Origin of the sequence: Desulfoscipio geothermicus DSM 3669, from assembly GCF_900115975.1 — a bacterium.
Classification (GTDB): domain Bacteria; phylum Bacillota; class Desulfotomaculia; order Desulfotomaculales; family Desulfallaceae; genus Desulfoscipio; species Desulfoscipio geothermicus.
The window spans coordinates 1-57,671 of record NZ_FOYM01000019.1; the positions used below are offsets into that span (position 1 = coordinate 1).

The following is a 57,671-nucleotide window of genomic DNA, read 5'->3' on the forward strand; positions in this document are numbered from 1 at the left end:
TGACATACAGCAAATATTTATTGATATGTTATGGCAGTTAATTCCATTATTTTGCTGCTATTATTGCTAATTATGATATTTTCACGGATTCAGGATTTTTATTAATTATTAAATCAGATAAGTAACCCAGTATTAAAGCGATAACTGCAAACGATATCCCAAAGTGAAAAAAATGGGGCCAGGAAACGTTTAAATAACCCAGCACCAGTGCAACGGCTACGGTATTGGGTGACCAGAAGAATATGGTCCCCACCCCTCTTGATATGCTTTTGGTGAGAATGCCGGGGTAGTTGAGAACTGAGTCCCTGGCGGTAATTTCATACGTCAAAGGGGCTGCGCCGATATTCATGAAAACACCGAGCACGTGGCTGAAAATAGCTGGAACCCAGTAAATCTGCCATCTTTTTTTCATATACCGGGCTGTCAAACCATCAAGTACCTTAGTATAACCTCCGGTTTTTAAAGGCATCCCCAGCAAAGGAACTGTTACCAACAGCACCAGAAGGCTTACATTTTTGCCAATGGCTTTAAACCAGTATTCCAAACTGGCGCCGGAATGGTACATTAAATAAGCGCCGACACCCAAAAGCCCCAAACATACTATTCTTGTACCGCGGTCCGCAAAGGGTATACTATAAAGAATGGCGAAAATAACAATATAACTAACCAGCAATTCAAGCAACGGATGAGGGTAAAACACAACAATGACACTGCCCAAGGTCATCGATAATAATATAGGTTTTTTTAACTGGCGAACTTTTCTACCAAATAATGATTGAAATTCAGCTATGGCCAAGGAGAACCTCCTGCTTTGTCAATATGGCAACGGGAAAATGATAGTGCATTAACCTAATACCTGGGTTTAAATCCGCGCCGAGAAAAACCTCAAGGGATCTCTGCTATAATTATAACTATAATTTTTATTTTTTGACATTAATCGACAAAGACCCTTTACCAGCCAGGATTATCTGACTGGTAAAAGGCCTTATTAATACATAGCATATTTATCAAATACAGAAAGAGGAGGATAAGGAGGACGGCAAAAAACCTCCTGTACTTGTTTTAATATAGTTAATTATTTATGCTTATGCGCTACGATAAAGCTTAGTAAAGACAAATTCCCGATGGCCAAGCGTTTCGGCGCAGGTCAGGCGGCCATTGCAAACACGGATCATCATGTCCAACAGAGCATCCGCGGCCTGATCCAGGTTCATTTCCCGACGCAAAATACCGCTTACGTCAACGTCTATATGTTCTTTCATGTCCACCACGGTGAGGGGGTTGGCGGAAAGCTTGATGACCGGCTCAATTGGGTTACCGATAATATTGCCCTGGCCCGTGGGGAAGAAGTGCACCACAGCACCGGAAGCCGCCCACAAAGTTACGGCCTCGGCAGCGGCGGATGAAGTGTCCATGTACCACAGACCTTTGGAAGTCGGCGCTTCAGCAGGCTTTAATACGCCAACAAACTTTAAGTTACCGATCTTTTGGAGGTTGCCCAAAGCCTTCTCTTCAATAGTGGTTAAACCACCAGCGATATTGCCCTTGGTGGGCTGGGAGCCGGAAAGATCAACGCCTTGGCTTAAAATGAAATCGTTGTATTCTTTCCAAATTTGGTAGTAAGCTTCACCCACTTCGGGGGTAGCGGCATGTTCTTTACAAATATCTTCGGCACCTGTAATTTCGGAAGTTTCACCGAAACTGCAGGTGGCGCCGGCAGCCACGAGCTTTTCCAAAGCCCTGCCGACCGTGGGGCAAGAAGCCAGACCGGATGTGGTGTCAGATTCACCGCATTTTACCGAAACGTACAGTTCGTCAACAGAGCATTCCACTTTTTGAATTTCCGATGCCCACTGGGCGTATTCCTGAGCTTTCCAGGAAGCCCGCTCGATCGTTTTATGCTGGCCGTTGCGCTCAATGGCGAAACCACATACGGGCTTACCGGTTTTGGCAATACCTTCCACAACAACATTGGTCCATTCTGGTTCAATTCCAATTACGACAACTGCTGCAACGTTGGGGTTGCTGCCGATTCCGATCAAAGTCCGGAAGGTCAATTCCAGGTCTTCACCGAACTGCAGACGGCCGTATGCGTGCGGCAGGGCTATTGTGCCCTTGACGTTGTGGGCGACAGCTTCACATGCTGCATTGGAAAGGTCGTCCAAAGGCAAAATAGCAACGTAATTGCGAATACCTACTCTACCGTTTTCACGGCGATAGCCCATGAATGTTGGAAACTTGTATTCTGACATAAAATTACCACCTCGCAGTCTTTAAGTTATGGGTATGGACATGTTCACCCTTTTTAATCGGCGCGACAACTTTGCCAATGGGCCTGTTGTACTTGATAACCGATGATCCTACTTCAATATCTACCATTGCGATTTTATGACCGATTTTAATATCGTTCTTAGCTGTTACTGTAACTGTGGCGTCGTTGGACATTACCCAGCCTTCCACGGTTTCCCCGGCCTTGATTTCTTTTACAGCTACGCCCACTGTATCATTTTCGTCATGAATAATAAAATAAGGTTGATTCATTATACTGGTTATCCTCCCTTCAAAACTTTGTTTCAAAATTAGGTAGCAAATTAATCAATTGAGAAAAAATGACATTGATCACCTCCGTAGTTGGTTTTAACCCAGGAAAGTTTCAATAAACAGTGAACATCATTTGTGTTGCATAAGTATTATTTGGTCAACTCAAAAGTCCGAATACAACTATGACGTAACCAAATCCTTATGTAATAAGTGAGTTAACCAAAAAACTCAATAACATTTCAAAATAGGTATGTTATCAGAGGTCTGTGGTTCTACCAATCATTCTACTCTTACTTTTTTTTATTGTCAATGAATATTTGAACTTACATTTTACCAAGCAAGACCGGCCAAGAAGCAATCCTGCGCTAAGCTATATTCAGCGCCTGCGCCCCAGGGCTCCGTCAAAGTAGATTTTCAACACAATATATGGTGCAATGAGGGACTATATCTACAATATATTACACAAAAGCGCGACTTTGACGATCTCCTGGCCTGCGCCCCAACAGCTGTTGCGCTATTGGTGAAAAGATGCTATATTAGCACTAAATTGGTATGATGTCAGTGGTATGAATATGAGGGTATTATAATCTTACTTATTACTTAATTTAGGAGACAATTATGATAGATTTTTTTTCTGCCGCAGCCGCATTTTTAGCCGGATTAATAAAAACAACTTTTGGCGTTGGCGCCGGGGTGTTTCTAACGCCTCTTCTGTCCATAAACATGGACCCTAAAACTGCCGTCGCGTTGATGGCGCCCATGATGTTGTTTTCGGACCTGTCCACCATCGGGCTGCACTGGAAAAAATGGGACGCCAGTCATGTTAAGGTGCTCATTCCCGGAGGGGTAATCGGAGTGCTTATCGGGAGCTATTACCTGGCCTGGGCTTCACCGAGCATAACCCAGGTAACCATCGGTATAGTGGCCATGGCTTTCTCAGCTTTACAAATCGTGCGTCAACAAAAATCCGAGTATTTTACCAACCTAAATATGAAACCTGTGCACGGCGCGTTGATCAGCGTTTTTGCAGGTGCTTTTTCAGCAGTCGCTCACTCCGGCGGTATAGTCATATCCATTTACCTGATCACCCTGGGTATGGCCAAACATGCCTTTGTTGCCACCCTGATCTTGTTCTTGTTTGTCGGTGATATTTTAAAGATGGTGCTTTTCACGAAATTTGGCGTCCTAAATTCCGAAATCCTTATTGCCGGCATAATATTAACCCCGGCTTTGTTTTTAGGCAGCTGGTTGGGAAGTAAGTTAATTAACAAACTTACCGATAAACAGTTTATTTTAATTGTGAACGTTTTTATTTTCCTGAGCGGACTTTTCTTAATTATCAAAAACTACTATTAAACCCCAACATTATTTTTTAATATATAAGAATTAATCTCACTATTCGAAAACTTTGAAAAATTTTCAACCAGGTAATTGTCTTTATAACGACAAACTGATATAATTCTACTAAGCTGTTGTCTGAGGTTGGAGGTATGACCAATATTTTTAAAATTGCGAAATAAGATAATTCGCTAATTATTTAATAAATTAGAAATTTAATTAAAATAGGTGAGAGTAAATAAGCCAAATTGCTTTTTAAACCAACGTTTCCCAGGTATTGAAGCATTATAAATTTCAGAAGCTGGCTGAATTTCTTATGGGTATCGATTCTCAAATAATCTAAAATTTAGGAGGTGAATTTCAAAAGTTTATTTCTTTTAACAATTTAAGACATTACTTAAAAGGAGGAGTAAAATGAAAGTTAAGGCCAAGGGTTTTATGCTTATTGTTTCCCTACTTGTACTCAGCCTTCTTGCAGCCGGTTGCGGCGAAGGCGGAGAACAAAACATGGCAGACAAAACCAAGTTCAGCTTTGCCACCGCGGGAACCGGGGGCACTTACTACCCCATGGGAGGCGGCGTTTCCAGCGTCGTCCAGGATGCCACAGATTATGAAGTAGCAGTGGAGACCAGCGGCGGTTCCGCCGAGAACCTGCGGCTTATTCAAGCTGGTGAAACCGATTTTGCCTGGGCCAACGCTTCTGAAATATACTGGGCCTGGAATGGTGAAGAATTTTTTAAAGGACAGGAATTAAAGGATTTCAGAGTTGTAACCTTTGCCTGGAATGCCATCTATCACTGGGCTGTTCATAAAGGAAGCAACATCAACAGTTTTGCAGGCCTGGAAGGTAAAAAAGTCGGCATTGGTCCCCAGGGTTCCGGAGCCGCCGTATTTGGTGAAACTTACCTCAGGGCTATCGGTATGTGGGACAAGGTTCAACCCATGTTCCTACCTCCCGACGACCAGGCAACATCCTTCAAAGATAATAAAATAGAAGCGTTTGGTTACTTCTCAAGGGTGCCCATGGCGGCCCTGATGGATATCGCAGCGGTAACTGATATTAAACTACTAGACCCCACCATTGAAGGAGCTAAAGTAAACTTCTCTGAAAAATACCCCTTTTACAGCCAAACAGTCGTTCCTAAGGGATCTTATACCGGTCAGGATCAAGATGTGAAAATGTACGGCAACCCCGTCTACATGGTCGCGCATAAAAACATTCCCGAACAAGTCGTGTATGACATTTTAACGGCCGTTTATTCCGAAAAAGGACAAGAACGCCTGCTGCAAACTAACAAGGCCGCAGAAGACATGACGTTGGAAAATGCTTTGCAAGGCATGACCGAGATGGGTGTGCCCCTGCACCCCGGAGCGGTTAAGTTCTTTAAAGAAAAAGGCCTGGAAATTCCTGAAGAACTGGTTAAAGATTAAGTAAATTTTAACATAACCAACATATAAAACTCATAACTGGCACCTTAAAGGTGCCAGTTATGTCAGTATATTCTTTGCAAATTAGGAGGTGTATTTCTTGGACAAAGATCATCTAGAAAGGCAAGGACCGCAAACAGAGCAGGAAATGGAAAAAATGATCGAACAATATGAAGGTGCCTCTGCCAAAAGGACCTTTGCCGGCCCACTTGGTAAATTTATTGCTTTTGTCGCCGCCCTGTTCACGCTGTTTTTCTTGTACCAGGCCGCATTCGGTGTCATATCCCCCGAAGCCAACAGGGGCATATACGTCGGTATAACCATTTTTTTGTGTTTACTTATTTATCCTGCATCTAAAAAATCACCCAGTGACAGAATTACCATATTTGATGCTTTCCTGGGCTTTCTAACCCTGATCACCACAGGTTATTTCATCTTTATGTATCCCCAGATGGCATATCGCATTGGGTTTGTGACCACAACGGATTTGATCATGGCCATCATAGCGGTACTACTGGCGCTTGAAACCGTCAGGCGTGTAACAGGCAATGTGTTATTCTTTATCGCCCTTGGATTCTTATTGTACGGTTACTTCGGTAATTTATTCCCCGGTATGCTGTCCCACAAAGGATTTAGTATTACCAGGATAGCCAGCTTCATGTACGCATCCCTTTACGGCATTTATGGCGCAGTGGCTTCGATTTTTGCCTCATTTGTTTTCCTGTTCATTACTTTTGGAACTTTTCTGGAGGCTTCCGGGGCGGGAAGATTTTTCATCGACTTTCCATATTCTGTGCTCGGAAGAACCCGCGGCGGCCCGGCCAAGGTGGCTGTTCTGGCCAGCGGTTTCATGGGTAGTATTAACGGCAGCGCCACCGCCAACGTGGTTACTACAGGCACTTTCACCATCCCCTTGATGAAACGCATCGGTTATAAACCCCACATGGCTGGTGCCATCGAAACCGTAGCATCCACAGGTGGAATGCTGATGCCTCCGATTATGGGCGCAGGCGCTTTCATTATGTCGGAATTCACCGGAATCGCTTACTGGGATATCGTCAAAGTGTCCATTATTCCGGCCATCCTTTATTACATGTATCTGTACTTGATGGTTGAATTCCAAGCCCTTAACCTGGGTCTGAAGGGTCTTCCCAAAAGCGAATTGCCCAACCCAATGGAAGTTTTAAAATCCGGCTGGTACTTTATCATTCCGGTTGTCGTCATCGTTTATATGCTTGTTGCCGGATATTCCCCACCCATGGCAGCAGTAATCGGCGTAGTATTAACCATCATCTGCAGCTGGTTCAACAAAGAAACGCGCATGTACCCCAAGGATATTTACAACGCCCTGGTTAAGTCGGCTATAGCGTCTTTGACGGTAGGCGCCACCGTGGGCGCTATCGGCATTATCATTGGCGTTGTTTATCTGACCGGTTTGGGACTTAAATTTTCGGATATTTTGTTATCCCTTTCCGGAGGATTTTTGCCCCTGGCCATCGTTTTTGTTGCCATTGCTTCCTATGCTCTCGGCATGGGCGTTACGGCTACTACTTCCTATATCATTCTCGGCGTGCTGGCGTCACCGGCGCTGCAGGAACTGGGCGTCGCCCTGCTACCTGCTCATCTGATCATCTTCTGGGCCACCCAGATCGCCAACGTTAACCCGCCGGTATGCCTGGCGGCATTTGCCGCGGCGGCCATAGCCAAAGCCGAACCGATGAAAACCGGTATAACGGCCATGATTTTCGCGCAACCGCTGTATATCATGCCCTTCGTGTTCGCTTATGCGCCGGCCATACTCCTGGTTGGTGACCCGGCGGACATCTACCGTACCATTTTCTCAGTGACCCTGGGCATGATTTTCGCGGCATGCTTCTTCCAAAACTGGATGTTACGCAAACTGATGCTGTTTGAACGGTTGATTGTAGCCGTAGGAGCAATATTCCTTTTATTGGCTGGTTCCACCACGGATTACATTGGATTTATCATTGCAGCGGCAATGTTTGTATTCCAGCTGCTGACCAGAAACAAAAAAGTAGGCAAAACACTGGGTACTACTGCATAAAAGCAGCCATTAAATTTTAGCATTTAAGCCGTGTAAAATTCTTTAGTTAGCATTATCGCCTGAACACCGACGATTAAATTACCCAGCTCACCAGGCGGCTGTCAAGGCTACGCCCCCGACAGCCGCGTGGCTCCGCTTGTAAGGGTTAACAAGCGGTGTTCAAGGGTCTACCCTGAAACTACCCTGAAACTAGTATCTTCCGTTTAGGGCCGGCGGCTCCCCGCTGCGTTCCGAACTTCCGCGCCGACAGCACCAGCGGCTTTCTTCGGGCGAAACCGGACCGGCTTCAATTCGCCGTCCATGGCTCAGTTTCAGCCTCTCGCAATCATCCTGCTTGTGCCCGGAACGGGTAGCCGCTCGTCCGGTTTCGCAGCCTCGCTGCGCCGGGTGCTGTTGCCGGCGCTCCAGGATGTCACTTGCGGGGAGCCGCCGGCCCTCCATACCGCTTTTCATCCTCTGATGGTGCACGATAGCGGCATGAAAGTCTGTCCCGGTCATCTAATTGAGCGGCTTCATCCATATCACGGTCAGAGTAACCTTTTTCCAGCAATATTATGATAGCATACGGGGTGGACTTAGCGAGGGCGACCTTTAATGCAAAATATTAAGGTAGGAGGAATTAAGATGTCCGATGAAGCAAACTTTAAAAAAGGTTTAAGTTTAAGGTTTAAACTCATAACTTTTTTCGTTTTAGTTGCAGTATTACCACTGCTGGCTGGCGGCATTTGGTCTATAATAAATGTCAAAAGCGAACTGATAAAAAATACGCATCACAGCAATATGCTAATTACAGATCAAATAGCTAATCAGGTTGACCAATTAATTAAAAACAGGATCGATCTTGCCGCTTCCTTGGCTAAAACGACAAATGTTAGCAAGATGGACCCCGAGGAACTTAAATCTTTGATTACCCCAATCAAGGATTATTACCCAGATATTGATGTAATAGGGATAATAGATAAGTCCGGCAGGCAGATAGTTCGCTCCGACGACAATAAACTTTTGGACTTGCATGATCGTTCATATTTTACTGAGGTAATGGCGGGTAAAGAATACTCCGTCAGCGATGTTGTAATTTCCCGTTCTAACGGTAAACCCATCGTAGTTATCGGCACTCCAATTAAAAAGAATGGCGGGATCGAGGGAGTATTCCAGATATCCTTGATCCTGGCCGGCCTAGATAATATTCTGGCAGCGTCAAAAACAGGCCAAACCGACTATTCATTTATCACAGATAGCAAGGGAAAAGTAGTAGCGCACCCCGATCACCAGATAGCCGCTAAGCGGACGGATTTTTCCGCTCTGGCCCCTGTAGAAACAGCGATTAAAGGGCAAAACAAAGGTAGTTTGGAATATCTTATTGATGGTACAAGCTGGCAGTCATATTATTGTGTGACGCCGTTTCTGAAATGGGTTGTGGTAACCCAACAAACAACAGCGGAAGCAACGGCGGAGGCAAATATCTTGGCGCAAAACACCCTGTTGGTTTTGGCTCTGGGCGCGCTGGCGGCGGTTTTGGTGGGTGTTTTATTTAGCACAATGACTATTAGACCACTGAATGCTTTAAAAAAGGAATTGTTATCCCTGGCGGAAGGTGATCTAACCCAAAACGTGCAGGTTAAATCAAGGGATGAAATCGGGGAATTGGCCCATACCTTTAACAAAACCGTTGTCCAATTGCGTGAGCTTATTGTAGGAATTAAAGCCAGTTCGAACCAACTATCTTCACACAGCCAGGAATTAGCCTCCAGCAGCGAAGAAGTAAGCGCTACCATTGAAGAAGTGGCCGGAACTGCCAACGAAGTGGCAGCCATCTCAACGCAAGGAGCGGAAAATGCCGAAGAATCAGCTAGGGAATCCGAGCAGGTTCTTCAAGTGGCCGTGGAAGGTAACCAGGCCGTGCGGCAAACAATAGAAAAGATGGGCTCCATTTCTTCCGCTTCTGAGAATGTATCTAGCGCTATTGAAAAACTTAGCAAGCAATCCAATAAAATTGGAGAGATTATCAACACAATCACCAATATAGCTGACCAGACCAACCTTTTAGCGTTGAACGCAGCCATAGAAGCTGCACGGGCAGGGGAGCATGGCCGCGGATTTTCTGTGGTAGCGGAGGAGGTACGTAATCTGGCGGAACAATCCGCAACCGCCGCCAATGAAATTACAGACTTAATTAAAGAAATACAATTTGGTGTAGAAGAAGCTATAAGAGCAATGAGATATGGGAACGAAGAGGTAAGTGAAGGTGCACAAATTGCCAATAACGCGGGCGCGTCCCTAGAGCAGATTATTAAAGCCATCGAAAAAAATATAGCGGTAATTAAAGATGTCGCCGATGGTGCCAAGCAGATTAACGAAGGCACCCAGCAACTTACCGCCGCCAATGAGCAAATAACCTCTACCATCCAGCAAGTATCCGGCGCCGCCCAGGAACTAGCCAATATCGCATTTGAATTACGCAACAGAACTGAAAGATTTAAAGTTAATAGTTCTGAAAACGATCAAAATGCATAACTAATGAAGAATGTTGATAGTGAGTTTATAAACAGCATTCCTGCAATCGACATAACCTGTAGCCACTCACCCTCAATGGCGGAAGGAGAGTGGTTTTTTCTTGCCTAAAATGGCATCCATACTGCATAATGATTGTCAGAAATCGGTAGAATTTGCAGCGACAATAAAATATACAGAAAGGTATGGCGAAAAAAGCGGAAGAGGGAAACCCATAGGCCCCCACAGCCAGTTTCCCTCTTCCTTATAACTTTCGTCAATATAATCATAATGGGTTGGCAAACCGATGTCCAGACATATATAAAAGTTGTAACTAAAGATTAATATCCCGAAGAACTGCGCCCGTTGTTTTGTGAGCATTGTCAGGAAGAAAAATTCTTTCATCATCACGATTACTATGAGCGGGATGTCCATAACTGTATCCAGCAATGGAGAATAGTAATCCACCGGTTCCTTTGCCCCACCTGTAGACATACCCAAAGTGTTTTGCCCTCCTTTATCGGGCCGCATAAAACAGTTATCTGGGACGTCCAATAAGAAGTCATCCGGAAAAACGAAGCAGGCATGCCATTGGAGCAAATCGCCGGGGAAATAAACCCGCCCGCCGGGCCGTATTCGGCCAAAACCATGTGGCGCTGGAAAAAAGCCTGAAATGTGTAAGGCCTACGAGATACCCGGCAGTCATAGAAGTACGGTTAGCGTGCGGACATTGGAACGGTATTTATCCCTGTACCGCAAAGGCGGGTGGGATGCGTTAAAGCCCCAGCCCCGCAAAAGCAAGGGAAACTTCAAGATTCCCGCCGCGGTGCTACAAAAAGCCATCGAACTCAGGCGCCAGAGGCCGGAGAGAAGCGTGGAGCAAATAAACATGTTCTTAGGAGAACCCTTGAGGCTTCTTTCTCAGGCGGCGCCGAAGGGTAGCCTTGACAGCCGGGGCCCCCGCGTGTGGTACAATAATAAAACCGGCGGGGTCCTAAATGGTAGCATGTTCCCGGAGCCGCCCCGTCGGTGGTCTTGCCGAACCACACGCGGGGTGGATGTCAAGGCTACCACCTTTGCGCTAATACAGCTTTACTTTGAGTATTATGTGAAATTCTATGAAATAATCAGCAATTAAGACTATGTGTCCAATTTTAGGGGGTCAGCCCGCCGCCTGTAACACCTGAAAACACTTCCCTTCCATATTTCCTGTGCAACAAGTTCTCGCTACATTATCAAACTCCTGCCGACACACAAGCTATCTTATCACATTATTACAAATTTAAAATTACTATTTTGTAGTAAAACTATAATTTGTAGTATAATAAAAGGTAATACCACATACTTATGATTTCATACATATGATAACATACCTCCGGGATTTATCTAGAAATATTTCAATAAACAATCTCATTAATTATTAATGAATATCCGAGGTGGACAATGAAAACAGTAATCACAGAGTTAAATTGGAAACAAGGTAATGAAATATTATCGGAAATGGGCGAAGTGATATATGACCCGGAACTGTGGAGAAAAAAAGAGTTACCGGACATAATTCATGATGCGGAAGCCCTAATTGTGCGCAACCAAACCAAGGTTTCCCGCACTTTACTGGATTCCGCACCGAAGTTAAGAGTAATTGGGCGGTTAGGTGTCGGATTGGATAATATCGATTTACAAGCCACAAAAGATAAAGGCATTTCCGTGGTATACGCCAGAAATGCCAACGCTATTTCGGTGGTGGAATACGTTTTTGCGGTTATGCTAACCTTTGCCAGGCATCCTGTAGAAGCCACCACCGATGTCAAGCGGGGAAATTGGAACCGTAAACTGTTTACCGGCAGTGAACTATACGGCAAAACACTTGGTCTCATCGGTATAGGTGAAATTGGGACCAGGCTGGCCGCCCGGGCCAAAGCATTTGGTATGCATCTGCTCGGGTATGATCCTTTCCTGCCCCCTTATGAAATTGCCATTGCCGATTTCGGGGTGGAGCAGGCCAATTTGGAAGGAGTAATTCGCCGCGCTGATTTTATCAGCCTCCACGTTCCTTTAAATAAAGCTACCCGGCATCTTATAAATAAGCAAACATTAGAGCTGGTCAAATCAACGGCCTACATTATTAATTCTGCCAGGGGCGGTGTAATTGACGAGCAAGCCCTATATGAAGCGCTGTCCAACAAAAAAATAGCCGGTGCGGCTTTGGATGTACTGGAGCAGGAACCACCGACAAACTCACCGTTGCTTAAATTGGATAACGTTATCCTGACGCCTCACATTGCCGGGCTCACAGAAGAGGCCCAGGTTAAAACTTCGGTGCTAGTAGCCCGGGAAGTGATAAAAGTTTTCCAAGGACAACAGTCGAGTTGTGTCGTTATATTATAGAACCGGCGATAACAAGTTTAAAAGGAGATGTTACAACTTATGCAACACAAAATACCCGCCGAATACGTACAAAAGTTTTGTGCGCATCTGCTGGAAGGTACCGGAGTGCCTCGGGAAGATGCTGAAATCGTAGCCACCGTGCTGGTGGATACCAGTTTGGACGGCATCGATACCCATAGCATCAGCCGCCTGCCCGTTTACTTGACCCGTTTACAAAACGGGCGTATTAACGCCCGGCCAAATATTAAACCAACACGCACAGCCCCGTCCGTAGTTGTATTGGACGGCGATAACGGCCTTGGCCAGCTGGTTTCAGTGCGAGCCATGGAAAAAGCCATTGAAACAGCCCGGGAAACGGGTGTAGGCGTAGTGTCCGCCCGGCATAGCAATCATTTTGGCGCGGCCACTTACTACTGTAAGATGGCTGCGGATGCCGGCATGATTGGTATGGCTTTTACTAATTCCCCACCGGGCATCCCCCCGTGGGGCGGTAAAAAACCTTACTTCGGCACCAACCCAATTTCTTTTGGTTTTCCTAAAAAGGGTGACCCGGTGGTAGTGGACATGTCCTCCAGCACCGTGGCCAGGGGCAACATCATCCTGGCTGCTAAAGAAGACCGCCCCATACCCGAGGGATGGGCTATTGACGCTGATGGTCGCCCCACCACTGATGCCCAAGAAGCATTGAAAGGGGCGGTATTGCCGATAGGTGGCCCCAAAGGTTACGCCCTGGCCCTGGCTGTGGAAATATTATCCGGTGTGGTCAGCGGCGCCGCCTACGGATCACATGTAGGCTGGATCTATGATGACAGTCTGGAGCCGGTCAATATCGGTCATTTTTTCATAGCCATGAACATTGAGCCTCTTATGCCCATGCATGAATACATGGTCCGTATGGAGCAGATGGTTTCGGAAATAAAAGCGGTCCCGAAAGCACAAGGATGCGACCACATACTGCTGCCCGGGGAACGAAAACAAATGAAAGCGATCCAGCGGTTACGGGAAGGCATCCCCGTAAATGCCAGGTTGCTAAATGAACTTAATAATATTGCCACCTCCCTTGGTGTGGAAAAAATTAATCCTTAATTAGTCACCAATTATGTGCCACATGGTTTGATGGTTTCAAATGGCCCGGTTTTGCGCCGGGTTTCGTATTTTGCCGCGTTTTTCAGCCAAGTAACTTGTTCCCCATACACCCAGCAAAATAAACGCACCGCCTAAAAACTGCCAGTTACCCAGATACTCGTCAAAGAATATTACGCCGGCTAGCACTGAAACCACCAGTGTTAGATTCATAAATACCGCTGCCTGGGAAGCGGGTAGGTGGGACAGGGCGTAATTCAGGGGAAAAAAACAACCATTGAGGACAGCAGACCCAGGTATAAAAGGCCGATAAGTACCGGCGGGTATTGTAGGGCAGTGATGTAATTGGTTAGCTGGCGTAGAGATCTTTTACCTTGACTTCAGCGCCTTTTTTTCCAATTCTTCTTTAACCGTGCCGAGTATGGCCGCATTAAAACTTTTGGGGTTGGGGTGGCAGTAGATTACTAATGCTTTCATATAAATAACCTCCACTTCCATTTTTTACTTAATAATAACATAACAGGTTGCCCAAGTACATTTTAGTTTGATATTTGTCTGATATTTTTATTTACCTGGAAATTGCCAACGCTGCCGGATTTGGCCACCAGTTCGGCGTCGGTGAACAGGGTGATGTTTTCCCGGCGCTTAACTTCGTCAACCAGTTGTTTGATTAAAAGCCGGCCGGTTTTGTCGTGGGGGTACATTTTGTTGAATCCCGCCACCCAACCGCCGGGAGCAGCGGATTTTTCGGCCAGCAGCACGGATATGCCCAGGTCCGCCAGGCCGATGGCAGCCCGCAGGCCCGCAATACCCGCGCCCACCACCAATACTTTGGGCACGGTATCAATTACGATCGGTTCCAGCGGTTCGGTCAGGGCGGTGCGGGCCACGCCGGCCCTGACCAAACGCACGGCCTTTTCCGTCGCCCCGGCCCGGTCATCGGTATGGGTCCATGAGCACTGTTCCCGCACATTGACCTGGTTGTACCGGTAAGGGTTCAATCCCGCCCGTTTGGCCACTTCCCGAAAAGTAAACAAGTGCAGTTTGGGCGAACAGGAGGCCACCACCAGGCCGTCCAGGTTTTGCTCCCGGATATCCTCGATCATCTCCTGCTGCGTGGCATCCGAGCAGGTGAACATGGCCGTTTTCAGCTAACGGCACGGCTACACAAACTAACCCCGTTCTGATAAAATAAACGGAGCTTTTTGTTATCAAATTCTATATTAGATTTTGAAAATACAAACTTTGTGCATATTGTATACATAATACTTGTATTGCAAAGTCCTTTGTGCTACTATTACCTCAGATCAAGTCAAGAGGTGATACCATGCAAACCAAGATCGTTAAAACTCCTTGCGAAACCTGCGCAAACAAAAACAGTGTCAGATGTTTTAGCGCTCTTGCCATGTCCAAAACCGCATGTTCCATGGAAATGGAAATGTTTAATCACGGTGTGGAAAATTTAATTTCCGAAATAGTAATTCCATGCAAAAACTATGTATGCAATAACAAGTTATTAAAGCAACAATACAAGAAAATTGTATAAAAAAGAGAGTATACTTTAAGAATATTTAAAGCATAATTTCGGGCAGAAAATTTGTTGGCATTTTGCAGGGCATTTCTGCCCATTTCTTCCCTGAGTTTTTCATTTTGTAAAAGTAATTTAATTTTTTCACTAAAAATCTCCTTGGACAGGTCGGTTAAAAATCCATCAACCCCATCCTGCACCATTTCTGAAACCCCGTTTGCCCTTACCGCCACTACCGGCAGGCCTGCAAATTTGGCTTCCGGTATAACCAGACCCTGGGTTTCAGAGATGGATGCAAATACAAATATATCGGCATCCAGATAGCATTTATAAACCTCTGCCCGGGTTAATAACCCGGTAAATGTAACTTTGTCCTGCACCGTCAATTGTTGCGCCAGCCTTTTTAACTCCTTTTCTTGTGGTCCTTTACCTACCAGCACCAGGCGGGTTTCCGGAAAATCATTAACAATTTCGGCAAAACATTCCAAAAGAAATGCTATGTTTTTCTCCGGGCCCAACCTACCAACACACAGCAGTATTTTTTCCCTTGGTTTTATATCATAACGCCTGCGCAGCCAACCCGTTTCCCCGGTCATAAATTCCTCTGTTTTAATCCCGGTGGGAATTACCTGAAGAGGCTTGGTAACTCCCAGTTGCCTCATGTACTCTGCAGTGGCAGTTGTCGGGGCTATAATAACATTACACCGGTTGCTGAAGTTTGCGCATATTTTTCGTATTAATAACCTGGCCATCCTTCGGGGGATGGGAAGATAATGACTGTAATATTCATAAAGGGTATGAAACGTGTAAACAAGTGGTATGCCCAATTGCCGGGCTGCAGATAAGCCCAGCCATCCCAGACCGAAGGGATGATGAACGTGAATCACATCAGGTTGTATCTCCTTGAGAGTGGCCTTCAGATGCCGGGAAAAGGGGATGGCTAAATAATAATCCGGGTTTGTGGGCGGAGGAACAGAGATAAATCGAAATACATTTTCTTCATTATCAATGTAATTCGGGTATCTCGGAGCAAAAATAAAGACTTGGTGGCCCATCAAGGAAACTTCTCTATGTAAAACCTCTATGGAATGCACAACACCACTATTATACGGCAAATAACTGTCAGTAAATATGGCTATTCTCAAACCCATTCGCTATAACCTCTCTATATTGTTAGCGCAATACTACCCCGCCTAAGCCATAAAAACCCAACCGGCCCACATAGACTGAAAATATGCAAATCTTCCTACTTAGTATGCAACCTAACAGGACGTCTTATCCCGCGTTCTACAGCAAATAGGCACATATCGCCGGCTTTAAATATAAGAACCCAGTAACCATACGGGTTTGCGGTTATAAAGAATTACATCCTTCCTACGCCGGGACGCATGTATGTTTTTGTAGACCCGCCTTTATTTGGATAAAGGGGACAGGTTACTTTATATGGTGTATTTTGGAAGACAATACCCCTGCCTTCCTGAATTATTCCAGAAAAATTAAGAATAATAAACTTAAATTTAACTGCGGAGGGGCAAAGCATGCTCGAAAACCTGTTCAAACTACGCCGGTACAATACCGACGCCCGTACGGAGATTATCGCCGGCCTGACCACCTTTATGACCATGGCTTACATCCTGTTCCTGAACCCCAACATCCTGGCCGCCACGGGCATGGACAAAAACGCCGTCTTTTTCGCCACCGCCGTGGCTGCGGGCGTGATAACCATCGCCATGGGGCTGATTGTCAATTACCCCATAGCCCTGGCCCCGGGAATGGGGCTGAACGCCTACTTCGCCACCGTGGCCGCCCAGCACGTGGGCATCCCCTGGCCGGCGGCCCTGGGGGCGGTGTTTATCTCCGGCATTATATTTATTATTCTCACGGTAACTAAAATTCGCCAATTGCTGGTCGTAGCCGTGCCCAATTCCATAAAACGGGCCATTATCGTGGGCATTGGCCTGTTCATCACCATGCTGGGCCTGAAAATGGCCGAATTTATGGTGATCAAGGCCGGCCCGGTGATCCCCCCCACCATGGAAACGCTGCAAAAGCCGGGGGGCGTGGCCACCCTGCGCTTTTTTGAATGGAATATTTTCATGGGGTCCTTTGCCAATAATGTAACATTGTTGGCCCTGATCGGACTGGTTGTTTCCGCCCTTCTAATGGCTAATAAGGTTAAGGGGGCCCTGCTGTTCGGCATCATCCTCACCACATTGATCGGCCTCCCCCTGGGCGTCACCCGGGTGCCGGCCAACTTCCAGCCCCTGGCCCTGCCCGACCTGTCCCGGCTGGCAGTAGGCAAGCTGGATCTGGCCGGAGCCCTGGACATGGGCCTGTGGACGGTTATTTTCACCTTCACCTTTGTGGAACTTTTCGATACCTTCGGCACCCTGGTGGGGACCGCCGGGAAGGCCGGACTGCTGGATGAAAACGGGCAGTCGCCCCGGCTGGGCCGGGCCATGCTGGTGGACGCCGGCGGCGTTTCTTTCGGCGCACTGATGGGCACCAGCACCGTAACCGCTTACATTGAAAGCACCGCCGGCATTGCCGAGGGCGGCCGCACCGGCCTAACGGCGGTGACCACCGGCGTCTTATTCCTGCTGGCCCTGGTCCTGGCCCCCATCGCCGGATTGATCCCCGGCGCCGCCACCGCCCCGGCGCTGATCATTGTGGGCCTTTTGATGGCCCAGTCCGTGAAGGATATAGATTTCGAAGACTTTACCGAGGGGCTGCCGGCCTTTTTAACCATCGTGCTCATGCCTTTCACCGGCAGCATCGCCAACGGCATCGCCGCGGGGATAATTTTTTACGCCCTGCTTAAACTGGCCGGCGGCCGGACCCGGGAGGTACACTGGCTAATGTGGGTGCTGGCGGCCATCGTACTGGCCCGCTACCTGTTTCTGGCGGAACATTGATTTAAGCTGCAAGATGTACTCACTTCAGCCGGAAGCATATCCATATGCAATGAGGGTTTATCCTCATATCTACTGAAAACTCCGGATAAACATGGCCGCTTTTTCGCTGTCCAGAAAATCATGCACATCTTCTATGCCAAGCTGCTTCAACAGTTCCATTACATATTTGTTGTCCACCGGGGTCAGGGACAGGGCCTCCTTACCGTACTCATCAACAAACTTCTGCCCCTCCCCGGGGTCAATCAGCACCCTGGGACCGCCCACGCATCCCCCGGGGCAACCCATGCCCTCCAGAAAATTGGCTTCCATTTTCCCTTCAAGAACCTCATTCAGTATTTTTCGGCAGTCCTTGACACCGTCGGCCTGCACCGCCCTGATCTTGATTTCCCTGTCGGGCCGCAGCCTGTCCAGGGTATCGGAGATCGCTTTACTTACTCCCCCGGTCCGAGCATAAATCCTGCCGGCGGTGGAGGAATGTTCGCTGGGGTCTTCCTCCATTTCTTCCGGCTTGATGCCTACGGCCTCGAAAATTTGCTTCACTTCCTCAAAAGTCAGCACCGCATCCACCGCGTCCTTGATATCCTCTTCCTTGGCCTCCGCCTTCTTGGCTATACACGGGCCGACAAAAACTACTTTGGCCCCGGGGTGCAAATGCTTGATGCCCCTGCCGCAGGCCACCATAGGCGACACCGAGGGTGATATATGGGGCACCAGGTCTTTGTAGACCCGCTTGACCATGGAAACCCATATCGGACAACACATGCTGGTGAGCATGAAATCTTTTTCCCGGGTAACATGCCGTTCAAATTCCAACGCCTCTTTTAAAGTAAGTATGTCGGCAAAAAGGGCTACCTCCACCATGCCGTAAAAACCCAGCCTCTTAAATGCGGCCCGCATTTTCCCCGGCGTTACTCCGGAGCCAAACTGACCGATAAAGGCGGGAGCCACAATGGCAAAAACAGGCACTTTGCGGTTTTTTAATAATTCAATAACCGGCACGAATTCTTTTTTATCCACCAAGGAATAGTGTTTGCATACTTCCACGCATTTTCCGCACCCGGAGCAATTGTTGTGCTTGATAACAACATTACCCTCCATATCCCGGACAATGGCGTTAAACAAACAGGACGCTTCGCAATTATCTTCGTTTTTCAAACTGCAGGAACCGTCACAGTCCTTTATCTTGAACACCACCCGGTTCGGGTCCCCGCCACCGGAAGCATAGCGAATATATTCATCCGTAAACCTGTCGCCTTCCCGCCGCATTTTATCAACTTCATCATCCATGTTCCCCCGGTAGGCCGATTTAACCAATTTTTTAAAAACCTCATCATAACCTGGCTTGCTCATAATTGCCACCTTTGCTATTTGATTTGCTGTATGTACTATTTGCCATTTCCTGATTATTTATAAGTGGGTGGAACCGGCCGGAGTCCAATTCAGGCTTTAATTCCCATGACTAATCCGCTGATATCTAATTTATGATTAAAAACGCCGCAAAACTTCTTGACTATTATGAAAACTAAATAAAGGAAAAACTATACTCAATAAAGAAAAGAATAATTAACGTAAATAAATCGAGGTGACCGTCATGTATATAAACAGGCTTTTTGTCTTCGGTACGCTGCTGCCCGGACTGGACAACTACAACCACTTCATTAAAAAATGCCGGCCTAAAACTCACAAGGCCAGGGCCAGGGGTATCATGTACTACCTGCCCGAAGACGGGTACCCCGTTGTGCTGGAAGGCGACGGGGAAATCAAAGGAGTATTGTTTGAAGCGGATGAATTGCGGGTGATCATGCCGGAAATAGATGAAATTCAAAAATTTACCGGCATTGAAAGCCAGAGCCACCTGATCCGGGAAATCAGGGACGTGGAAAACCTGGAAACCGGAGAAACAGTAAAAGCCCACATGTATTTGTGGCCGCCTTCCAGAGCCGAATGGCTGGAGAAAAACGGTGAAGTTATTTACGACGGGGACTGGCTGAGGTTTCTGCGGGATAAAAACAATTAACCCCTGTGCAACCATCACAGGGGTTTTTTTATTGTTTGAGCAAGAAATATGGAACAAGATAGATTAAGGGAACAAATCTTCTATCATGCGGTCTACCAGAACTTCCTGGTACACGACATTACCCACCCGCAACATGGCCTCTATCAAATGCCCATCCCACGGCACTTCAAGAATCGCCAGCTTTTTGGCCTGGTCCGGCGTCAGCTTGATTCCTTTCGGTGCCTGCAAGTAAGCAGCGGTATCAAAAAACCAGGGCTTAAAGGCCGCGGCATACCTTTCAGCCAGCCGCCGCCCCATCTCCAAGCCGGGCGGGTCAAAGTCACCCCCGTAGTATATCGTACTCCCGGCATCAACAAGCCGGTCCAGGAGTTTTAATGCCGCCACGCTGGGCTGACCGCTGGTGCAGACCATCGCCGGCATTTGTTCCCTGCCGGCGGCACAGTCCAGTATGGCGCTGAAAACGGCGGGGTTCTCCATAACGTAAACCGCTCCCGGCAGCCACCCGGTAGGCTGTTCCACAAAGCGTAGGGGCAGCAGCAAAGGACTGGCGGCAGCGGCAGAGGCGGTAAAAACTGGTTCCCGGGGATCTCCCGGCCGCGCCCGCAACCCGGCCACGATAACGTTGGAGGATATGTCGTCTTCCTCCAGGCCGGCCCGGCTGAACAGCACCTTTTTCCTTTCCGCGCCGTATTCAGTCTCAGGCAGCCGGTACATGTGATGCAGTGCGAAAAACAACAGCCGGCCCAACGGCCTGTCCCCGTCCAGGGCATGAGGGTCGCCGGTCAGCCGGGCGGCAAAGACGGGCAGCCGCTGCCGCCGGCCCGGGTACTGCACCAGCCGGTCCATAGCCTCGACACAGGTTTTCAGCAGCTCGGCGGCCTCGCGCTCATTCTGCCTATATATGGCCTTAACTGTGCGGTACCCCGCGCCCCCGCCTGCGGCCAGTTCGGCCAGCCATTCGCGGGTTACCGTGGTCCGGGCATGCTCCATCAGCCCGTGAAAAAATTGCGACCATTTCAGGCTTTCCAGCCGGGCCGCCTCTTTATTCGGCAAAATCTCGCAGCCGAAATACACTTCCAGAAAATCAGGCAGGGCCATATTAAAACGGCTTTGTCGCAAAATATCGTCCACTTCCTGTAACTTGACCATAAGCACGGCGCTATCCCGGCAGTCCCGGCTCAAAAAACCGGACAATATATCCCGGTCCTCCGGGGAAAGACCGCTCAACTTGACGGTGCCGCCCACCCGGCCCAGTGATTTATACTTTTTGCCGATGGCGGCAAAAAGCTTTTGAAAACAGCCGTGATTGAAATAATCCAGCATTTCCCGGTGACTGCTCATATTTGTCCCCCCAGTGCCTACCCGGCCTGTTCCACCGCGTCCGGCTGCTCCTCGTCCACCAGCAACCGCCGCCTACCGTTCCAGTAATACCGGATCAAAGTTACATAATCAACGTCCTGGGGCCGGTAAACTTCATAAATGGACAACTTGGGCACCGTATCGTAGCACCCCCAAAGAACCTGGCTGGTCATCATGTAATCAAACTCCAGGTGCGTCAGCAGTTCAAACATATCCCGCATATTTTCTTCATCCACCCCGGCAAACGCCTCATCCAGGCAAATTATCCGGGGGGCGTCCGGGCGGGAGTCATTATACCGGGAGTTGGCCGCCGCAAAAAGCGGTATATACATGGACAGCGCCTTTTCGCCGCCGCTGAGCACGTTGAACCGGGCATCGGTCAATTCCCGGCGGGATTGCCCGCCCTTTTCGTAATACAACGTAAACCGGAACCACTGGCGGTAATCCAGCAGGCGGAAAATCCACTGGCGCAGGGTGTCCCGCTGGTCGACCTCCAACTTGGCCCGGGCGATGCGGGAACGAAAGTGCTCGATCATCTGCTCAATATGCTCGTCCCGCAACTGGCGGGGGTCGGTTTTGAGCAGCTGCACCAATTGCGCGGTATCCAGCTCTTTTTCACTGGCCGCCGCCCTCGGCTCCCATTTCAGGTGCAGGCGCAGACCGCTGGAGGTTTCCCGCTGCTGCATCAAACCGTTCATTTGCCGCACCCATTTTTCGGCCCGGTAAATCTTGTCGCGAATGGCCTTTCCCACGCTGTGCAGGATAATCTGCTCATACAATTCCCGGTCCTTCCGGCTCAAAAGATGTTTTTGTTCCTCTTCCAGTTCTCTTAGTTCCTGCACCAGCAAGTGCGGCGGCACCGGGTTGTGCCTGTCCCTGGTAAACAGCACCAGCAAGCGGCCGGTTTCATCTTCCTTGACCGTTTCCGGGGCATAATCGTGCAACGCCTGGCGGGTATTGTAAAAAGCGTCATATAACTGATCGGAAAGTTCGGTATATGCTTTGCCGGCGTAACGGTCCCGGTAGCGTTGCAGAACCTGCCCGGCAGCGCGGAAAAGGGCCGGGCTGTCCGCAGGGTCAAACTCAACTGCAGCCCAATCCAACACCAATCTCCTATTCCACTCAACCAGCCACCGGGCGGTTTGCTGTTCCAGTGCCTCCTGGGCCTGTTCCAGCTGCCGGGCGGCTTCGACAGCGTCTTTTTGCGCCACGGCCAAGTCAATTTTTATCCCGGTAATTTGTTCGTTTAGTTGTATAATTTGCTTTTCCAATTCTTTTTGTTGCTGTTCAAGTTCGTGCAGCCGCCGGTCAATATCGGCAATGCCCAGTTCCTCCAGCAACCGCCGGTAAACCTCTATTTTATGCTGCACCGCCCGCAGCCGCTCCTGCAGCCCGGTCAGCTCCGACTCTTCGTGCTCCGCGTTTTCCCCTGCTTCCTCCAGATCCCTGTCCACCCTCGCCAGGGCGGACAGGGCATTTCTGTATTCCGTCCATAATGACTTCAGTTCCCCCAGGTAGTCCCGGTAGGTGTTCATTTGCTCCCCGGCTTTTTCCAACGCCCTTTCGGTGCGGGGAATATTCCAGCCCTTCATATGCTCGTGCAAACGGGCGGAGGCCTCCTGCAGCTGTTTAATGACCTCCCGTAAAATATTGTTTTTCCTCTGTTCTTCCTCCAAAGCGGTATCCAGGCGCAACCGCGCCTTTTCCAGGCTGCGGCGAGCCTCCTGCAGAACTTCGTCGCCGGGAAATGCTTTAATATCTTCCTCCAGCCCGGCAGCGGCGGCATCCAGCAGGTCCAGCTGTTCCCGGCAAGCCGCCATGGCCTTTTCCTCTTCCTCGATCAACTCTTCCAGCCTGGCCATCTCCGCCAGCCGGGTGCGCTGCCGGGTTTCCTTGCCGATAAACTCAGCCCGTTCTTTAATGGCGGCCTTGCCCCACAGCGCGCCCAGGCGATAGTAGCCCTGCCTGGTGATTACCGCTTCACCCGGCCCGCCGGCTTCACTGCCCAGGCAAATCGTGCGCAGTATGTCGTCAATCATCTCCGCCGTGAGACCGCTGTCCTCCGGCGGGGTGGGCACCAGGTAATCCGCCAGGGTGGCCCGCAGCAGTTGGGGGGCGGGTTTCAACCAGGTTTCCTCTTCGTCCGGCCCCAGCACACCGATGCCCTCGGGCGCCACCCAGGCATCCAAAAGCCCCGCCTGCTGCAGCACCGATTCCAGGGCCGCCCGCTGTTCTTCTGACAGCTCGGGACGGAACTCGCACAGTGCGTATAGGGGCGCACCCGCTCCGGAACGCTTGTTTCTGGAATATTCCCGGGCGGCGCTGCGGGGCGGTTCGGGTTCTTTGAGATCCTTCCACTGCTGCCACTCCCGGGTCAGCCGGTCTTTCTCCCCGGCATGCTGCTCAAACTTGTTACGCCACTGCAGCCTTTCTCCGGTCAGCGCCTCCCTGGCGGCGTGGTAAGCCTGCATGGCCGGTTTTTTAACATTTTCATAAGGTTCTTCGGGAAACAGGGTCAGAGCCTGCATTATCCGGTGTAGATCTTCATCCGCCAGGGACAGCCGGTTCAACTGCCGGCGCCAGTTGAAGATTTTTTCTTCCTGTTCCCGGCGGGCCTGTTCAAACTTATCCTCTTCCCGGCGAATACTATCCTCTTCCGCTTCCCTTTTTTCCCTGGCCAGGCTGGCCTCTTTCTCGGCCTGCGCCCGGCGGGATTTCAAGTTGCTTTCCTCCCGGGCCAGCTTAACAGCCCGGCTGATTTTGGCCTGGTGTTCCCGCACATCCCGCTCCCAGGCCGGCCACAGGGAGCTGTCGCCGGGTACATCCCCGCCCCAGCGCCGGTGATAGGTGTCATGGTAGCCAAAGTCCACATCCCTGGCCACCTCCTCCATGCCCTGCAACAGATCATGCTGCCCGGCGGCCAGGGTTTCCAGTTGTTCCGTCAAAGTGTCCTTTTCCTCACTGGCCCGGGCCAGCTTGTCCCGCCACATCTGCAGGCGCCTTCGGCAATTGTCCCTGTTCCGGCCCAAGTCCTCCTGTTCCGCCCGCAGGCGGGTGAGTTCCGTCCTTTTTTCCACCGCCTCGCTGGTAATCAGGGTCTGGTATTCGGTTTTGGCCCGTTCCAGGGCCGCACCGGCCTCTTCCCGGACAGCGGTTCTCTCCCCCAACTCCCGGTCCAGGGCGGCGGCTTTGTCCCGGCGCTCGCCGGCCTCGCGCATCCGGTCGTCCCGCGCTTTTTTCTGCTGCAGCAATTCCCGGGATTCATTGTAAAGCAGATACTCGTTGTACCTGTTGTACGCCTGGCGCAGTCTTTCCGCTTCCATCAAATGCACCGCCAGCTCATTGAGCCGGTCATTGATTTCATCCATGTCTTCCAGCACTTCGGACAGCGGTCGCAGTTCATCTTCCTGCAGGGCGGGCAGCGCCCCGGTTAATATTTCATAAATTGTCGATGGTTTGAAATCCTTGGACAGCTTGGGGCTGCGCAGTTGGATCAACAGGTCCAGCAATTCCTCAAAGGATTCCAATTTTTCATAACCAAACAGCACTTTATTGACCAGCCGCTTGTATTCGCCCTGCTCGGTAACCACCTGCCCCCCGCTGCCGATCACTTCCTCCAACTGGGCGCGGGTCAGGGGAATTTTCGTTTCCCGACCCTGGCTGTAATCCGTTTCGTAAAGCAAAATATCCCGGCCCACCCGGCGGTTATCGGTGATGACAAAACCCCAGAACCCCGTGCCGGAGCTGTTTCTCCGCGCCCTTAGACCGATACCCACCGTCAAGTAACGATCCTGGGCCGGGTGATAAAATTCCAGGTACAAATACCCTGTGCGATCGGTATGACCGCTGTCGGCCTCCAGCAGCAGGTAGTAATCAATGCGCCGGTCCTTGGAGCCGAAAGGATCCAGCCGCCAGGGGCGCTTGTCTCCGTCCAGCACCAGGGGCAAGAAACTCTGCATCGTCACCGATTTGCCCGAACCGTTGGCCCCGCGTAAAATCAACCTGCCGCCGGCCATGTAAAACTCGGCCTCGTCATAATACCAGAAATTGATTATTCCCGCCCGGTTCATCTGCCAGCGATTTACCATTATTCATCCCCACCAAACACATCATAGTCTCCGTTCCAGCGTCCCAGGGCGGCATAAATCCAGACCCGCCCGTCGCCTTCGCGACCGGCCAGTCCCCACTCTTCCAAGTGGGCCAGCACTTCTTCCGCCAGCTCGCTGCTCCGGGCCTGCCGGTGCTGCCGGCTCCACAACGATTTATGCTTTTCCTTCAGCTGCAACAAAATGCCCTCCAACTCGGCCATGGCCAGCCCGATGCGCCCGCCTTCCTCAATATACATGTCGCCTGCCCCGCGGGCCAGCCGTCGCCGCAACTCGCCAGCCAGCAGCAGGCAGATATCCGATACCCCGCGCCCGGTGGGAAAAAGGTACATCTCCCCGGAAGGTTCGGGGTAAAAAAATAACAGCCCTTCCCGGTAACGCTGTCCTTCGAGGCCCGCAAAACCTGACAGGTTTTCCAGGATGGTATGCCTCTGGGTGCGCACGTAATAACGCTCATCTTCGCTCCATTGCCAGTCGTATACCACCGGCTCTTGCAGCAAGCGCCGGTAAACGCGATGCCGGCGCTTTTTCAACTGACCCTCGGAAGTATCGGAATACGTTCCGTCTTCAAAGGAAGCAATGGAATCGTATGTGGTCAGGTCCCGGGGGAAGCGGCGCAGCACATAGCGGCCCAAATTGGAGGACTCGTAAAGTACATTGTGTTCATGTCCAGACCTGGCCCACTCGGACTCATCCCCGTCCACCGCCACCAGCACTCCCAGCGCCTTAAGCTGCTTCAACGCCCGGGCCATGGACAGCCGGTGGGTGTAAATGGTCCAGTCCAGGAAAACATCCTGGCCAGCCAGGTATTCCCGGATTTCCTCCACCATATCGGTCAGCAAAAACTGATCCATTTCGTTTTTGCCTTCCAGATACCAGAGGCAATAGCAAAACAGGGCGTAATCCCGCGGTTCGGCAAAATTATCAAACCCCATCCAGGCTCTGGCTTTTCCCGGCGCTTTTTCCAGCTTGGCAAACTGCCTGTTGAGCAATAAAGCAAACCCGCAGTATTCTCTGAACCAATCCCGCAATTCTTCGTAATGCACCCGGATATGATTGAAAAGCTCGGGGTCCTCCTGCTTAGTTATCCAGTTTCTATTTAATAATGCCTGCACGCATCTTTTAAGAATGTCCCTGACGTTCTCATCCGCTTTGCTCATGATGATCCCCTATCACAGCACTGAATTTCAACAGGTAATCCGGCATATCCAGTTCCCCGTCCTCACACTCCAGCACGGCCCTGGCCCGCCCCGCGGGCATTTCCAAACTGATACCGATCCCTTCGGGAGTTAATATCCTTCTGGATTTATTGGCCATGCACCGGCCGATCCAGTACAGCAGGTAGTAGCGTTCCCGGGCGGAAACCGGCCCCAAGCCGGATATGCGGATTGCCTTCCTGTCCAGGTAATTGCGCAGTAGCGCCATTTCCTCCTGCTGTGCCGCCAAAAAATCCCGGCGGGCTTTTTGCTGGCTGTCACGCCTGTCCTTAATGGAGCCCGTGCCCGTATCGCGAAGCCGTTTTCTGCTGCGGGAACGCAGTTCCCTGATATTGGGGCCGGCCTGCCACATGGATACGTCGGCATTGTCTGTGCCCTTTTCATCCACTCCCTGGAAATGACGGCAGCGGTACAGGCCGAATACATGGGCCGCCAGCCGGTGGGCCTCGTTTATATCATCCAAGGTGAAAAACCATTTGCCCAGGTAATCCAACTCCCGCCGGCGGCTGACACCCAGGCGGTGCTTTTCCTGAATGCGTAAGGCGTTGCGCACTATCCGGGCGATGGTGTCCTTGGTGGTCTGCTCCAAGAAATATACATCACTGGGCTCACCAGCGCTGCCCGCGAACCAGCGCACCATGCTCTGCCACTCCAATTGCAGCCGGGCCAGTTGTTCTTCCGGGGTTACCGGCTCGTCCAGTTGGGGCCGGGCGGCCAGATCCCGCTGCACATTGGCCAGAAAGGTATTAACCAAACCCGGCTCCACGGTGGCCAGCATCGCTTCTGTTTTATAGGCGTAGCGCTGCAAACCCTGGATAAAGTCCTGCAGGTAGCGGGTTACGGAGTCCTTGTAGGCCAGAAAGGCTTCGGTCAGCATCAGTTCTTCCACCCTGGCGCTCTGCAGGCTGGCAATATAGTCCGACGCGTTATCGGTCAGCTTGACAAAATCACCGTACAGGTTGTCCCACAGGGCCACAGCCTCGCCCGGCGCAAATTGCCCGCCGGCCTTTTCCAGCCGGTCCAGATGCCCGGCGATATTTTCAAACAAAGACGGTTCCAGCGAACCGCCGTAGCCCCTGATTTTCTCCAACCCCGCCACCAAACGCTCAATCTCTACAGCGTAGGGGGTCATCTGGTAACGAAATTTTTTGCGCAGGTATTCCTCAACCGTGGCCGAGCGCCCCCCGTCATGGCGGGGCACCAGGTTGCCCCATTCCACCAACTGGTTCAAATCCTTCTGGCACTGGTCCAGGGTATAATCTTCTTCCAGCAGGCCGAAAGCCATTACCCCGTCAAAAACTTCCCGGGGCTTCAGCCAGTAGCGCAGCCGCTGGTGCTGTTCATAAAAATAGCGCATTATACAACGATAACGGCCTACATTCTGCGCGTTCAAATAGCTTGTTTCGGCAATTGGTTTAAGCAGAGATTTGGTCATATTAACCGTTCCTTCGGCAATGAACTTGTTTTTTTTCATTATAACACACTGTAAAAAAGAAAAAAGGGGACAGGCTACTTTTCATGGTAATTATTAACATGAAAAGTAGCCTGTCCCCTTTTTTGTTCTTTAATGCTTGCTTATCAATTGCCTGGTTCTTTCCACTATTTTTTCCGGATCGACAACAACCCTGGCCACCCCGGTTTCCATGGCGGCCCTGGCCACGGCGCCCGCCACGGCCGGTGCCACCCGCGGGTCGAAAGGCTCGGGAATCACGCAGTTCGCCCGCAGCTCGTCCTTCGCTATCAACCCGGCGATGGCGTAAGCGGCCGCTACCTTCATCTCCTCATTAATGTCGGTAGCCCGGACATCCAGGGCGCCCCTGAATATACCCGGGAAAGCCAGCACGTTGTTCACCTGGTTGGGGTAGTCCGAGCGGCCGGTGCCCACCACGACCGCCCCCGCCTCCAGGGCATCTTCGGGCCATATTTCGGGGTCGGGGTTGGCCATGGCGAATATAATTGGTTTCTCGGCCATGGTTTTAACCATTTTTTGAGTGACCAGGCTTCCCCTGGAGAGGCCGATAAAAACATCGGCACCCGCCAGCGCTTCCCCGAGCGAACCCTTAATTTTACAGGGGTTGGTATTTTGAGCGATTTCTTGCTTGTACTTGTTCATTCCCTCGGTGCGCCCGTGCCAAAGGGTTCCCCGGCTGTCACACATGATTATATTCCTCACGCCAAGGCGCATAATCAGCTTGGTGACGGCCATGGCCGAAGCTCCGGCGCCGTTGACGGCCACTTTTATTTTATCAATCTCTTTGCCAACCAGCTTGAGAGCGTTAATCAAGCCTGCAGCCGTAACAATGGCCGTGCCATGCTGGTCATCATGGAATATGGGGATGCCGGTTTCCCTTTTCAACCTCTCTTCAATTTCAAAACAGGCCGGCGCAGCAATATCTTCCAGGTTCACCCCGCCAAAGGTGGGTTCCAATAATTTAACCGTCTCCACTATTTTGTCCACGTCCTTGGTCCGCAAACAAATCGGAAACGCGTCAACCCCCGCAAAGGCCTTGAACAGCACAGCTTTACCCTCTATCACCGGCATGGCGGCCTCGGGCCCGATATCCCCCAGCCCCAGGACGGCAGTGCCGTCGGAAACCACCGCTATCAAGTTACCCTTTACCGTGTAATCATAAGCAGCACCGATATTTTCATGAATTCTTTTACAGGGCTCCGCCACGCCGGGGGAATAAGCCAGACTTAAATCATACCCGTTATTGACCGCTACCTTGCTGATCACCTCCAACTTCCCGTGTTTTTGCTTGTGCATCAGCAAAGCATTTTCCTGCAGCGACAGTCTATTGATCAGTTTAAGATTGGTTGCTTTATCGTTATTGACCGGTAAATCTCTTCCCTGCACTGACATACTGAAGCATCCTCCCAATTTTTCTTAAAGAGGTTGTTCGAAAAGTCCGCGCGAGATCCACGTCGAATTTCTGCGTTGGCTCGGCTTTTACGGTGCTCACGTATTGTTTTAAGTGCCGCGACATAAAAGTCCTGTTTCATAACATGCGGATAATTTCTAAGCCTACATTGGACTTTTATGTCAAAGCTGCACGCTTTCAATGATACTAGTGCCGAAGGCACTAGTCGCTCCGCTCCTCAAAGCCTTTGCCGCCTTGATAGGTGCCAGGTGTTGAAAGTTGAAAAATCTTCGATTTTCAACTTTCAACACCTGGCACCAAAGCCGACTACCCCGACTTGGCAAACTTTGCTCAAGTGCTGCACTAGTACCTACGTGCTCCTTTTCGAACACAGACTTAAAGTTAAGTGATTACTTGCTGAACAATTCCGGCACAAACAGGGATATTTGCGGTACAAAGGTTAAAACCAACAACGCCGCTATCATGCACAGGATAAAGGGTACGATAGCCCGGAACAGATTGGCCAGAGGCACTTTGGAAATGTTGCTGGCCACGAAAAGCGTAATGCCCAGGGGCGGAGTTACCATGCCGATGGCCAGGTTGACTACCATCAACACGCCGAAATGCACCAGGTTGACGTCGAAAGTTTGCGCCACGGGCACCAGGATGGGCACCAGCAAAATCAAAGCCGGCGTTGTTTCAAGGAATGTGCCGATAATCAGCAGGAATACCGTCACCAAAAGCAAGAAAATAAATTGATTTGGCGCAATGGAACTCATCAAGGCGGCGATTTTTTGCGGGATAAGCTCTGAAGCCATGATCCAGGAGAAAGTTGAGGCAAAGGCCAGAAGCATCAGCACCACCGCGTTGGAAATGACCGCATCTTTCATTGCTTCCATAATGTTGGCCAGGTTAAGTTCCCTGTAAACAAAGATACCGACGATAAAACCGTAAACCACGGCAATCACCGCGGCCTCGGTGGGAGTGAACTGCCCCGAAAAAATACCGCCCAAAATAATGGCCGGCATTAAAAGGGCCGGTAAAGCGGCAAAAAAACGCCTGACCATTTCTTTAAAGGGCACCCGTTCTTCCAGGGTGGACGGGCCGTTTTTAACCATGAAATAGCTTACCACCATCAGCAATACGGCGATTAAAACACCCGGCACAATGCCGGCCAGAAACAATTCCGCAATGGAAACTCCACTCATAAAACCAAACAACACAAAGGGTATGCTGGGCGGAATAACAACCCCCAGAGAACCGGACGACGCCTGCAACGCCGAAGCGAATTCCTTGCCGTAACCCTTTTTGATCAGGGCGGGGATCATCATCCCGCCGATAGCCGCCGTCGTGGCGGCACCGGACCCGGAAACGGCGGCAAACAACATGGAGGCCATGGCTGTCACGTAAGCCAGCCCGCCCGTTTTATGCCCTACCACCGCGCTGGCAAAGTCAACCAGGCGGCGGGAAATGCCCCCCGTATTCATCAACGCGCCGGCCATCATGAAGAAAGGAATGGCCATAAGCGGAAATGAATCCGTGCCGGTGAACAGTCTTTGCACGGAAACAATCAAGGGAATTTGCCCTTGATACAACAGTGCCGCTATGGAGGACAGCCCCAGCGAAAAGGCAACAGGCACACCGATCAGCACCAGGACAAAAAACGAAGCAAAAAGGATCAAACTCACGCGCCGTTACCCCCTTCCCCGGCCGCCAGTTCTTTGACCCCGGATATAATTTTGTATATTGTATGCACGATCATTAGTACCGCAGAGACAGGAATGGCCAGATAAGCCCAGCTCATGGGCATGCGCATGGCCGGCGACCTCTGCATGCCGGTGTGCTCCACCAAAGAAATGCCTTCCTTGATCATGACCAATAAAAGCAGGAAAATAAATATATAAGTAACCAGGGCAAAAATATTTTGCAGCTTTTTAGGTAATGCTTGCACCAGGGCGTCGATGCCCAAGTGCGCGCCCCGCTGCAGAGCAACGCTGGCGCCGATAAAGGTCATCCAGACAAATATATACCGGCCCAGTTCCTCGGACCAGGACAAGGAATCCCCCAGTACGGAACGGCTGAACACCTGGATAAAAATGATGGCAGTCATGGCAAAAGCCAGCACTACCGCAAATATTTCTTCTAACTTTAAGATTATTTCATTAATTCTGGTCATTATTTCACCTCAGTTTTTAAGCCGGCAGGGTAGGGTTTATAAACCCTACCCCGTAATGCTAATCAGCATGGCAATTATTTTGCCGCATCCTGTACTTTTTGAATCAACTCTTTGCCGCCCACCTCACCGGCGTACTTGTCATATAAAGGTTGCACCGCCTGCCGGAAGGGTGCGAGGTCCGGTTCGTTGAAGGTTACACCGGCATCCTTGAGTTTTTGAATAAATTCCTTTTCCCTTTCCCGGATGATCCGGCGCTCGTAATCCCGAGCCTCAACGGCCGCTGCTTGCACAGCTTTTTGCTGCTCCGGGGACAGTTTCTGAAACACGGGCTCGGCAATCAACAGCGGTACGGCAGAATAAAACTGCTTGGTGAGCGAACCGTATTTGGTTACATCGCCAAAGCCGCCGGTATAGGCAGTTTCAGCGGCGCCTTCCGCCCCGTCAATAGTACCCTGCTGCAGGGCGGTGAACACTTCACCCCAGGCCATCGGTGTGGCGTTGCCGCCCATAATATTGAAGGTATCCACCATCAAGGGGTTTTCCATAACCCTGATTTTAATGCCGTTCATATCCTCGGGCTTCTCAATGGGACGGGTGTTGTTATAAACGCTTCTGAATCCCTGCTCCCACCAGGCCAGGTTTCTGATCCCGGCATCCAGAAGCTTTTTGTCGATCAATTGGCCGACTTCGCCATCGAGCACCTTTTCGGCGTGTTCCGTACTTTCAAAAATGTAAGGCAAGTCAAACAGCATCACTTCAGGCACAAAACCGCTGATGGGTCCGGTAGAAATCAAGCCCATTTCCACAGTACCGAGCTGCATGCCTTCCACCAGGTCCCTTTCGTTACCCAGCTGGGAACTGGGAAAAATCTGCACTTCCACTGTTCCGCCAGTCTTTTCCGCCACGAGTTCAGCGAATTTCTCCAGACCCAATTGGTAGCTATGCTCAGGTGACAACACATGGCCCACCCTTAAAGTTACTTTGCCCGAGGCCCCACTTTGGTCTTTATCACCTTGACCGCCGCAACCGGCCAGCAAAGAAACGCTCAACAGCAATATTAGTCCCATTAAAAAATATTTTCTCATTTTTTAGATACCCCCTAAAGTATTTTTTGGGTTAAAACTTATCTACAAAGCCTTGGTAAAGATATTACGTGCATCCTCCAAAGTAACTTTCCGCGGGTTGTTGCCCAGCAGCCTGGTTACGTTCATAGTTGCCGTGGCCAAGCCTTCAATGTCGCTTTCAGTAACCCCGACTTCGGATAATTTTTGCGGAATACCAACATCCTGCGACAACTCCCGGACCGCCTTCAAAGCCAGGAAGGCCGCTTCTCTCTTGGATTTGCCCGCCACATTTTCGCCCATCGCTTCAGCTATTCCGGCGAATTTAGCGACGTGGCCAACAATGTTGAATTCCATAACATAGGGCAGTAGAAGCGCATTGGCCACCCCGTGCGGCACGCCGAACTGCCCGCCCAGCGGATAGGCCAGCGCATGCACTGCGCCGACCCCGGCGTTGGCCAGGGAAATGCCGGCGAAAACGCTGCCCAGGGCCATATTCTCCCGGGCTTCACTGTCGGCGCCATAGGCCACCGCCCGCCGCAAGCTTTTGGCAATCAGCCGGATGGCTTCCAGGGCATACAGGTCCGTTTGCGGCGTGGCCTTGGGAGCGGTATACGATTCTATGGCGTGGGTCAGGGCATCCATACCGGTGGCGGCGGTAATTTTGGGCGGCGCCGACATAGTCAGGTCGGAATCGACAATGGCCGCCTTGGGCAGGAAATATTCAGTCACCACGCCTTTTTTCAGCTGTTCTTGCTTGTCCGTAAATATGGCGTTTTGGGTCACTTCCGAACCGGTGCCCGAAGTAGTGGGGATCAAAATGAAGGGTACGCCGGGTTTGGGCACCAGCCCGATGCCCACGTAATCAAGGATGCTGCCCCCGTTAACGGCCACAACGGATACCGCCTTGGAGACATCCATCGGGCTACCGCCGCCCAGACCAACGATGAAATCACAACCGGCTTCCTGGAAGGTCTTTACGGCCAGTTCCACGTTTTCCACGCTGGGCTCTGCTTCCACATCCAAAAACTCGATTACTTCCGCGCCGGCTTCGGTGATTAAATTTTTTATCTTATCAACCAGGCCGGCGCCGGCCACACCCTTATCAGATATTAGAAATACCCGTTTAGCCCGTTCCTTTTGGATTTCCCCGGCTAAATATTGCACTGCTCCCCGGCCATAATAATTGACTCCCGGAAGTCTAAACGGAAAAACCATAACCAATCCTCCATCTAAATATTTATTTTTTTGCAAGACGATAACCACAGGTTTCGCGAATAATTAACTCCGGCTCAAGAAACTTGTGCACCGGTTTTTGCCGGCCGCCATCCCTGGAGAGCATTTGTACCAACTCGTCCACCGCCAGGCGTCCCATGGTTTCCATGTGCTGCGCCACGGTGGTCAGTTGAATAAGCTTGTGCCCGCTGATTTTTATATCGTCATATCCGACAAGGGCAATATCTTCAGGAACTCGCAGCCCCGCATCCAAAACAGCTTCCATGGCAGCCAGCGCCATCAAATCATTACTGACAAAAATAGCGGTAGGTGGATTAGGTATGCTGATTAGTTCTCTGGTTGCGCTGTAGGCATAATCATTGTTAAAATATCCTTGTTTAATTAATTGATTATCCACATGTAAACCATGCTCGCGCACAGTCTCGATGTAACCCTCTAATCTCTCTAAAGCAGTTGAATAATTATTGGGGCCGGATATATAACCTATGTGCTTGTGACCTAGGTTTATCAAGTGCTTGACAGCAATCTTGGCCCCCTTTTTATTATCCGAGCAAATAAAACTGGATGTTTTCAATTTAAGTCTTCTGTTGCAAAAAACACACGGAAAACCTGCTTTTACCAGCTTTTCAACTTTGCTGTCTTTCAGTTCAACTGATGTAAATATTATTCCGTCCACTCTTCTTTGCTGCAAAAAATCCAGGTAAGTAGCCTGCACATCTTCGGTATCCGTGTTGTAAATTATTACATTATACCCCAGTTCTTTTGCCCGATTGATGATACTTTTAGCCAGCTCACTGTAGAACGGGTTGGTCAAATCGGAAACCATCAGGCCCAGGGCATGGGTTTTTTGCAGGGCCATACTCCTGGCGATGATATTCGGCTGGTAACCAAGTTCCTTAATGGCTTTGAGGACCTTTTGCCTGGTTTCCTCATTGACGTAATGATGGTTATTCAGCACCCGGGATACAGTGGCTTGTGATACTCCCGCTTTCCGGGCTACATCTTTGGTGGTAACAGGCACTGGCATCTACTCGCTTCCTAATTGTTGATTTGTTAATTAATATACTCTAATGCCCAGTCCAAATCCAGTTCGTACAGCTTGGCGGCGGTCGGCTTGCCGTCCTCATCCCAGCCGGCCATCTGATAATATAACTTAATCAACTCACCAAACAATTGCTCATCAATTTTATTTTTGCCGCTTAACGGGCCTGTGGGCACAGCCTCCAAAAGCCTTTTCGGCAGGGTGTCATCCCGGCTGGTAAAGCCTTCACGGTTATTAAACAGCCTGAGCATTACCGAAGTGCGTTCAGCCGCCTTGAGCAGTCCCCAGGTACTGGCATTCCAGCCGGTTACCGCCCTGGCCATTTCCACTAACTTATCCACTGGCACAATGCTTCTGGCAACGTAGCCGAACACGCAAACCCCCAGGCAGTCATACATGACCGTCATCAGGTGGGTGTAGTAGATGAGTCTGACCTTGTCCGCCGAAAGCGCGGTAGCCGACACCGGCTTAAAAATACCCAGGGGTTCAAGAGCTTGCAGCCCCGGAGAACCTGCTTCCTGGAAAAACGGGTCATGCTGGGCCGTCCAGTGGTCCGCGCCATGGCTTGACAGAGCGTACTGCAACCCTACGCCGGTCTTAACCCGGGGGTCGTGAGCCGGCACTTCCTGGTTCTTGACCTGCAGCAGAAACTGCTCTGAGCCCTGGCCGATTTCCCCGGCCAACCTGGCGGAACCCAGGGCCAGCTTGGCCCCAAAACCTTCTTTGTAAGCGGTTAATTTAATCAGGGGCAGCAATATCGTCTCATTGCCGAATTTCAGTTCCAACCCACCGGTGTCTTCCGTGGTGATCAGGCCCTTTTCAAAACACTCCATGGCAAAGGAGATAGTCATACCCATGGAGATGGTATCCAGGGTATACTTGTTGCATAATTCGTTGGCCTTGGCGATGAGTTCTATATTCCCGATACCCAGGTTGGAACCCAGGCACACCAGCGTTTCGTATTCCGGGCCACCCAGCGCCGGGTCAACATTTAAATCTTCTTTTTCTACTTTGACCACCCTTTTGCAGCGGATCGGACAGGAATAGCACCCGCCCCTTTGTATTAAAATTTCTTCCAGTTTATCGGAGCCAATCTCCGCAGCCCGGTCAAAGGTATTTTCCTGCCAGTTCCGTGTAGGGAGCGCCCCTCCGGCATTGACTATCGTCACACCGCCCGGCGTACCCGCTTTGTGCAAGCCGTAGGCGGGCGGGTGATCCTTCATGTTGGCCGCCGCCCAGCGGGTGGTGTTTTTTACAGTCTCCTCGTCAAAACACGGGACCTTGTTACTGCCCTTAACGGCTATCGCCTTTAAATTTTTGGCGCCCATCACCGCCCCCAGGCCGTTTCTGCCGTTAAAATGGGCCAGCTCGTTAACAATGTTGGCAAACAATACCATATTTTCTCCGCCGGGCCCGATTTGCACCACCCGGTAGCGGGCCCCCAGTTCTTCCCTGATCAACCGCTGGCACTCGTCGGTTTCCTTACCCCACAGGTGGCGGGCATCCCTTAATTCATAAGTTCCATCTTCAATCTTCAGGTATACCGGGTGGTCAGCTTTTCCTTTAACAACCACAGCGTCAAATCCCGCGGCCTTGAGTTCCGGGCCCCACCAACCGCCGGCTTCGGACCTGCCAATGCCGCCGGTAAGCGGAGACTTGGCGCATACTGTATACCTGGGCACGGCCGGCGCCGGGGTGCCGGTAACTACACCGGCGGCGAAAATCAATACGTTTTCCGGTGCCAGCGGGTCAATCCCCGGTTTTATCTCCCTCAGCGCGTAATAAGCGCCTATCCCGGGGCCGCCTAGATATTGCCGGTAAAATATTTCATCGTGTTCATCTATACTGAAATTTCCGGTAGTTAAATTTATTATGAGAATTTTACCGGTGTAACCGTAGGCCATTTATTCTGCCTCCTTTCTTTATTAATTTAATCAACCTCCGCCAAATATCGGATAAAATGTCACCACATCACCGTCGCCCAGAACGGTATGTACGTCCGACAAAACATTATTGACGACAATAACTCCTACGACACCTTTGGGAAACCCGTAATAATCCATTAACCACTCAACCCTGACGTTGTCCGCGATTTCAACTGATTCCGTTCGGCTGTTGGATTTCGCATATTTCTCCAACCCCGTGAAAAACTGTACCGTTATCCTTGCTACCATCACCCCCTTAAATGGTGAAACATTTTATGAAAGCGTATTCAGATATTCATTACTATTTCGACAATGTTTTTGATTATCCTGCAATTCAATTTATTGTTTTTTAAAAAAATTTACACTTATTTATGTATGCGATTTCATAGCTTGAGAAGAGAAAAGGGGACAGGCTACTTTTTCTGGTTATAATTGCCAGATAAAGTAGCCTGTCCCCTTTTGGTTCCTTTTTTTGTTATTACAGGCGGTCCGGGAAGAAGAGGGGTTGGCCGAATTTATCCTTGCCAAAATCCTTGATTATTTGCTGGGTCTCTTTGTCAATCATGAAATCCACAAACGCCTTGCCGCCTTCCCCGTTGATCCTGTCAAATTTCTCCGGGTTGACCTGCATGACGTGGTAGATATTTTTGAGGATCTCATCGCCCTCGGATACTATTTGCAAATCAACATTTTGGGAATGGGCCAGGTAGGTGCCGCGGTCGCTCAAGATATAACCCTGCTTTTCACCGGCCACGGTGATGGAAGCGCCCATACCCTGCCCGGTTTCCTGGTACCATTCCTGTCCCCGGGGGTCAACGGCGGCCTTTTTCCAGATAGAGAGTTCTTTTTTATGCGTCCCCGAATCATCTCCGCGGGAAATAAACAGAGCGCCGCTGTCAGCCACTTTCTTGAAGGCTTCGGCCACATCCGCAGTCCCTTTTACCTGCGCCGGGTCGTTCGGCGGTCCCAGCAAAACAAAATCATTATGCATTACCAGTTCGTAATTTATAGCCACCCCGCTGTCCACCAGCGGTTTTTCGGCCGCCGGGGCATGCACCAGCAATACGTCGGCGTTACCTTGCTCGCCCATTTTCAATGCGGCGCCGGTTCCCACAGCAACCGTCTTGACTTTATAACCGGTCTGGTTCTCAAACTCCGGCACCAGTACGTCCAACAGCCCGCTGTCTTGCGTACTGGTGGTGGTAGCCAGGATTATTTCTTTATTTTGGGGTTCACCGGCCTGTTTGGGTTGATCCGCCCCCTCTTTTTTATCGGCGCATCCGGCCAGGGCTGCGGCAAGCACCACAGACAGCACCAGTATAACTAAAGCCAGTATTCTTTTTCTCATTTTTTGACCCTCCATGTGTTTAACTGATTTAATATAGCTTACCAAGATGAAAATAATATTATAGTCACGTTTTCGTTTCTTTGAACCCTTACGCTGAATTTTTCCTGACACAACCACCTCCCCCAAAATAATAAGCCGGGCTGCTTGCGAAAAGCGCATAACCCGGCATAGAATCAGCCTGACAAAATACCCCCTTTCCGCACCGGGAGGCGCAGCGGTTTCCCCCCGCACCCTGACGGCCCGGTTGCCATGGCACTGGAGCTTTAGGCAACCGGGCTCGGAGACTTTTTTAATTTACTTAGTTGCAAAATAAAAAAAAACCACCTTGCCGAAAGGAGCAACGCGGGGTCGTTTAATAATACTGACACGCCTTCTCCTTTCCGCAACGGGAGGCATACCGGTTTCCCAATATACCCTGACGGTTCAAGGCCATAACATTAAAGTCTGCAGGCTTACTGAACTCGGAGAAATATGTAATTTTGATTAAAATAACATTCTACTTAAAATAAATGATATCCTCCCTCCAGCCAAAAAAAATCAACGAAAGGCAATCTATTAATAAAATAACCGCAGTGCCCCGGAATAACCCCGGGCTTTATTTTCTGGTAAATATTAGTTGTCATTTTTGCCGACAGCAAGAGGAAATTTGACGACGCCTGGCGAATCGTTTGTGATACAGAGCAAATTTTACGCAATTTGAATATTTGTTTACCTAATTAAGGGAGGAAATCAAAATATCAATGCCCGGAAATATTAAAGGTTTGGCTGTTGCAATCGTCGTTCTGGCCTTGGCCGTCACCGGTATTTTCGCCTGGCGGTCAATGCCCGACGTACCCTTTACGGCCGGGCCGTCCGGCAGCGGGCCGCAGAACGGCGGTGCGCCGGATGCCGCCGAAGCCCGGGAGGACCCGGAAAAGCTGCGCCTGGCCGCCAGGGAAGCCGGCGCCAATGAGCTGGGCTTGGTGCCCATCCTGATTTACCATTATATCGGGGAAAAGGAAGGCCGCTGGACCCGCACGCCGGAAAATTTCCGGCGGGATCTGCAGGAGCTGTACGACCGCGGTTACGTGCTGGTGCCGCTGAATGATTATTTGGACGGCGACATGGACGTGCCGGCCGGTGAATCACCGGCAATCATCACCTTTGACGACAGCACCGCCGGGCACTTCCGCCTGCTGGAAAAGGACGGGGAAACGGTGGTGGACCCGGACTGCGCGGTGGGCATACTCCGGGATTTCGGTGAAAAACATCCCGGTTTCGGCCATACCGCCACCTTTTTCGTAAACGCTTATCCATTCGGCCAGCCTCAATACTGGCAGAAAAAATTGCAACTGCTGAATGAGTGGGGTTTTGAAATCGGCAACCACACTTACAGTCACCAAAACCTGCAAGGGCTGCCGCCGGAGCAGGTGGCCAAAGAGATAGTGCGCCTGCAGGAACATGTACAGCAGGCGGTCCCCGGGTACAAGCCCAGGGCCTTCGCCATAGTGCAGGACGGCCTGCCCGAACCGTACGAGACGGCTTTCAGCGGTGAATCGGGCGGGATAAAATACAAGCATGACGGGGTGCTCATGTGGGCCTGGAGCGCGGCCCGGTCGCCTTACCACAAAGAATACGACCCGGGGCGCATTCAACGCATCCAGGTTTTCCAGGATCAAGGAAGAAGTTCGCTGGTTAACTGGCTGGAAAGGATCAGTGCCCAAAGGTATGTCAGCGACGGCAACCGGGAAACCATAGCCATTCCGGACGGCTGGCAGGAGGTACTGAAAGAAAAGCACGGCAAAAAGCTGGTGGTATATAAACCGAACGAACCAATGCGCACCCCCGGCCGGGAAAAGCAGGCCACGACGGCCAGGGGTGTGCACGTCACCTTCTCATACGCCTCATCCCGGGACAGGTGGAACAAGATACTGGAATTGACGGAAAATGCCCGGCTGAACACGGTGCAGTTGGACGTCAAGGATGAATCCGGCCGCATCGGCTACCTTTCGGAAGTTAAAATGGCCAAAGAGATCGGGGCGGGCCGGGACATGATGCCCATACGGGATATGCTGGCCGAACTGCGGGATCGCGAAATATACTCCGTGGCGCGGGTTGTAATTTTTCGGGATCCTTTTTTAGCGCAAAAAAAACCGCAGTACATGGTGCGGGACAAAAACGGCAACCCGCTGGCGGGCGGGGTGTGGGTGGACCCGTATAATAAAGAGGTTTGGGATTACAATGTCGAACTGGCCCGGGAAGCGTACGAACTGGGATTTGACGAGGTGCAGTTTGATTATATCCGTTTTCCTGAAGGGATTGCCGCCCACACGGCCATATACGGGGCCAAGGACGATCGGCACCGGGTGGATGTAATTGCCGGTTTCCTGCGTTACGCCCGCGAAAAGCTCGGCTGGAACAGGGTGCTGTCGGCCACTGTTTTTGGCTTTACCGGCTATGCCGCGGATGACCTGGGCATCGGGCAGCGCCCGGAGCGCATGGCGCCTTTCGTGGATTATATATCACCCATGGTTTACCCGTCCCATTACAGCCGGGGCAATTACGGCTTCGCCAACCCCAACGCGCACCCGTACGGGGTGGTAGACGGTTCCCTGAAGGACTTCCGGGAACTGGTCGCATCCACCGGGTGCCGGATCCGCCCCTGGCTGCAGTCCTTCACCATGGGGCCGCCGGCGTACGGCAGAAAGGAAATCCGGGCGCAAATCGAGGCCACCGAGGATAACGGCATTGACACCTGGCTGCTGTGGAACCCCGGCGTATATTATAAAATAGATAATATCATCACCTAATAACAACTCGACAACTCAGGTGCCCGGCCCCTGAAAAACCAAAAAGGGGACAGGCACTTTTTTCAAAAATACGAAAAAAGAGCCAGTCCCCTTTTTGGTATACCAACTCGGATGCCCGGATTTACGAAAAAAATTGCCCTCCCTGCACCGGCAAGGAGGGTAATTTTCTAAAAGCCGGTAATATCTCAAGCATTTGGAGAGATGGAGCACAAATGCCCTGAAATACGGTTTGTTTGCCGCCGTCCCGGCCCACGCTTCAACCAATGCCGGGGCGTTAATTTGGTTGATGATAAACCTGCCCCGGGTTTATTGATTTACCGTTACAGTGCGTGAACTCGGGTCCCAGTCGACCACGGCGCCCAAAAACTCGCTCACATAGCGCAGGGGAACCATGGTACGGTTATTTTTAATTACCGGGCTGGTATCCATGTATTTTTGTTCCCCGTTGACAAAAGCCCGGCTGATGTCAATGGTAAATACCACTTTATACCCCTGCTTGGCATAGGTCACCGTCCTGGCCGCCGGGTCCCAGTGCACCTGCGCCCCAAGAGCCTCACCGATGGCTCGCAGCGGCACCATGGTCCGGTTGTGCTCGTCAATGTACGGAGCGGCATCAAAGTTTAACGCGCGGCCGTCCACCAGCACGGTGATTTGCCCCCGCTGCCACTGCCCCGGAAGGCCGGTATCCTGTTCAGTTTCATTATCACCAGGCTCCCGCTGTTCCGGCTTATAGCCGTAAATCAAGTATTTTTTCCTTTCTTCCTTAAACCTTTCCAGATCGGCGGCATAGCGCGCCTCAATTTGCTGCGGCGTCAATCCCTGCTCCAGGTACTGGCCGATCTTGTCCGTGCCCATGATTTTGTCGAACATAACCACCTTGTCTCCGCTTTTGGGCACTTGGAAATTAGTCAACGAATGAGCGTACGTCAACGCATAAATGCCGGTTTTGGCCGGGTTGAAAGTGCGCGGGTCTTCTATTTGCAGCCTGACGCCGCCTGTTTCGCCCCTTTGTTCGGGAATAAAGGCCACCCCGGGCAGCCCTGCCCCGTTAAGCATAGCGGCAAACCTGTTTGCGTCGATACCTTTGCCGCCGATCCACTTGAATTTATCTGCCTGGAAAATGCCGGTGCCCTCACCCAGGCCGGTGGCCATATAGCCTCGCACCGATGCCAGGTCCGGTATATTGGGCGAGGTCTGCACCCATTTCAAACCGGTATCCTCAAAGATCATGTCCCGCGTATAGCCTTCCATGGGCACCACTTTCAGATCGGCCCCGATTTTACGGTTGAAAAAACGCGCCAGTTCACCGGTGGTCATGCCGTGGGCCATGGGCAGATTATCTATGCCCACAAAGGATTGAAAGCGGTCTTCCAGCACCGGGCCTTCCACTATTTCGCCCCCCACGGGGTTGGGCCGGTCCAGCACCACTATGGTCTTGTTATACTTTTGAGCGGCGATCATGCAGTAATTCAAGGTGGACTTGTATGTATAAGACCTGGCTCCAATGTCCTGCACATCAAAAACCAGTACATCCACATTGCGCAGCATTTCCTCCGTGGGCATCCTGGTGGCCCCGTACAGGCTGTAAACGGGAATGCCCAAATCGGGATGGGTGTAAGACTCCACGTAAGCCCCGGCCCGGGCGGTGCCGTCAATGCCGTGTTCGGGTCCGTATAGCGCCACCAGGTTGACTGTTTTATCATTGGCCAGCACCTCTATGGTACTTTGCCCCTTGCTGTTAACGCCGCTCTGGTTGGTTATCAATCCAACCCTTTTTCCTTCAATCAAATAGTGGTACTTAGTCATCAACACTTCATTACCCAGCTTGAAATCCGGCTCCCGGGCACCGGCAAGGCCGGTGCACATGAAAAACGCAGCCAGGGCCGCCAATATCGCCAGCAATTTTTTCATTATTCCCTCTCCTTCGCTTTGCATATTCGTCACACGGGGCAGCACAGTGCTCTATGCCATGGGCCGGCAGTTTATTATGCTACCTGCATTTAAGACGTTGCCGGAGCTGTAAAAGTTCCGGTCCGCACCGGTAAACCGACCACTCAAAGTAAAAAGGGGGGACAGACACAGATTCAAACATGCCGGGCGCAAAAAGGGGACAGGCACCGATTCACAAAACGAATCGGAGCCAGTCCCCTTTTTGCGCTTTCCTTGACGATAGAAAAGCCACCCGCCTAAACGGGTGACCGGGTAATTTTAAATATGTTATTCTTCACCGGCCGCTATCAACGCGCTCTCGCAAAAAGGACAAAACCTGGGATCATCTTCCTTTTTTACCCAAAACGACAGGCCGCAGTCCTTGCACTTATATTGAATAATCCCCGTTTCACACATTCCCGAAAACCTCCCCTGAAATATCCTACAACAAATTAACTATTATATTTATTTCGACAGTTATTATTAAATCCCTTGAACCATGGCATTTCATTTCTTAATTCTTTGTCAGTGAGCAGGGGATTGGAGTCCGGCGCCTATAAAAAATTCTCTGCACTAATCCCACTCGGTATTATCAATCCAGCGGGCGCACTTTTCACACAGCACCCTGCCCGCATAATCCAGCCGCACGGGCTTGTCCTGCAGCCAATCTTTTCTGGCCACATTTTCCTCGTTTAATTGCACTTCACAGATGGGACAATGTTCATTTGGCAGCGTCATTTGAATATTTTCCTCCTTTTCAATAAACAATGAATATTCAAACTATAATCCATAGTTATAATTACTCTAGAACCTGAATTTAATTTAAGCATAACATCGCACCGGGTAACAGGCAAGAAAGAATTTGCAATGTTAAGTATAAGCAGTGGTTATGGAATTGTTGTATATGCAAAACAATAGGGCAAAAAAGGGGACAGGCACTTTTTTCAAAAAGCGAAAAAAGAGCCAGTCCCCTTTTTTACCTTTTCGATCCTATGCCGGAAACACATTAAAACTTTCTTAAATACCTGTTTATTTCCCAGTTATGCACGGTTTCGGCATATTCGTTCCACTCTTTTTGTTTGACGTCCAAGTACCGCTCGTAAATATGGTCACCAAGGGTTTCCCGGATCAAGGGATCCTTTTTCATTTCCACTATCGCTTCCTGCAGATCCCTGGGGAAAAGCGGTATTTCCTCATTATGCATTGTGTACATGTTGCCGTTTTGGGGAGCGGGAGGCGATATTTCATTCTTTATACCGTCCAGGCCGGCCCGCAACATAACGGCAAAAACAAGATACGGATTGGCGGTTGGGTCGGGGTTTCTCAACTCCACACGGGTGGAATTGCCGCGGGCAGCGGGTATCCTGATCAACGTACTGCGGTTGGAGGTGGACCAGGCTATGTGTATGGGAGCTTCATACCCCGGTTTCAATCTTTTATAACTGTTCACAATGGGATTGGTAATGGGTGCCATGCCCCTGGCGTGCTTCAACAACCCGCCGATATAATTTAAAGCAATGTCACTCAAACCGTCCGCCTTATCCGAATCATAAAAGACATCCGTATCTCCCGAGAACAAAGACTGGTTGCAGTGCATGGCATTGCCGTTTTTGCCGGTAAAGGGCTTGGGCATAAAGGTGGCGTAAAGATTAAACTGTTTGGCCACATTTTTAACCACATCCCTGAAGGTCATCCAGTTATCTGCGGTGGCCAATGCCTCATCATACTTGAAGTCAATTTCATGCTGGCCGGGGGCCACTTCATGGTGCGAAGCCTCTATTTTAAAGCCCATTTTTTTAAGAGTCAAAATTATATTTCTCCGGGCGTCCTCCCCCATATCCACCGGGGCCAGGTCAAAGTACCCGGCGTTGTCGTGAATATCGAAGGTGGGGTAACCCTTTTCATCTGTATAAAAAAGGAAAAACTCACCTTCCGGTCCGATATTCAGTTTGTAGCTCATTTCTTCAGCTTCCCGAACGGCCTTTTTCAGTATATAACGCGGGCAACCCTCAAAGGGCTTACCGTCCGGCGCATAAACATCGCAAATCATCCTGGCCACTCCCTCTTCCTTGGGCCGCCAGGGCATAATCTTGAATGTTGATGGGTCAGGGACTATCACCTGGTCGGATTCTTCAATACGTGCAAAACCATCTATGGAAGAACCGTCAAAGAACAACTCCCCCGCGAAGGCTTTGTCCAGTTCATCGACCATTATCGACGTACTTTTGATGATACCGAAAATGTCGGTAAACTGCAGGCGTATAAACTCAATCCCGTTTTCTTTGACCAGCTTGTAAACATCATCCTTTGACGTACTAATGATCATAATCCCCCTTGACAAATTAATAATTAAATTGTATATGCGACACCATTTTAGCGCAATCACTCAAATAAGCGTTTTCATGGCTTGAGCGCTCAAACAATGACCTGCGCATGAATTGTTGTCTAAGACCATTAAAAAAGACATTTATAATCTAATTTTTGGCAGCTCTTATTATAATTTTGACGAAAAATATTAATAGCCCGATAAATGGCAAAAGTAAAACAATAACAACCCAAGGGGTTATAACCGTGCTTCTTCTTCCAGTGAAATGGACTCTAAAAACATCATTTTTAACGATAACGGTTATAGAACTCCATTGATATGACACCTAAAATATAACTTATTACAGAAATTATTGTTATAGTATAAGTATCTTTAGTAGGCAATCCAATATCGATAAAGTAAGACCTTACAAATTTTTCTGTAATTAATGTTACCAATAATAATATTATTATTGGTATTAACCTTGCGTATTTAGCCATACAACTCTCCTTATAAGCTATAATCGGGTGCATTACTGGGCCAATAGTATGTCCTCCAATAACCGGTTCCAGCCTGGGCAAGACCAAGGCGTTCTCCTGATTCAACCGTAGTATCATTAATATTCAAGTCTGTGCGTTTTGCATTAATATCTAATGAACCATCAGGATTGGTTGCATATTGGAAATAACTAAGTATTGCAATAGTTACTATACCTCCAAGCACAACTCCAACAGGTCCCGTAACAATTCCGGTGGCTACAAGTACAGCTGACAAGGTATCCGCTATAGCTATCCCAACATTTTGAACATATGCCACATCAGTTGGTGATAAGTGAGTATGATAATTAAGAATGCCTCCGGAATAGTAGTCTTCAATATAACTGTAGTGCCAAAAGTATTTAATAGATTCCGTTGAAACTTCCCCTGAAGTATTACTATCGGGGGTAGGTGCATTGTCAGCCATTTTTTTAGCTTCATCAAGATTTTCGACAAAAGTAAAGTAAGTTCGATTACCTAGTATTTTAGCTTCTTTGTCCTTGTCCGTAATTTCCTTTATTTTTTTCTTATCTGAAAGGTCATTAATTTTTATTAGATCTGCAACAACTATATAGGTAGTATTAGAACCATATTTTGCCTCTAAAACTTTGCTTTTATTTTTACTTATATAAACAATTTTGATATCATTATTTGTTAAGTCTTTTTCCGTAGCAAAAGCCGCCGGTAAAAAGTTCACTAATAATAAGCAAAAAATTATGGTAATTGATATACGCTTTTTCATTAAATATACCTCCTATCTCAATATTTTGTTGTTAAGCTTAAAAAATGGATTCATACTTCGTACATAGCCAGACAAAATCGTTTTCCACTTCTTCTGTTTTTGGGTAACACCTCCTTCTAATTTGCATATTTAGAAGAAGGTGGCAGCCATTGAAAATCACCATCCCCGGTAGTATAATAATACCAAGGGTAGGGTGGATTTTCCCTTATCGGCCTGTTGCGAGGGGCTCAATCTGGCAGATGCCACCTTATCCTCATTTATTGAAACTTTCAGGTGCACCATTATCGTTAATAACCATTCGCACCGCGAGAAATCTGTTATAAATAAATATCCGTATGCACCGAAAATCTCGTTTACATAGAGCTGGCAAGTAAAAGCCAAGAATTTAGCAATTATAGCTTAGGCGTTGAAAAACAAAGCTTCAGTTCTCTTGTTTTTTAATTAATTACTCTGATACTCAACTAAAATATATACAATTCTTTTACCACCTTTTACATAAGGTGAGGGTAGTACAACTCCGATTGGGAAAGGGATGAAAAAAAGCCGTAGTTAAACTTTTTTATGCTTGTTATATATATTAAAAGAGCCACAAAACCAAAGTTACCGGAACTTTATTTCTGTCGGTGGTTCACAACGGGTTCCTTCTCATAACAGCATGAGCGACTTTAGAACCAAAGTAGGCGTCGAACGTTTTTATCAAGTCCTTTTTTACATCATCGCCCAGGCACTAAAACTGGACGGATTTCTTAACCCAGTTATATCTGCCGTCGACTCCAGGCCGCTATTTGCCAACGTTGGCGGACCCGGCAAAAAGCACTGTGACTGCGCTGCTAAAAAGAACTGTTCTTGCGAAAAAACATTTACCGACCCGGATGCCGCCGTAGGGACCATGCGCAAAAAGACAAACATGAATAAATACTTCGTTGGCTACCGCAAACATACCATCGTGTGTCATTCCAAGCAGGGGCCGGTACCGTTAATCTCCATAACCCTGCCGGCCAATGTGCATGACGTAAATGTGCTGCTTCCACTGCTGGAAAAACTAAAGCAAGTGGAAGATCTCAAACTTGAATACCTGGTGGCCGACCTTGGTTACTTCGACCAGGTTGTTAATGTACAAGCACTGTCCAAGCATGATGTGATTCTATCAACGGGTGTAAAAAAGAATACAGTGCTACCGGAAGATATGAATAAAGATTTGCAATTTGTTTGCCCACAGGGCCATCCGCTTATCTGGGACAGCTTTGATAAACAAACTTTGGACGTATGGTTCAAAGGTGACGAGGATCATTGCCGGAGCTGTCTTTTTAACCCTACCTGCGAGAAGTTCTTTCATAAAAACCACCTTGAAAAACCGTTAATCAACAGTCCTGTGCCGCATGGTTCGAGGCTGCAAATAGAGCTAAATAAGTTTCGCAAACAAGTAGAGCTTAATTTCGCTATGGAATCAAATGCACTGGACTCAGTAATGCGCCATAAAAAACTGCCGGTTAGGGGTCTTCCCAGGGTACAGGTATTTGCTATCATGACGGACATTTTCAGGCTGATCAAAATGATGATAAAGCATAGACGCGCTACCGTTATTCCCAGGGAAAGGGATAAGTTTTTGAACAAAATGCGAATCAATAGTTTTACACACCCGGTTGGTGTATAAAATTAAATTCATACCTGAAAAAACATTATCCACAATCCACAGGATATCTCTGTTCAATTTTAAGCACAATTTGCGTTATAAGATTGTTTATCAAAAATAGGCATAAATTTGGTCAGAATAGCCATGGTGTTTTTGGTAATTATTTCTTTATTTTTCATGATAGAGACGGGCTTTTCGAACAAGCCCTTATAATCTAATTTTTGGCAGCTCTTATTATAATTTTGATGAAAAATATTAATAGTCCGATAAATGGTAGAAGCAAAACAATAAAAACCCAAGGAAAAGGATTATAACCGTGCTTCTTACTGTCAAAATACATAATAATAAAAGTTATTATATATATAAGTACCATTAAATTATTAAACAGTACAGCGGTTTGTGTATTCATTTAAAATTTTTCACCTCTTCTACACTATTTAAACTTTCGAGCATCAGAATAAACACTCCTTTGGTAAATTTATACTTTTGAGGCTGATTTCCTGGTATCAATTCTTGAGTACGTATACTCTTTCATCTTCTTTTAAATTATTTTATAGTTTTAGAAATAATAATTTATTACTTTTTATTATACCCGCTCACGCAGAAGTGATGTTTTTGATCCCTTAACTTAAACACAGCCCCTGGCATTGCACAAGGACTGTGTTTAAATTGAACGATACTAAATTTTATTTCGTCAATCTTTTGTAACCGCTTATTGCGGCCATATACTAGGTGAGGAAAGCATGTTGAGAGCTTGTACTACCCCCTCGTATAATAGATCTCAGAAAACACCTTCCCTCCAAACCGGACAATCCACACTGGGTAAACCAGTAAGATGAATTCTGTGTCCCCCTTGAAAGTGGTGATTTTACCCCTAATACTTGATTAAGTGTGTTTCTCTTTCCCCGACCGGGCTTGATTCTGACGTCTAGCATGTTCGCCTAATCGGCAGTTCTGATCAAGGTGAGGCTGTTTAAGCCCGGGGGAGTGGTGTTATCGGGCTCTATTGGGCGTTGTCACAATCTTGCCGTAGTATTTATAATGGTTCCTGGGTAAGTTGGTAAATTCTCATAAACCCGTGCAGTTTAGACTGCTGTGTTAAGTATGTTTCTTTTCCGCCTGCGTAAGAGCTCTCACACCTAGCCTGTTCGGCATGGCAGTTGGCCTGGATGGCAGCAGGTCCAGGTGGTCTCCCGCTCCATGTCAGTTCTGATAGCGAGTATGAGTCAGGCGTAGGGAACGGAAAAGGTAAATCCACTTACCAGAGGTGTACCATGACAATACCGTTATATGTCGGCGTCGATATTGGCAAAGCTAAGAATGTAGCTTGCTTCATGGGTCCGGACGGGACGGTACTTATTAAAAAGACCACCTTCGACAACTCCCTGACAGGTGCCCAACAGCTGGTAGCAAAGGCCAAAGAGCTATTAGCCAAGGAAGGTTGTGACCACCCGGTTTTCGGGGTGGAAGCTACATCCTTTTACCACTTCCATTTGATGAACTTTATCTTGAATGCCGAAGAACTCAAGCCATACCGGCCAACGGTCTACCAGCTCAACGCCAGGAACATCAAGAATTTCAAGAAGTCTTATACCCCACGGGGAAAGAACGATGCTTATGACGCCTTTGTTATTGCTGATAATTTAAGATTCGGCAGGTTACCCAAACCCTATGAGGTTGATGAAATGTATCTTCCGCTGCAGCGGTTGACCCGCTATAGGTTCCACTTGGTGGGTTCTTTGATCCGCGAAAAAAGTTATTTTTTAACCATCTTATTTTTGAAGTTCAGTAATTACGGTGATGTATTCAGTGATGTCTTTGGGGCTACCAGTCGCTCGCTAATCACTGATTTTTACAGCCCTGAGGAGATTATCAATACTCCCCTTGAGGATATGGTCCAGTTCCTTGTGGATAAAGGACATAACCATTTTGCTGAACCTGAACAGCTGGCCAAGGAACTCAAACGCATTTCCCGGGAATCTTACCGGTTACAACCCAGGCTTACAGATTCAGTGAATCTGATCCTGGAAACCAGCATGAACAACATCCGGTTCTTCGAGCAAAGCATTCGCAAGATAGAGATGTGATTAACCGGGATATGGCCAAGCTCGCTAATCCCTTGGAGTCGGTGCGTGGTATTGGGCCTGTGTACTCTGCCGGTATCATTGCCGAGATTGGTGATATTACCAAGTTTGACAGCCAGGCCAAGTTGGCCAAATATGCCGGCCTTACCTGGAATAGTAATCAATCCGGTGATTTTGAGGGTGAAGATGAGCCCCTCAATAGAGCCGGCAACCGTTACCTTAGATATTATCTGATAGAAGCCGCGGACAGCTTAAGGAGACACAATGATGAGTACCGGGCTTATTATCAGAAAAAGTACCTTGAGGCCGCTAAACACGCCCACAAAAGAGCATTGGTACTCACGGCCAGAAAGTTGGTGAGGCTGGTGTTTGCCTTACTTTCAAAAAACCAGCTTTACCGACCGGACAAGGGTTAAGGTGTTTTCCCACAAACTGTGGTAATTATGCTGGGTAATATGGCCACAGTTGCCTGCTGCCTGCTGTATTGGGTATATTAGCCATCATGGTTATCTACAGTACAGGTAAAAGAAAGGTGATGGCATGGAGTATATCATGTTTACCGGGATTGGTTTTCCCTGGACTTTTCCCGGTACCGGGAAAAGCTAAATGGTTTTCCCAGCTGCTCAGGGACCCTAAATTTAGTACCACGGCAGGGATATGGGCAAATCCCTACGGCGGTCTGGCTTTTTGCGCCCAAATTGAAGGGGAAGTGTTTCCTCTTGACATATTACCCTAGCACTTTAATCAATTAATTAGAATTCTAGACAAAATCAATTTTTATTGATGAATATTGGATCATGTGATCAGAATCGCCATAAAAATCGCTGTTAGATATTTGGGTGCCATATTCAGCAGCCGCAGTTACAATATGAATGTAAGGAAAATATTCATGGTTGGGTTGTAAGGTTGCAGTTATTACGTGATTAATATTGCCATTTAGAGTTTTGCTAATATTGTTAGTAGATGATGCGCTAGCTACTGTTTTGGAATCAATCCAAACTCCATCTGTAGCATCCCACAATTTAATCTTAACTTCGGCAGAGGCACTTCCATTAATACCCCCAACCATATCACCTTTGTAAATACCAGAAAATATAATTTGGGCCGTTTTAGAAGTTGTTCCTTGAGTTATGAATCTTTGACCAACAAAAGCATAAGCATCAGCAGTACCCCAACCTCCTGCCCATGAATTAGCTTCTGCTTTCCTGCTTGAAACCGTATATCTGTGCCATACAGCTCCAGCACCACTTGTTGAACCACCATCATCGCCATCGTCGGCTGTGGTTAATGTTTTATCAGTTCCAAGAGTAACGGTCACCGGTGACATGATGATAACTTGACCTTCATCTATATTCTGTTCATCGTTAAATAATTCTTTAAGTTCAGTTTCTTCTACTGTTTCCAAATTTTTTATACTTAATTTGTTTTGCATATTTGCTTTCTCGATCAATTCTGGATTGGGTGTCTCTTGGATAGTGGAATTATATTTTACTATCTCACTTACAGATTTAGGCATGTTATCAATACTTGCGTATGCTATTGAACCCAAGGTTAAGCAAAAAGCAATAACCAAACTAATAACTAATGGAACTTTTTTCATTTTTTTCCTCCCTCAATATTTTATAGTTGAGCTTGTAAAAAATAGATTTGACTTCCTACTAATAGTCAGACAGACTCGTCCTCCACTTCTTCTGTTTTAAATAACACCTCCTTCTAAGTTGTAGATTTAGAAGAAAGGTGGCAGCCATTGAAAATCACCATCCCCGGTAGTATATAATAATTCCAAAGGTAAGGTGGATTTTCCCATATCGGACCTATTGCGAGGGGCTCGATTTGGTGGATACCACCTTATTCTCATTTATTTATTTAAACTTTTTGATTAATTGTAGGATAACATTCTCGCAGCGAGAAAAATCGCAGTTGATTTTGTACTAGTTTACGGTGTGCTCTCATTTTATCCACCATAAAACACCAAGTCAACCAATCTTGTCTAGAAAGTGGATATCCTTGTCTGAAAACAGCTTTTGGTTGTCTGGATTTTCCGTTGTCTGAAAGTACTACAACGAAAAAAGAGGGTCGCATTTTAGCGAACCCTCTTTAATTAGCTTGGCAGTGCCATTATTTTTTCCAGTTTCCCGGCTTTGTTTGCGGCCAGTATTGCCGTTTGCCTTGTGCCGGAAAAAGTTATTTCATAGCCGTTTTTACCCCAGGGGTGGATTTCCCTGATCATATTCAGATTAACAATATAAGCCCGGTGGGAGCGGAAAAAGGTATTGCCGGTCAGCCTTGCCTCGATGCTGTTCAGGCTTTCATTGATGCTGTATTTTTCTTTGCCGGTAATGATGATGGTTTTGCGCTTTTCCCTGGTGATAAAGATAATGTCTTGGGTATCCAAAAAGATTAGCTTTTCGTTCTGTTTAACAACAAGCCTGGCGGGGCATGTTTCCCCGGTAGCAGGTGGAGCAGAGCGGTTTGTTGGAACCGACGACCTTTGCGCCTCCTGTCGCTTTTTTTCTTTCCATGGTCTTTTTTATGCGGTCCAGTTTAAAGGGTTTGACCAGGTAGTCGTAAGCATAAACTTCAAAAGCTTCGTGGGTATGGTTATCGTAGGCGGTGGCAAAGATTAGGATGGTTTGGGGATTGATGTCGCCAATTTCCCTTGCCAGTTCCACGCCGTTTTTCCCCGGCAGGTCAATGTCGATAAAGACTACCCTGGGATTTAGTTTTTCCACCAGTTTTAATGCTGTAATACCGTCGCTGGCTTCTCCCAACACTTCCACGTCCGGGATTTTTGACAGTGTCTCTTTGAGTACATGGCGCATGGCCGGGTCGTCTTCGGCAATGATGACCGAGAGCATGTCAAAACACAAACCTTTCTATCGGCATATTTTTTTACCGGCTTATTTCTTCACGGGCGGCTCCGGCTGGTACAAGGTAAAAAAGCTGGCCTGTTTAATGCCGATGCCGGCTATGATCAAGGCGGTCAAAATTACCGGGGTGTAAAGCAACTTCTTCAATAAACGCACTTGTTTCACCTCCCTTGCCCGCAAGTTTGGCCATTAACCCGTCGGCACGGGCCACCAGCCCGTAACCCCACGGGGTAAAGCTTATGGTTTGCATGGCCAGGGCCAAAAGAGCGGCTAGGTAAAGGGAATAGTTTGCTTTGTCTACAAAGAATAAAATAAGCCCAGCCCATAAAAACAGGTACAGCAAGGACAATGCTTTAAACGTATTTATTTCCCGGCGTGCCATGGCGCGGTAAGGTACTTCCCCGGGTGCCCACTTAACGGTGCAGGCGGTCGCCACAAGGATGAGAATTCCGGCCATGGCTTTATACCATTGTAAAGTTATAAGATTGGCCATGTTTACCGCCGCCAGGCCAATAAATAGGTATACCGTCACCCCCAGGACCAGGCACCGCCAGTAACCGGTGCAGTGGGCGCCGCCGCTCAGCAGGCGAAACAGGCCGCCGGCGGCCAGCGCCAGGGCTACCTGGGGCAAAACATTGAACAGGTAAGCCAGGGAAAAAAGTAGCGCTCCCTTGATTAATGTCCCCAGAATTATTTCCAGTCCATAGCGCAATTGGTCTGTTTTATCCTTCTCCAGGCCGGACGCTTGCGTCATATGTGCGGCTATGACACCGGCCAGTTTGTTTAAATCGATCATGCCCTCTCCCGGCTCCTTGATTCGGTATATGCACCGAAAAAATCGTTTCACCGCCGGCATGTTCAACGGTTAACCGGCCCGAGTACTTGTCCACGATTTCTTTTACAATGGTCAGTCCCAATCCCTGGTTGCTTTTCTTGGTGCTGTAGTGTAGTTCGCACATGCGGTCCCGTGTTTCAGGCGGGATTGGGTCACCCGTATTGGCCACGGTGAAAATATATTCCCCCGGTTCTCTGGTAATTTCCAGTCTTACGGAGCGGTGCGCCCCTGTATAAGCAGCCGCTGCCTCGATGGCGTTGTCCAGCAGGTTTCCCAACAGTGAGTTGGCCTCCATGGTGCTTAAAGGTACACTTTGCAGGCTGCAGTCCATTGAAACGCTAAAAGGTATGCCCCGGGCTTCGGCCTGGCCCGCCTTGGCAAACAGCATGGCGCTGATACCGGGATTGTCGGTTTTAACCACTTCCGCCGGGTTGGAAATGTCTAAAAACATTTGTTTCACGTAATCACGGGCTTTATCGCAGGAGCCGACCTCCAAAAGCCCGTAAACCGCCTGCAGGTGGTGGTTGAAGTCATGTCGCTGCTTTCTAATGGTTTTGATTAACTTGTCCAGGTGGACGATGGTTTCCCCGGCTTGACGGGCCTCAAGTTCTTTTTCTTTTAAGATGGATATTTTTGTTAACACGCCCATGGATAACACTGTTATGGTAATAAGTATCAAGCCAAATGAGGCTGCAAACAGGTGAAAATATTTACTAGGCAAGGCACCGGTTTGAGAAACGAACAGCACAATATTTAATACGGCCAACATCAGTACGGGCAATAACACCAGTATATACAAGTTCAAATACGCATTTTCGGTCTTTTTTGCAATGCCATCTTTGGAAGCCCGGTCTTTTAGTTCACCGGCAAAGTCCAGCAGGTGAAAATTATAGCGCCGGCAGGCAATGATAAACAATAAGATAATAGACGCTTCCGTCAGAAAAGCGCCAATACGCATGCCATCCCTGCTCAAAATCTCCGGCAAAGAATAACCGGTAATGCTTAATAGCGGGGGTATAATGGCGGCATCCAGCGTCCCGTATATCACAAGACCAAGCAAAGCGATAATGGCAACCCTACGCAAAGGTATGCCGGTGACGAACCGGATAATCAGTATATAAATGGCAATCTGTACCAGGCTGTGCAGCCCGAAAGGTATGGAAGACAGCCTGATGAAATACGAAGATGCCGTTTGGGCCATACCGGTTATTATTAACTGGCGTGGCGTTATGCCAAGGCCCGCCAGTTGAAACCCCAGCATGGTCACCAGCAGCGCTTCGGGCAACGAGACCAAAAGCAACGTAAGCAACGACATTCTGTCCAAGGCGTTTTACCTCCCGGTTCTTGCAAGAGAACCAATATTCCTTTCCAGCTTGTCCGAAAAGTGCTTTTGGTTGTCTGAAAAGTGGATATGCTTGTTTGAAAATTCGACCCCTTAAATGAACGGTTGCACTGGTAAATTTTTAACATATTTCAACATAAATGCCAACAATCCTTTTTTTATTGCGTTATAACTTGATTGTGTTCAGACATGCAAATACCGGTTTTAGACAACGATATACCCTTTTCAGACAAGAATAATGGACATATAGCAATTATTAGTAATATAATAGGTATATTGGGGGACATTAACAAGATTCAAAATAAATGCAGGAAATGGTTTTCCAGTTTAACATCCGTTTTGGAGAAAGCATTGAAAGGATTAATAGGAATGATTATGCCGGAAAAGGGAAGTTTGGTAGGCGACCTGGACCAGTTAATCATTCAAGTTTATACCGCCGGTTATTATCTGACCGGGTGCCGGGAGAAGGCGGAACGTTTATGCGCCCTGGTTTTCGATAAATATGACCGGCCTGGTTTGGGGACGCATGAAAACCTGGTGTGGCCTTTATTTTGCCACATTTTCCTGCAGTGTTGCGATGAGCAAGAGGAAATTGGTGGGAATACCGGTTCCCAGTCGGACTTGTTGCCTGGTGCGGAAGCGATACAGAGAGCTTTACTGGAGTTGCCACCCGGGGAAAGGATGGCGGTGATTCTCAAGTATAAGGCGGGTATGGATGGCGAGACCATCGCTAGGTGCATGGATTGCTCGATAAGCCGCGTTTCACGGTTGCTGGCGGCGAGGAAGGAAAAATTGCGCAGGAAATGCTTTGGCCAATGAACCTCCTCCTAGACAAGCCCGGGGGGTTCCAAGGTGGTCGAGTAGAGGTATGCCTCGCGGCACACCCCTATCACAGAACCGTACTTGCGCAATTAACGCATACGGCTCCTCACCGAAGCATTACCGAAATGTACCCTGAAGGCAGCCGAACAGTTTCGTTGACAATTCGTTCCACCTGATTTCTTTTATCAAAAAGTTGGGGCAGGTTTTCGAGCACTTCTTTTTTCCAATTCTTTAACTGATTTGCAATGCTCTTTGTATTACCGGTGATCCCTGTGGCGGTGTGTATCTTTAGCTCGGCCTTGCCCCTTGCTCCCGGGAATTTTTCGGCTAATTTATCATGCAGCCTGATAATTGTGCCATCCGCCACTATCAGGTCCTTGAAACCTTTCAGTTTATCTGAAAGCGTAAGACTGGTGTGGCTGGAAAGCTCTGCTATCCCGTGCGCCAGACACTCTTTAAGAAAGGCGACCAGCTCGTTATTGAAGCGATCGTAAAATGATGATGTCACAAGTGTTTCAGCCGATGCGGTCTTGTAAGCCCTTCTTAATGAGGCGAGGGTGCGCTGCATTCCAACTCCAAAGCCGAGCACTACGACCCAGAAAAAGATGACCGGGTCGATCTTCCGGTTGCGCTGGACGTAACCGACTTTGGCTGCTGTACCTCTCAGCCACTCCGGGGCAAACATCTTGTTTAAAACGTTTTCAATCTCATTCGGATTAATTTTCTGGTAACCGGAGCCAATGTGGAACCTCCTCGTAAACATTATTTGGAGAAGAGTTCCACAATCAATGGGGTTCATTCCTTCTTCCATAGAGCAATTTCAACAATTTTCGTTAGCCATTTTCCAGGAGGGAAATGCTACTCCTGGTTGATTATGGTATATTTAGTGCTTAACCGAACACCAATGCAGCCTTTCTAGACCACCATTATGGTGTTTCAATTGATATAAGGATCGGTTAAGCAAGCCCTAACTAAGTTCTAAACTTTTCGAAGAAACTCTTTTATTAAAACTAATATCTCGTTAAATTTTGCTTCTATGTTATCCAGTTTTTTAATAATTTCCTTTCTTTGTAAGGTAGCATTATAATGATTATTAATCCAAGCCTTAACAAGTCTATATATTAAAAATATGATCAGTAATAAAACTAAAACATTTAACAGTTGAGCCAATAATGTGGCATTAAATTCCATATCTTCACCCCTAAATGTTATTTTACCTTAAATTGATGAGTTTTTTTATTAAAATGAGCTACAAGGAATCACCTTGCAGCTCATTGCATAGGTTTAATGGAATACTGTTGTATAGCCCTCTAAGTTAATTTCTTGAATATAGTACCTCATTAGTTCACTGTTAACAAGCAACAACTCCGATTGGGGAAGGGATGAAAAAAAGCCGTAGTTAAACTTTTTTTATACTTGTTATTGTGCGTTCATTTTATACACTATAAGCGTTGCTTTATTTTTTTAACCCCTTATCTTTTTCAATAAATCTTGAAAAAAATCCACAAAATTTATGCCATAACGATTTATAATATTTGTGATAATTCTTATAATTATTATATTGATAAACATAATAATTATAATTTTAAATATTAAATCCATATCTTTTGTCCTTAAATTTTATTTGTAAAAGATTACTTACACATTGTTACGATGCAAA

At 48.6% G+C, this 57,671-nt stretch carries 50 protein-coding genes and 2 riboswitches; of the genes, 15 read left to right on the forward strand and 35 right to left on the reverse strand.

Annotated features, from left to right (window positions below; genetic code table 11):
• Positions 1-70 precede the first annotated feature (70 nt).
• From BM299_RS11815 to BM299_RS11825, 3 genes are all read right to left on the reverse strand, one after another.
• On the reverse strand, positions 71-796 hold the full coding sequence (locus BM299_RS11815; protein ID WP_092484409.1) for a hypothetical protein: 726 nt from the start codon (positions 794-796) through the stop codon (positions 71-73).
• Between the two features lie 289 nt (positions 797-1,085).
• The gene (locus BM299_RS11820) at positions 1,086-2,252 is read right to left on the reverse strand and encodes a UxaA family hydrolase (RefSeq protein WP_092484412.1); all 1,167 of its coding nucleotides are present in this window, start codon (positions 2,250-2,252) and stop codon (positions 1,086-1,088) included.
• Positions 2,253-2,256: 4 nt separating this feature from the next.
• The gene (locus BM299_RS11825) at positions 2,257-2,541 is read right to left on the reverse strand and encodes a UxaA family hydrolase (RefSeq protein WP_092484415.1); all 285 of its coding nucleotides are present in this window, start codon (positions 2,539-2,541) and stop codon (positions 2,257-2,259) included.
• Positions 2,542-3,159: 618 nt separating this feature from the next.
• Here BM299_RS11825 and BM299_RS11830 point away from each other — a divergent pair.
• The 3 genes from BM299_RS11830 (at position 3,160) to BM299_RS11840 (ending at position 7,372) form a co-directional block, all read left to right on the forward strand.
• Positions 3,160-3,897, forward strand: coding sequence for a sulfite exporter TauE/SafE family protein (locus tag BM299_RS11830; protein ID WP_092484419.1), 738 nt, complete (start codon positions 3,160-3,162; stop codon positions 3,895-3,897).
• A gap of 396 nt (positions 3,898-4,293) precedes the next feature.
• On the forward strand, positions 4,294-5,310 hold the full coding sequence (locus BM299_RS11835) for a TAXI family TRAP transporter solute-binding subunit (RefSeq protein ID WP_092484422.1): 1,017 nt from the start codon (positions 4,294-4,296) through the stop codon (positions 5,308-5,310).
• Positions 5,311-5,407: 97 nt separating this feature from the next.
• Positions 5,408-7,372 (forward strand): TRAP transporter permease, encoded by a 1,965-nt coding sequence (locus BM299_RS11840; RefSeq protein ID WP_245779753.1) that lies wholly within the window; start codon positions 5,408-5,410, stop codon positions 7,370-7,372.
• A gap of 189 nt (positions 7,373-7,561) precedes the next feature.
• On the opposite strand, the gene BM299_RS11845 is transcribed toward BM299_RS11840, so the two are convergent.
• On the reverse strand, positions 7,562-7,870 hold the full coding sequence (locus tag BM299_RS11845) for a hypothetical protein (protein ID WP_131820641.1): 309 nt from the start codon (positions 7,868-7,870) through the stop codon (positions 7,562-7,564).
• Between the two features lie 126 nt (positions 7,871-7,996).
• On the opposite strand from BM299_RS11845, the gene BM299_RS11850 reads away from it, so the two are divergent.
• The 5 genes from BM299_RS11850 to BM299_RS11870 all read left to right on the forward strand — a co-directional run bounded on the left by BM299_RS11850 (position 7,997) and on the right by BM299_RS11870 (position 13,336).
• Complete coding sequence (locus BM299_RS11850; RefSeq protein WP_165608291.1) at positions 7,997-9,886, forward strand: methyl-accepting chemotaxis protein; 1,890 nt, start codon at positions 7,997-7,999, stop codon at positions 9,884-9,886.
• A gap of 342 nt (positions 9,887-10,228) precedes the next feature.
• A complete protein-coding gene (locus BM299_RS20475; protein ID WP_220427523.1) occupies positions 10,229-10,420 on the forward strand; it encodes a DUF6431 domain-containing protein in 192 nt (63 codons plus the stop codon).
• Positions 10,421-10,583: 163 nt separating this feature from the next.
• Entirely contained in the window at positions 10,584-11,000 is a 417-nt protein-coding gene (locus BM299_RS19705; protein WP_207545175.1) for a helix-turn-helix domain-containing protein, read from the forward strand.
• A gap of 305 nt (positions 11,001-11,305) precedes the next feature.
• A complete protein-coding gene (locus tag BM299_RS11865; protein ID WP_092484432.1) occupies positions 11,306-12,250 on the forward strand; it encodes a hydroxyacid dehydrogenase in 945 nt (314 codons plus the stop codon).
• 39 nt (positions 12,251-12,289) lie between these two features.
• Positions 12,290-13,336, forward strand: coding sequence for an Ldh family oxidoreductase (locus BM299_RS11870; RefSeq protein ID WP_092484435.1), 1,047 nt, complete (start codon positions 12,290-12,292; stop codon positions 13,334-13,336).
• A gap of 36 nt (positions 13,337-13,372) precedes the next feature.
• On the opposite strand, the gene BM299_RS19995 is transcribed toward BM299_RS11870, so the two are convergent.
• The 4 genes from BM299_RS19995 to BM299_RS11885 all read right to left on the reverse strand — a co-directional run bounded on the left by BM299_RS19995 (position 13,373) and on the right by BM299_RS11885 (position 16,012).
• Positions 13,373-13,699 carry an EamA family transporter gene (locus tag BM299_RS19995; protein ID WP_092484438.1) on the reverse strand — a complete coding sequence of 109 codons (327 nt, stop codon included), beginning with the start codon at positions 13,697-13,699 and terminating at the stop codon, positions 13,373-13,375.
• A 3-nt stretch (positions 13,700-13,702) separates the two neighbouring features.
• Positions 13,703-13,810: an NAD(P)H-dependent oxidoreductase gene (locus tag BM299_RS18900; protein ID WP_114340128.1), complete on the reverse strand. Its 108-nt coding sequence runs from the start codon at positions 13,808-13,810 to the stop codon at positions 13,703-13,705.
• Positions 13,811-13,872: 62 nt separating this feature from the next.
• Positions 13,873-14,472 (reverse strand): NAD(P)-binding protein, encoded by a 600-nt coding sequence (locus BM299_RS11880; protein WP_092484441.1) that lies wholly within the window; start codon positions 14,470-14,472, stop codon positions 13,873-13,875.
• A 355-nt stretch (positions 14,473-14,827) separates the two neighbouring features.
• Positions 14,828-16,012, reverse strand: a complete 1,185-nt coding sequence (locus BM299_RS11885) for a glycosyltransferase family 4 protein (RefSeq protein ID WP_245779754.1) — start codon at positions 16,010-16,012, stop codon at positions 14,828-14,830.
• A gap of 387 nt (positions 16,013-16,399) precedes the next feature.
• On the opposite strand from BM299_RS11885, the gene BM299_RS11890 reads away from it, so the two are divergent.
• Positions 16,400-17,776: an NCS2 family permease gene (locus BM299_RS11890; protein WP_092484442.1), complete on the forward strand. Its 1,377-nt coding sequence runs from the start codon at positions 16,400-16,402 to the stop codon at positions 17,774-17,776.
• 69 nt (positions 17,777-17,845) lie between these two features.
• Here the strand turns inward: BM299_RS11890 and BM299_RS11895 are convergent, their stop codons facing one another.
• Entirely contained in the window at positions 17,846-19,126 is a 1,281-nt protein-coding gene (locus BM299_RS11895) for a [Fe-Fe] hydrogenase large subunit C-terminal domain-containing protein (RefSeq protein WP_165608292.1), read from the reverse strand.
• Between the two features lie 241 nt (positions 19,127-19,367).
• Here BM299_RS11895 and BM299_RS11900 point away from each other — a divergent pair, with 241 nt between their 5' ends.
• Positions 19,368-19,793, forward strand: coding sequence for a gamma-glutamylcyclotransferase family protein (locus tag BM299_RS11900; protein ID WP_092484444.1), 426 nt, complete (start codon positions 19,368-19,370; stop codon positions 19,791-19,793).
• Positions 19,794-19,856: 63 nt separating this feature from the next.
• On the opposite strand, the gene BM299_RS11905 is transcribed toward BM299_RS11900, so the two are convergent.
• The 13 genes from BM299_RS11905 to BM299_RS11965 all read right to left on the reverse strand — a co-directional run bounded on the left by BM299_RS11905 (position 19,857) and on the right by BM299_RS11965 (position 38,124).
• A complete protein-coding gene (locus tag BM299_RS11905) occupies positions 19,857-21,134 on the reverse strand; it encodes a TIGR02679 family protein (RefSeq protein WP_092484445.1) in 1,278 nt (425 codons plus the stop codon).
• Between the two features lie 17 nt (positions 21,135-21,151).
• Positions 21,152-25,240, reverse strand: coding sequence for a TIGR02680 family protein (locus tag BM299_RS11910; protein ID WP_245779755.1), 4,089 nt, complete (start codon positions 25,238-25,240; stop codon positions 21,152-21,154).
• Positions 25,240-26,418: a TIGR02678 family protein gene (locus BM299_RS11915; protein WP_092484448.1), complete on the reverse strand. Its 1,179-nt coding sequence runs from the start codon at positions 26,416-26,418 to the stop codon at positions 25,240-25,242. Before BM299_RS11915 ends, BM299_RS11910 begins: the two co-directional genes overlap by 1 nt.
• The gene (locus BM299_RS11920) at positions 26,402-27,910 is read right to left on the reverse strand and encodes a TIGR02677 family protein (RefSeq protein WP_092484575.1); all 1,509 of its coding nucleotides are present in this window, start codon (positions 27,908-27,910) and stop codon (positions 26,402-26,404) included. Before BM299_RS11920 ends, BM299_RS11915 begins: the two co-directional genes overlap by 17 nt.
• Before the next feature lie 129 nt (positions 27,911-28,039).
• Positions 28,040-29,269, reverse strand: a complete 1,230-nt coding sequence (gene ystJ / locus BM299_RS11925; RefSeq protein ID WP_092484578.1) for an NADP-dependent malic enzyme — start codon at positions 29,267-29,269, stop codon at positions 28,040-28,042.
• A gap of 477 nt (positions 29,270-29,746) precedes the next feature.
• Positions 29,747-31,024, reverse strand: coding sequence for a TRAP transporter large permease (locus tag BM299_RS11930; RefSeq protein ID WP_092484450.1), 1,278 nt, complete (start codon positions 31,022-31,024; stop codon positions 29,747-29,749).
• Positions 31,021-31,512: a TRAP transporter small permease gene (locus BM299_RS11935; RefSeq protein ID WP_092484452.1), complete on the reverse strand. Its 492-nt coding sequence runs from the start codon at positions 31,510-31,512 to the stop codon at positions 31,021-31,023. Before BM299_RS11935 ends, BM299_RS11930 begins: the two co-directional genes overlap by 4 nt.
• Positions 31,513-31,586: 74 nt before the next feature.
• Positions 31,587-32,597: a TRAP transporter substrate-binding protein gene (locus BM299_RS11940; protein WP_092484453.1), complete on the reverse strand. Its 1,011-nt coding sequence runs from the start codon at positions 32,595-32,597 to the stop codon at positions 31,587-31,589.
• A gap of 42 nt (positions 32,598-32,639) precedes the next feature.
• Positions 32,640-33,791 (reverse strand): iron-containing alcohol dehydrogenase, encoded by a 1,152-nt coding sequence (locus tag BM299_RS11945; RefSeq protein WP_092484456.1) that lies wholly within the window; start codon positions 33,789-33,791, stop codon positions 32,640-32,642.
• A gap of 22 nt (positions 33,792-33,813) precedes the next feature.
• Positions 33,814-34,836, reverse strand: a complete 1,023-nt coding sequence (locus BM299_RS11950) for a LacI family DNA-binding transcriptional regulator (protein WP_092484459.1) — start codon at positions 34,834-34,836, stop codon at positions 33,814-33,816.
• Between the two features lie 26 nt (positions 34,837-34,862).
• Positions 34,863-36,755, reverse strand: a complete 1,893-nt coding sequence (locus BM299_RS11955; protein ID WP_092484462.1) for an aldehyde ferredoxin oxidoreductase family protein — start codon at positions 36,753-36,755, stop codon at positions 34,863-34,865.
• A gap of 30 nt (positions 36,756-36,785) precedes the next feature.
• Positions 36,786-37,025 (reverse strand): MoaD/ThiS family protein, encoded by a 240-nt coding sequence (locus tag BM299_RS11960; RefSeq protein ID WP_092484464.1) that lies wholly within the window; start codon positions 37,023-37,025, stop codon positions 36,786-36,788.
• Positions 37,026-37,254: 229 nt separating this feature from the next.
• Positions 37,255-38,124, reverse strand: coding sequence for an ABC transporter substrate-binding protein (locus tag BM299_RS11965; RefSeq protein ID WP_092484581.1), 870 nt, complete (start codon positions 38,122-38,124; stop codon positions 37,255-37,257).
• Between the two features lie 174 nt (positions 38,125-38,298).
• A riboswitch (molybdenum cofactor riboswitch) is annotated at positions 38,299-38,419 on the reverse strand.
• Positions 38,420-38,480: 61 nt separating this feature from the next.
• Positions 38,481-38,603: riboswitch (molybdenum cofactor riboswitch) on the reverse strand.
• A gap of 261 nt (positions 38,604-38,864) precedes the next feature.
• On the opposite strand from BM299_RS11965, the gene BM299_RS11970 reads away from it, so the two are divergent.
• On the forward strand, positions 38,865-40,913 hold the full coding sequence (locus BM299_RS11970; protein ID WP_092484467.1) for a putative glycoside hydrolase: 2,049 nt from the start codon (positions 38,865-38,867) through the stop codon (positions 40,911-40,913).
• A 306-nt stretch (positions 40,914-41,219) separates the two neighbouring features.
• Here BM299_RS11970 and BM299_RS11975 read toward each other — a convergent pair whose 3' ends face one another.
• From BM299_RS11975 to BM299_RS11985, 5 genes are all read right to left on the reverse strand, one after another.
• Complete coding sequence (locus BM299_RS11975) at positions 41,220-42,824, reverse strand: exo-beta-N-acetylmuramidase NamZ domain-containing protein (protein ID WP_092484469.1); 1,605 nt, start codon at positions 42,822-42,824, stop codon at positions 41,220-41,222.
• 306 nt (positions 42,825-43,130) lie between these two features.
• Positions 43,131-43,259, reverse strand: a complete 129-nt coding sequence (locus BM299_RS20235) for a hypothetical protein (protein ID WP_281246374.1) — start codon at positions 43,257-43,259, stop codon at positions 43,131-43,133.
• A gap of 156 nt (positions 43,260-43,415) precedes the next feature.
• On the reverse strand, positions 43,416-43,580 hold the full coding sequence (locus BM299_RS19375; RefSeq protein WP_165608293.1) for a hypothetical protein: 165 nt from the start codon (positions 43,578-43,580) through the stop codon (positions 43,416-43,418).
• Positions 43,581-43,848: 268 nt separating this feature from the next.
• Complete coding sequence (gene glnA, locus BM299_RS11980; protein WP_092484472.1) at positions 43,849-45,168, reverse strand: type I glutamate--ammonia ligase; 1,320 nt, start codon at positions 45,166-45,168, stop codon at positions 43,849-43,851.
• A gap of 489 nt (positions 45,169-45,657) precedes the next feature.
• A complete protein-coding gene (locus BM299_RS11985; RefSeq protein ID WP_092484475.1) occupies positions 45,658-46,425 on the reverse strand; it encodes a hypothetical protein in 768 nt (255 codons plus the stop codon).
• Positions 46,426-47,080: 655 nt separating this feature from the next.
• Between BM299_RS11985 and BM299_RS11990 the strand changes: the two genes are divergently transcribed.
• From BM299_RS11990 to BM299_RS20000, 3 genes are all read left to right on the forward strand, one after another.
• A complete protein-coding gene (locus tag BM299_RS11990; RefSeq protein ID WP_092484478.1) occupies positions 47,081-48,079 on the forward strand; it encodes a transposase in 999 nt (332 codons plus the stop codon).
• 1,253 nt (positions 48,080-49,332) lie between these two features.
• Entirely contained in the window at positions 49,333-50,145 is an 813-nt protein-coding gene (locus tag BM299_RS12000) for an IS110 family transposase (RefSeq protein WP_165608294.1), read from the forward strand.
• Positions 50,142-50,558, forward strand: a complete 417-nt coding sequence (locus BM299_RS20000) for a transposase (RefSeq protein WP_092484487.1) — start codon at positions 50,142-50,144, stop codon at positions 50,556-50,558. Before BM299_RS12000 ends, BM299_RS20000 begins: the two co-directional genes overlap by 4 nt.
• Before the next feature lie 344 nt (positions 50,559-50,902).
• On the opposite strand, the gene BM299_RS12010 is transcribed toward BM299_RS20000, so the two are convergent.
• The 6 genes from BM299_RS12010 to BM299_RS12035 form a co-directional block, all read right to left on the reverse strand.
• Positions 50,903-51,742 carry a hypothetical protein gene (locus BM299_RS12010; protein ID WP_092484490.1) on the reverse strand — a complete coding sequence of 280 codons (840 nt, stop codon included), beginning with the start codon at positions 51,740-51,742 and terminating at the stop codon, positions 50,903-50,905.
• A gap of 501 nt (positions 51,743-52,243) precedes the next feature.
• On the reverse strand, positions 52,244-52,537 hold the full coding sequence (locus tag BM299_RS12015) for a LytTR family DNA-binding domain-containing protein (protein WP_165608295.1): 294 nt from the start codon (positions 52,535-52,537) through the stop codon (positions 52,244-52,246).
• Between the two features lie 22 nt (positions 52,538-52,559).
• Positions 52,560-53,000 carry a LytR/AlgR family response regulator transcription factor gene (locus BM299_RS12020; protein ID WP_092484495.1) on the reverse strand — a complete coding sequence of 147 codons (441 nt, stop codon included), beginning with the start codon at positions 52,998-53,000 and terminating at the stop codon, positions 52,560-52,562.
• A gap of 42 nt (positions 53,001-53,042) precedes the next feature.
• On the reverse strand, positions 53,043-53,129 hold the full coding sequence (locus BM299_RS12025; protein WP_245779760.1) for an AgrD family cyclic lactone autoinducer peptide: 87 nt from the start codon (positions 53,127-53,129) through the stop codon (positions 53,043-53,045).
• Positions 53,095-53,808, reverse strand: a complete 714-nt coding sequence (locus BM299_RS20005) for an accessory gene regulator ArgB-like protein (RefSeq protein ID WP_245779756.1) — start codon at positions 53,806-53,808, stop codon at positions 53,095-53,097. Before BM299_RS20005 ends, BM299_RS12025 begins: the two co-directional genes overlap by 35 nt.
• Complete coding sequence (locus BM299_RS12035; protein WP_245779761.1) at positions 53,735-55,162, reverse strand: sensor histidine kinase; 1,428 nt, start codon at positions 55,160-55,162, stop codon at positions 53,735-53,737. Before BM299_RS12035 ends, BM299_RS20005 begins: the two co-directional genes overlap by 74 nt.
• Before the next feature lie 396 nt (positions 55,163-55,558).
• On the opposite strand from BM299_RS12035, the gene BM299_RS12040 reads away from it, so the two are divergent.
• Entirely contained in the window at positions 55,559-56,008 is a 450-nt protein-coding gene (locus BM299_RS12040) for an RNA polymerase sigma factor (protein ID WP_207545176.1), read from the forward strand.
• A 109-nt stretch (positions 56,009-56,117) separates the two neighbouring features.
• Here the strand turns inward: BM299_RS12040 and BM299_RS12045 are convergent, their stop codons facing one another.
• On the reverse strand, positions 56,118-56,810 hold the full coding sequence (locus tag BM299_RS12045) for a hypothetical protein (protein WP_092484510.1): 693 nt from the start codon (positions 56,808-56,810) through the stop codon (positions 56,118-56,120).
• Between the two features lie 179 nt (positions 56,811-56,989).
• Positions 56,990-57,202, reverse strand: coding sequence for a hypothetical protein (locus BM299_RS12050; protein WP_092484513.1), 213 nt, complete (start codon positions 57,200-57,202; stop codon positions 56,990-56,992).
• Positions 57,203-57,671: the final 469 nt, after the last annotated feature.

What these genes read in the sequence shown, in the direction of transcription:
- BM299_RS11820 (WP_092484412.1), bottom strand. Translation starts at nt 2,252, where the DNA reads ATGTCAGAATACAAGTTTCCAACATTCATGGGCTATCGCCGTGAAAAC.
- BM299_RS11825 (WP_092484415.1), bottom strand. Translation starts at nt 2,541, where the DNA reads ATGAATCAACCTTATTTTATTATTCATGACGAAAATGATACAGTGGGC.
- BM299_RS11830 (WP_092484419.1), top strand. Translation starts at nt 3,160, where the DNA reads ATGATAGATTTTTTTTCTGCCGCAGCCGCATTTTTAGCCGGATTAATA.
- BM299_RS11835 (WP_092484422.1), top strand. Translation starts at nt 4,294, where the DNA reads ATGAAAGTTAAGGCCAAGGGTTTTATGCTTATTGTTTCCCTACTTGTA.
- BM299_RS11845 (WP_131820641.1), bottom strand. Translation starts at nt 7,870, where the DNA reads ATGACCGGGACAGACTTTCATGCCGCTATCGTGCACCATCAGAGGATG.
- BM299_RS11850 (WP_165608291.1), top strand. Translation starts at nt 7,997, where the DNA reads ATGTCCGATGAAGCAAACTTTAAAAAAGGTTTAAGTTTAAGGTTTAAA.
- BM299_RS11865 (WP_092484432.1), top strand. Translation starts at nt 11,306, where the DNA reads ATGAAAACAGTAATCACAGAGTTAAATTGGAAACAAGGTAATGAAATA.
- BM299_RS11870 (WP_092484435.1), top strand. Translation starts at nt 12,290, where the DNA reads ATGCAACACAAAATACCCGCCGAATACGTACAAAAGTTTTGTGCGCAT.
- BM299_RS18900 (WP_114340128.1), bottom strand. Translation starts at nt 13,810, where the DNA reads ATGAAAGCATTAGTAATCTACTGCCACCCCAACCCCAAAAGTTTTAAT.
- BM299_RS11880 (WP_092484441.1), bottom strand. Translation starts at nt 14,472, where the DNA reads ATGTTCACCTGCTCGGATGCCACGCAGCAGGAGATGATCGAGGATATC.
- BM299_RS11885 (WP_245779754.1), bottom strand. Translation starts at nt 16,012, where the DNA reads ATGGGTTTGAGAATAGCCATATTTACTGACAGTTATTTGCCGTATAAT.
- BM299_RS11890 (WP_092484442.1), top strand. Translation starts at nt 16,400, where the DNA reads ATGCTCGAAAACCTGTTCAAACTACGCCGGTACAATACCGACGCCCGT.
- BM299_RS11895 (WP_165608292.1), bottom strand. Translation starts at nt 19,126, where the DNA reads ATGAGCAAGCCAGGTTATGATGAGGTTTTTAAAAAATTGGTTAAATCG.
- BM299_RS11900 (WP_092484444.1), top strand. Translation starts at nt 19,368, where the DNA reads ATGTATATAAACAGGCTTTTTGTCTTCGGTACGCTGCTGCCCGGACTG.
- BM299_RS11905 (WP_092484445.1), bottom strand. Translation starts at nt 21,134, where the DNA reads ATGAGCAGTCACCGGGAAATGCTGGATTATTTCAATCACGGCTGTTTT.
- BM299_RS11910 (WP_245779755.1), bottom strand. Translation starts at nt 25,240, where the DNA reads ATGGTAAATCGCTGGCAGATGAACCGGGCGGGAATAATCAATTTCTGG.
- BM299_RS11915 (WP_092484448.1), bottom strand. Translation starts at nt 26,418, where the DNA reads ATGAGCAAAGCGGATGAGAACGTCAGGGACATTCTTAAAAGATGCGTG.
- BM299_RS11920 (WP_092484575.1), bottom strand. Translation starts at nt 27,910, where the DNA reads ATGACCAAATCTCTGCTTAAACCAATTGCCGAAACAAGCTATTTGAAC.
- BM299_RS11935 (WP_092484452.1), bottom strand. Translation starts at nt 31,512, where the DNA reads ATGACCAGAATTAATGAAATAATCTTAAAGTTAGAAGAAATATTTGCG.
- BM299_RS11940 (WP_092484453.1), bottom strand. Translation starts at nt 32,597, where the DNA reads ATGAGAAAATATTTTTTAATGGGACTAATATTGCTGTTGAGCGTTTCT.
- BM299_RS11945 (WP_092484456.1), bottom strand. Translation starts at nt 33,791, where the DNA reads ATGGTTTTTCCGTTTAGACTTCCGGGAGTCAATTATTATGGCCGGGGA.
- BM299_RS11950 (WP_092484459.1), bottom strand. Translation starts at nt 34,836, where the DNA reads ATGCCAGTGCCTGTTACCACCAAAGATGTAGCCCGGAAAGCGGGAGTA.
- BM299_RS11955 (WP_092484462.1), bottom strand. Translation starts at nt 36,755, where the DNA reads ATGGCCTACGGTTACACCGGTAAAATTCTCATAATAAATTTAACTACC.
- BM299_RS11960 (WP_092484464.1), bottom strand. Translation starts at nt 37,025, where the DNA reads ATGGTAGCAAGGATAACGGTACAGTTTTTCACGGGGTTGGAGAAATAT.
- BM299_RS11965 (WP_092484581.1), bottom strand. Translation starts at nt 38,124, where the DNA reads ATGAGAAAAAGAATACTGGCTTTAGTTATACTGGTGCTGTCTGTGGTG.
- BM299_RS11970 (WP_092484467.1), top strand. Translation starts at nt 38,865, where the DNA reads ATGCCCGGAAATATTAAAGGTTTGGCTGTTGCAATCGTCGTTCTGGCC.
- BM299_RS11975 (WP_092484469.1), bottom strand. Translation starts at nt 42,824, where the DNA reads ATGAAAAAATTGCTGGCGATATTGGCGGCCCTGGCTGCGTTTTTCATG.
- BM299_RS20235 (WP_281246374.1), bottom strand. Translation starts at nt 43,259, where the DNA reads ATGTGTGAAACGGGGATTATTCAATATAAGTGCAAGGACTGCGGCCTG.
- BM299_RS19375 (WP_165608293.1), bottom strand. Translation starts at nt 43,580, where the DNA reads ATGACGCTGCCAAATGAACATTGTCCCATCTGTGAAGTGCAATTAAAC.
- glnA (WP_092484472.1), bottom strand. Translation starts at nt 45,168, where the DNA reads ATGATCATTAGTACGTCAAAGGATGATGTTTACAAGCTGGTCAAAGAA.
- BM299_RS11985 (WP_092484475.1), bottom strand. Translation starts at nt 46,425, where the DNA reads ATGAAAAAGCGTATATCAATTACCATAATTTTTTGCTTATTATTAGTG.
- BM299_RS11990 (WP_092484478.1), top strand. Translation starts at nt 47,081, where the DNA reads ATGAGCGACTTTAGAACCAAAGTAGGCGTCGAACGTTTTTATCAAGTC.
- BM299_RS12000 (WP_165608294.1), top strand. Translation starts at nt 49,333, where the DNA reads ATGACAATACCGTTATATGTCGGCGTCGATATTGGCAAAGCTAAGAAT.
- BM299_RS12010 (WP_092484490.1), bottom strand. Translation starts at nt 51,742, where the DNA reads ATGAAAAAAGTTCCATTAGTTATTAGTTTGGTTATTGCTTTTTGCTTA.
- BM299_RS12020 (WP_092484495.1), bottom strand. Translation starts at nt 53,000, where the DNA reads ATGCTCTCGGTCATCATTGCCGAAGACGACCCGGCCATGCGCCATGTA.
- BM299_RS20005 (WP_245779756.1), bottom strand. Translation starts at nt 53,808, where the DNA reads ATGATCGATTTAAACAAACTGGCCGGTGTCATAGCCGCACATATGACG.
- BM299_RS12035 (WP_245779761.1), bottom strand. Translation starts at nt 55,162, where the DNA reads ATGTCGTTGCTTACGTTGCTTTTGGTCTCGTTGCCCGAAGCGCTGCTG.
- BM299_RS12040 (WP_207545176.1), top strand. Translation starts at nt 55,559, where the DNA reads ATGATTATGCCGGAAAAGGGAAGTTTGGTAGGCGACCTGGACCAGTTA.
- BM299_RS12045 (WP_092484510.1), bottom strand. Translation starts at nt 56,810, where the DNA reads ATGAACCCCATTGATTGTGGAACTCTTCTCCAAATAATGTTTACGAGG.
- BM299_RS12050 (WP_092484513.1), bottom strand. Translation starts at nt 57,202, where the DNA reads ATGGAATTTAATGCCACATTATTGGCTCAACTGTTAAATGTTTTAGTT.